Source organism: Coriobacteriia bacterium (assembly GCA_016649875.1).
Classification (GTDB): domain Bacteria; phylum Actinomycetota; class Coriobacteriia; order WRKU01; family JAENWW01; genus JAENWW01.
Map to the genome: position 1 here is coordinate 1 of JAENWW010000003.1, position 57,671 is coordinate 57,671.

A 57,671-nucleotide genomic window follows, 5' to 3' on the forward strand; every position below is an offset into this window, starting at 1 on the left:
GGACCATTTTGCCGACGTCGGCAAAATGGTCCTGGACTGGAACCCCTGTGTTTTCACAAAATATCATTGCCCTTTTGACAACATCCTCAAAGCGACTCCACTGCTATTTAATTGAACCTTAATCGCCCAAACCATCCGTAACGGATTCGAATTGCTTTTCCAAACGGGAGCCGTACCATCGCCGTGCCATAAATATCACGAATTATCCGAACTTATAGAAACAAAAAACACCGCCCCGCCTGCGAAAACAGGTAGAACGGCGCGAAGTTGCTTTGGTAGAGCTTAGCGGACTTGGACCCCTACCGATAAGGCCTTAACCTATGATTTTATATTCCAGTCGTGCCATTATAGAATCAGAAGGCATGGCTTAGTTATTGCCCCGATACTATCGCAGAGTTTGCTGAACAAATAACGTCTCAAAGGAATCGATGCCCATTGCGTCCAAGAGTTTTTGATAATCAATTATTGGCACATCTTGTTTCACTTTTGACAAAAGCCCACTAATTTGGTTTTTTAGTTGACCGACTTGTTCTTTATTTAATAATTTTGTTAAATCTTTAAGACAATGCGCAAGTGAAATGTCTTTTGCCGGAGAGACCTTGAGAAAATAGACTCGCTCATCATGCGCGCACGCATTACGCAACTCTTTAAGGTGGTCGTACATAATCCTTAAATCTTTTTCATTTATTCTCTGACTAACACACCAATTACTTTGAAACATTAGGGAAAACGCCTTGGCAATGTTACTTCTCATTGACTCTTTTTGAAGCGTATAACATTTAAATATATCCCCAAAACTCAGACAGTTTACAAAGACCCAAAATGGTACAGAGCTATGTTTTGTCAAATAGTGTTTAAGATATCCTTTGTTTTGATAACCATCTGTTTCCAGCCGTCCAAGTTTGCGCTTAAAGTCTTGAATGAGATTACAAACCAAACGATCTTTCTTAAGCTCTTGACAATATATATCCCGATTAAGATATGGCTCATCATCATCTTTATATCGTTCGGAAATCTTATATACAGTTATGGACTTTAGGAGAGATTCCGCAACAGTGAGATATTTGAGTAAAACCATTCTTAAATCTCTATCAAACTCAAACAAACTATATATTTGGTCAAATGTTGTCCCAGAAACGAACCGATCTTCTCCGGCCAATTCAGTCGCCTTGATATCGATGAACAATGGCTTATACCCATTGATTATTTGGTAGTATCCTTCGCGTTCGATTATGCCTTTTGTGTTGATCGACGTCGATATGCCACGAGCATTCATTAAACATATTAACTCGTCAATTGTCTTAAACGGCTTATCCACAACATCCTCCCGTAAACGTAAAAACCGCCTTGCGGCGGCTTTTACGGTACTGGGCGAACGTATCGTACCCAGTCCTCTTCACAACAACAATATACCAATAATATAGGCAAAAATGAAGAGCCTTTGAAATGAATATATTTTTGTAGTACAAACCCTGCCTGCGCATTTTGCATCCGCATTACATTTTTGATGAGAATACAATGAAACGCTGCCTGCTTCTCAGTCTTGGCCTCAGTATGCAAGCTCAATATTTAAGTATAATTCTCTTCAGTAAGCAGCACACAAACATTTTCTCGATTGCGCTGCTCACAGCTCCACACTTCGACCGTGGCGAACAAAAACACCGCCCCACCTGAGAAAACAGGTAGAACGGTGCGAAGTTACTTTGGTGGAGCTTAGGGGGCTCGAACCCCTGACCTCAGGCTTGCAAAGCCCGCGCTCTCCCAACTGAGCTAAAGCCCCAAAGCGAACGTTAAGTATACCGATAAGGCGTCGCGCAAGTCAAGAAAAAACTGCCTCCTCCCGGGCCGCCTCAAAAGCATTTGTTACACTTATGCTATGGACACCAACAGACCCCTGCCCTATTGGGTATCAATTCCCTGCGTCATTATTTTCTTCGCAGGGTTCAGATTAATTTTCGGTAGTGGCAACGCGGTTGTCGGCTACGTGTTTTTTTCCGCGCTGGTGCTCCTCTCGCGTACCGACCAACTCGAGATCCGGCCGCTCAAAGACGGTCTGATCATCTTCGCGGTCTCCATGGCCATCGGAACTGCGACCATCGTCTCCGGCCTCGATCCGCGCCTCGGGTTCTTCGTCAACCTCGTCTCTATCTTCTGCATCATCTATTTCTTGTTCGGCACCTTCCAGACGATTCTTTTTCTGCCGGCGACCATGGGGTATCTGTTCTTGCTCGGTGCTCCCGAGCCCTTCTCCCATGTTCGCGAGCGTATCGCCGCCCTTCTCTTGGGCACCGTGATATTGATGGTGGCGCTGTTGTCCATACAGCTTTCGGAAAAGAGCTACACCGTCAAAGCGAAACTGCAGAACCTGCTCGAGCTCATCGCCAACAAAGCCTATGAAGCGACCGGCATAACCCCGGCCGGCTACACCTACGTGAGCACGGAGGAAATCCGCAGGGCGCTCCACGAACTGTTCGGCAAACTCTACCGGATGCAGCAGAAGAACAAGCGGACGCGAGATGTCGACGAGGTGCGCATCAGTTTCGCGCTCGCGCTCGAGCGTTTCACCGATATCATCCAGAAGATCAAACACGCCGGACCCCCGAACGAAGAGGAGATCGTCGCCCTCACCGAGTTGGCCGAACTTCTGCTCGAGACCAAAACCCATGTCGGCGATTTCGAGTCGTTCGCCTTACTGACCGAAGACATCGACGCCTATGTCGCGCGCCACAAGAATGACACCGACCTTTCTCCCGAACTCTACGAGATCCTCGAGACCTGCACGCTCACGAGCCACCAGCTCAAACTGATTGCCAAAGCCGGATTGAAGACGAGGAATACCGACATAGCGGTCAAGGACGAAAGCTGGATGGGAGACATCGCGCAGACGCTCAACCCCAATCGCCTGCGCCTGAACTACGCGTTGAAGATGTCGATCACCATCAGCGTGGTGTGGCTCGTGGCCAAGGGGCTGTTGCACCCGGTGCGCGGCCAATGGGCGGCGTTCATGGTGGCGTTTCTGATGCGCCCCTATGCGGAGGATACCCACCAACGCACGATGGACCGTATCAAAGGCACCGCCCTCGCCATCGGACTGTTCCTGGCGCTGTTCGGCCTGGTGAAATCGGTCCCCCTCCAGATCGTCCTCATCATGCTCTCCAGCATCTTGTATTCGCGTCGGCCCAAAGCGGGCGTGTATCAGGTGACGTTCACCACCTTCATGGCGGTCGCCTCGATGGCACTGATCTCGGGAAAGTATTCCTCGCTCGGCATCGAACGCGTGGCCTACATGGGCGTCGGGATAATCATCGCTTTCATCGTCGGTCAAAACATCGCGCCATCCTACGTGATATCGGATACCGCCAAGCTGATCGAGAAGTACCGCAAGACCACCTACGAGCTCGTACAACTTTTCATCTACTCGCGCCTGCATGAGAAGAAACCGACCGCCCTCAAGGAGCTCTCGTTTGCGAAGACCTCGGAGCACCACACCACGTCTTCGGTGTTCCAGGGACTGATCCTGACCGCGAATCTGATCGAGCAGCAGGTGTTCTTCAACAACCGCCGCATCCAATCCGAAGATTTCAACGAATTCTTCGCCACGCAGCGGCGGCTCACAAACGATATCTTCTTCCTCTATGCCACGCTCTCGGCGATAGCCGCCCACACCGAGGGTTTCGAGCACCTGCTACGACAACTGCGCACGATAATGCACCAGTTCCAAGAAAAGCCGCTGGACGAGTTTTATCACAACGAGGGCCTGACTCAGGCGATAGAGGAGTTCACCATCGCGGTCGATGCCGGCTTCGCGTTCTGCCGAAACGAAAAGGAAAAAATGGCGTTCACCACGCTTGGAGGAGTTGCCGACGGACTGAAAAAGCAGCTCCGGTTCGATTTCTCCGAAACTGCTTTGCGTGGTTAGGTCCGCATGATTGGCGCGAAGCGTATGTGCCGATCGCCCCTTTCGCGGTCCCGCTACTTCAGGGCCGCCAGGCTTGCATCGATCGCGTCTTTACCCTCGAAACCGACCATGTGTTGTTGCAACGTGCCCGATGAATCGATGAAGTAGTACTCCGGGTAACCCGTTCCCCCGAGTTTGTCGAACAGCGCCTGTGCGGCGGCGTTCTCATCGCACTCGAAAATGCGCACCTCCACTTTGCCTTTGTACTTCTGCGTGAGCGCATCGATGTCGGGCTTTGCCGCCTTGCACACCGAACACCACGTGGCCGAGAACTCCACCATGACGGGAACGCCGTTTTTCGGCGCCATCATGGAATCGCTCAAGGCACTCGTGTCGTTAACCCGGACGGCGGCGCTGCCGGCGGTACCGTTTGTCGTCGAAGTCGCATTTTTTCCCGAGGTCATCAAAAGATATCCGACTAACCCGAGCAGAATGACGCCCAACACCCACGGCGCTATTTTTAAATATTTCATGGTTGCCTTCCCATTCATTGAAATCTATTTGAAAAATCTAAATAACATTCTATAGTAGAGTATCCCCTGAAAAAAGTATCATCTTTAAATAGACGGTCGATTGTTCTTCGCCTGCATATATTTCACACAGTCCATCTCCGATAAGAGGGTACAATCTAAGGTATGAAAGGAGCCGACAATGATTAGAGTAGACATCGCAACACTCGCGCTCGACCCGCGCACCAACCAGCCCGTCTTGCTGTTGAAGCCCGAAGACGATGAACGCATCTTGCCCATTTCTCTCGGACAGAGCGAGGCCATGGCCATTCTTGTCGCGCTTCAAGGCATCACGCTGCCCCGCCCGATGACCCATGACCTTTTCTCAAACGTCATCAAGTCTTTAGGCGCCACGCTTGCCGAAGTTCGCATCACGAACTACACGAACGGCGTGTTTTTCGCCGGATTGGTACTGCATACGAAAGGGAAAATCATCGAGCTCGACACCAGACCCAGCGACGCCATCGCTTTGGCGATTCGTCTCGGCGCGCCGATTTTCGTCTCCGATTCGGTCTTCGAAACGGTTTCAATCGCCGCTGAAACTTTGCAAATCGACGCAGACGCGGAAAACGGATCCGACAGTGCGAGCAATCCGCTTTTCCAGCAGATGGCCGATATGGCGCGCAGAGCCCAAGCATCCGGTTTGTTCGGACAGGCGCAACCGCAAAAACCTCAGGCCCCGTTCGTGAAGCCCACCGATGAGGAAGTCGCCGATTTCAAGCGCTTCATCGATTTCGCCGATCCCGAAGATTTCGGCATCTAGCGAACTCTGCAAAACCTGAACCACCGCATGGATTGTCATTCGACGGAAAACATAAAAAACGAGCTGCCGATTATGGCAGCTCGTTTCTGATTTTGTGCTGGTGGGCCCGGCTGGATTCGAACCAGCGACCTCACGGTTATCAGCCGTGCGCTCTAACCAACTGAGCTACGGGCCCACAAAGCATAGCTTGATTATTCTACTTAAAATCATACACGTATGCAAGGGCGAATCTTTCCTCGGGAGCGGCGGCCCCTCAGTCCTGCGCGTGCCTTTCCCTCTTGCGACGCCGCACTGCATCCGAAAGTAGATACTCGATTTGTCCGTTGAGCGAGCGGATGTCGTCATCGGCCCACCCGACGAGATCCTCCCAAAGAGACGACGGCAGTCGTAGAAGCACCTGCTTTTTATCTTTGTTCTCTCGACCGCTCATGTTCGCCCTCCTTTCGCTTGGTGCGCCTCTTTATCAGTAAATCGATCCGCTGTTCACGATCGGTTGTACATCGCGGTTGCCGCAAAGCACGACCAACAGATTGCTCACCATGGCGGCCTTGCGCTCCTCGTCGAGGTTGACGACCCCGCCTTCATTCAGACTCTTGAGCGCCATCTCGACCATGCCGACCGCACCTTCGACTATCATTTGGCGGGCGTCGATAATCGCCGAAGCCTGCTGGCGTTGCAACATGGCCGCCGCGATCTCGGGAGCATAGGACAGATGGGTGATTCTCGACTCGATGATTTCGAGGCCGGCGACATCGACCTTGGACTGGATTTCCTCTTTGATCTTTTGCGCGATTTCTTGGCTGCTGGCACGAAGCGTTTTCTCGTGGTCGTCGCCAGAGACATCGTAAGGGTACAGTCTGACGATGTTACGCAGTGCGGAATCGCACTGAATCGAGAGAAACTCCTCGTAGTTGTCGACATTGAATGCGGCTTTCGCGGTGTTGACGACACGCCAGATGACCACGATGCCGATCATGATCGGGTTGCCGAGCAGGTCGTTGATTTTGAGCTCCTGGTTGTTCAGGGTCATGGTCTTCAGCGAGATCTTCTTGTTGACCGCATTCACGCGACCGCCTGGAATCCCGAGCATTTTGAGACTGGCGTCCTCCGTACTCGTCGAAGGGCTCGTCTGCAATATCCCGCCGTTTGCCGGATTTATCGCCGAAGTGAACGGATTCACGAAAAAGAAGCCGTCCTCTTTGAGCGTGCCATAGTACTTTCCGAACAAGGTGAGCACCAACGCCTCGTTGGGACGCAGCACCTTCAAACCGCCATACAGCAACGGACCTATGAGGCACAGATACAGAAGCGTCACCACAATCAGCGGGAGCGCGAGGGCGGTGCCCTGCGCGGCGTCGATGAGTATAAACCCGTAGACGGCACCCACGCACGACACGATCATCAGAACGGTGTTGACGATGAGCACACCCATCCCGCTCATCGCACGCGGGATTATCTCATCGACCTGCAGCGCCTTTTGATCCAAAGAAGTAGTTCCAACCATTTCTTTCTCCTCCCGAACAATACAATGTGATATCAAAATGATATACCGATATCGTACGCCTCTACGTCCCCTCCCGCAACAATGCGAGATAGGGCTCATATGAAAATATCCTGTTACGCTGATTGCCGCCTGTTTGAAGAAGTATACCGGCCTCCTGCATTCGCATAATCGCGTTTGACACGGTCTTGAATGTTACTCCCAAATCTTCTGCGGCCCTCTTGATTTCCATAATCGGTTTTTCCTCCAGATAGGCCAAAAGACGCCGGGCCGTTTTCTCTCCCCGCCCGAAGCTTGAAACTATTTCGGAACTTTCATCATGTAACGAGCTCATCCTTTCGATGGTCTCGGTCGCATCCGCAGCCGAATCGTAAAGAGCCCGCAAAAAGAACTTCACCCATTGCTCATACGTTCCCTTTCGGCGCACATCATTCATGCGATCATAATATTCAACACGATTTTTTTTCAGATAGTACGAGATGTACAATGCCGGCGTAGTCAAAACCCCTTGTTCCATAAGAAACAGTGTGATGAGCAACCGACCGATGCGCCCATTGCCATCAAGAAAAGGGTGAATCGTTTCAAATTGATAATGAATCAGAGCCGCGCGAACGAGGACATCGAGATCGTCATCACTGTTGATGTATCTCTCGAGATCGGACATCGCCTGAGACATATCTTCGACATTCGGAGGAATATATCCGGCATTTTGTAACGTGCTACCCCGAACGCCAATCCAGTTCTGAGACCGGCGGAACGCTCCGGGATCCTTGTCTTGCCCGCGAACGCCCTTCATCAAAACGGCATGGGCCTCTTTAATCAATCTGTTGCAAAGTGGCAATCGGCCTAAGCGCGCAACGGCGAATTCCGTCGCCTTGATATAGTTGATTACATCGCCCACATCGCGGTTGGCGTTTTCTTCGACATGAGGATCGAGAACATCCTCGAGCGTCGCTTGGGTGCCTTCGATTTGCGAGGACATAAGCGCCTCTTTTCGAACATACATCGATATGAAAAGATTGATGCTCGGGATTCGGTTTGTGCTTCCCTCCAAAAGAGCTATCTGTTTGTTCGCCTTTATGAGAAGCTCAACTGTTTCGGCATCAAGATCGACCCGAGGGGCGGGCAGCAGCGGAGAGGGGACGAAAGATCGATATACCGCCTCGCCGGATAAGTTGGTTCTATATTTCCCCGATCTTCCATTCATGGAGGCTCCTCCTCGAAAGTAAAAGTACTTTCTCCATTATAGCTTTGTTATTTTACTTTTGATGACGAAAGTAAAATAAGGAGACCTATTCGAGGGTGTTATTTTACTTTCAGCCATCCGAACATCAGCCGTCGACGACCATGCGATCAAAATGCAACAAGGGTCGCCTCCGATAAGGGGAACGACCTTTGCAAATTTGACTATGGAGCGGGCGACGAGACTCGAACTCGCAACAACCAGCTTGGGAAGCTGGTGCTCTACCATTGAACTACGCCCGCAAGCAGTAACAATGGTACAACATTTCCGTATGTCTTCACCACAAAATCGTACAAGTTCCCGCACTCCTCCGCGCAAGCTCGACGTGATAAAATAGAATCACACGAATACATCGCCCAGAGAGAATAGGATGGCCGATGCAGATAGCGCAAAACATCTACAGCGTGGGCATCATCGACCGAGAGGTCGAGTTCTTTCATGCCTACCGCTCCCCCGTCGGGACCACGTACAACGCATACCTCGTCATCGACGGCGCCCACCGCATTCTCATCGATTGCGTCAAAGCCCGTTTCGCCGACCGTTTTCTCGAAAACATACGCGAGGTAATCGGCGAGGAGCCCCTCACCGATATCATCTGCAACCATGTCGAACCGGACCACTCGGGCGCTTTGCCGGCGGTTTTGTCGGCTTATCCCGAGGTAACCGTATACGGAACCGCCGCCTGCAAGCGCGAACTGGATGTCTACTACCCCGGCATGAATTATGAATTCGAGACCGTCATCGCCAATGACCAACTCGAAACCGAAACCTGCACGTTCACCTTCATTCCGATGCCGATGGTCCATTGGCCCGACAGCATGTCGACCTATCTCGCCGAACAAAAGATTCTCTTTTCCAACGATGCGTTCGGCCAGCATATCGGTACCGGTGAACTGCTCGACTCCGAACTTTCACGCGAATACTTTTTGCAGCGTGCAAGCGAGTATTACGGCACCATCGTGCTGCCGTTCGGCGGCCAAGTGACAAAGCTACTCGATGCGGCACACGAACTCGACATCGAAATCGTCTGTCCTTCGCACGGAGTGATCATTGAGACCTACCTCGACGACATAGTCGCCAAATACCGCTCATGGGCTGCAGGCGAGGTCGATGAGAAACAAGCGACTATCATTTTCGATACGATGTGGGGCACGACGGCGAAAATGGCGGAACGCATCAAAGATGAGTACGAAAGCAAAGGACTGTGCGTTCGCATGTTCAATCTCTCCGAGGAGCACTACTCCACGGCGATGGCATATATTCTCGAGTCAAAATACATCGCGGTGGGTTCGCCGACGCTCAACAACCAGATGCTACCCAATGTCGCAGCTTTTCTCGTTTACGCGAAAGGACTGAAACCGAAAAATCGCATCGGACGCGCATTCGGCTCTTACGGTTGGAGCGGCGAATCCATCAGATACATCCAAGCGGAACTCGAAAGCATGGGATTTGAAATCGAAGAAGCCTACAAGGCCCAATGGAACATCTGACACCGGGAGAAAATGTATGGCACAGTTCGAACTAACCTGTGAATCAACTGCGGACATGACTCCCGAATTTTTCGAGAAAAATAATATCCCCTATGTTTGCTTTCACTTTCTCATAAACGGCAAGGAACATCTCGATGACCTCGGCCAATCGATGCCGTTTGAAATGTTTTATGCGCGCATCGCGGCCGGCTCGCAACCGACCACATCGGCGGTGAACACCGGAGAGTTCGTCGAATTTTTCGAGTCGATTCTCAACCGAGGAAAAGACATCTTGCACCTCTCGTTTTCTTCGGGTCTGAGCAGCACGTATGACTCGGCCCTCGAAGCTCGCGAGATGATTGCGGCAAAATATCCGACGCGTAAAATTATCATCATAGACTCTCTCGCCGCCTCTTCGGGCTACGGCCTTTTGGTAACCGAAGCCTGTACTCTGCGTGACGAAAACATCTCCATCGAGGATACCGCCGCGTGGATTGAAAACAACAAATTGAATTTCCACCACTGGTTTTTTTCGACCGACCTCACCAGCTATGTTCGCGGCGGGCGTATCTCGGCGGCCTCGGGGGCCATCGGTACGGTTCTCAATATCTGTCCCCTGCTCAGCATGGATGCAAACGGGAAATTGATTCCCCGCGCAAAATGCCACGGCAAGAAGCGGGCCATCAAAGAGATCGTCGAGCGCATGAAAGCGCATGCCGAAAACGGCCTCGCCTATTCGGGGCGTTGCTACATTTCGCAATCCGCCTCGATGGAAGACGCGGCGTCGGTCGCCGAACTCGTCGAGAAGACCTTTCCTCACCTTGACGGGAAAGTTCTCATCAACTATGTCGGAACGGTTATCGGCTCGCACACGGGACCTGGGACCGTCGCTCTTTTCTTCAAAGGTGATCGGCGCATATAGCAAAGCAATAGCAAAACGTCGAGCTCTCGCTCACGCGCTTATTCGTAGCGAAGAGCCTCTATCGGATCGAGTTTCGATGCTTTGTACGCAGGATAAACGCCGAAGAACACGCCGACGCCTGCGCTGAAGAAAAATGCCACGGCAATCGACCATCCCGTGATCTTCGTCGCAAGCACGAAGTGTATCCCCCATGCCCCGAGCGCACCGATTGTTATACCGATTATGCCCCCTAACACCGAAAGCATCACGGCCTCGATGACGAACTGCGCGAGAATGTCATACGTGCGAGCGCCGACGGCTTTACGGATGCCTATTTCACGCGTACGCTCCGACACCGAGACCAGCATGATGTTCATGATCCCGATTCCTCCGACGAGCAAAGATATCGAAGCGATACCGGCGAGCATATAGGTCATGGTCGAAACGAGCAACGTGATCATGCCTAACATCTGGTCTTGCGTCATGACCGAGAATTCCGATCCGTACTTCGGGCGCATCGCCACTTTGATCTGAGTTTTCGTGAGTGCGATGTCCTCAGCCGTACGCGCGCTGACGGCAATCATGGATACGTCTCTCGAGTTCAAGAGCCTTTGAGCCGTCGTATACGGAATATCGATGGCCGAATCCTGGCTCGACGAAGCGCCTCCGCCTTGGGGCCTTTTTACTCCGATGACACGAAAATTCTGTCCGTTGATTCTCACCGACCGACTCACTTCATTGCCCGTGGGGAAAAGTTTCGCCGCAACGGCGGAACCCAGGACGACAACGCGCGTCGACCCCGTCACTTCCGCTTGATTGTACATCCTGCCGCTGGCCATATCGGCCTTCATGATACTGTTGATGTTTCCATCTGCCGCCATGAACGAAGCCGCCTGCTCGATACTCCCATTGGAAATACGAACGCCCCCTTCGACGAAGGGAATGGCGATGGCGCGGGACAACTTCGAATTGATGAGCTCCACATCAGCATCGGTAAAGGTGGTCCTTCCCACCCCGAGAGGTGAGGACGCAGCAGTCATTTGTCCACCACCGCCCGTCATCGCGCTATAATCTCCCGGAAGCACATAGATGAGATTGGAGCCGAGATCGCCGAACTGACCGAGCACACTTTCTTTGACGCCCGTTCCGATCGAGACGAGGAGGATGACGCTCGAGACACCAATGATGATGCCGAGCATCGTCAACATCGCACGGACCTTATTGGCATTAAGCGCTTTGAGGGCGATTTTAAACGATTCTTTAATGTTCATCGGAAGCTCCTTTCTCTGCTTGGAGCTTCTTAAGTTCGAGAGACGCATCGATGCGCTCATCGGGAGTATTCAAATAGTCTTGTACGATACGACCATCAGCGATTTGGACGACTCGTGTGGCATGCTTGGCGACATGGGAATCATGCGTTACGAGCACGATGGTCACCCCGCTCCGATTGAGTTCCTGCAGAAACGCCATGACCTCGACACCGGATTTCGAATCGAGATTTCCCGTCGGTTCATCGGCGAGAATAATCGAGGGCTCCGTCACCAAAGCACGGGCGATGGCGACACGTTGTTGCTGCCCGCCTGAAAGCTGGCTGGAATTATGCTGAAGGCGATCTCCGAGACCGACACGCTCCAAGGCCTCTGTGGCACGCCTTTTCCGCTCGGCCGCAGGCAATCCTGCATAAATGAGCGGTAGTTCAACATTTTCGATGGCCGAAGTTCGCGCCAGCAAGTTGAATGCCTGGAACACGAAACCGATCTCTTTGTTGCGGACGCGCGCAAGCTCGTTCTCATCCATCTCGGTGACATCGATGCCGTCGACGAGAACCTCGCCGCTGGAAGGATGGTCGAGCAAACCGATGCTGTGCATCAATGTCGACTTCCCCGAACCCGACGGGCCGATAATCGCGATGAGTTCGCCCTTGTTCACGTTCAACGAAACGCCGTCGAGCGCTTTCACGGCGATTTCATCACCGATTTTATACGTCTTCGTTACGTTCCTGACTTCGAGCACGCTCGAACCGGATTGCTCAGCTTGCAGAGATTGTCCCATTATTTGACCTTTACGGTCATCCCGTTGCTCAGCGCAGTACTTCCGGCAAGAGCCACTTTGTCGCCGACTTTCACACCGCTGAAAATTTCGACCGACGTATCGGTCGTCGTCCCCGACTTCACGTTCGTTTTGACAAGTTTGTTGTTCTTGATCACGTACACGTAATCTTGCCCGCCCTCTGAGAACAACGCTTCGATGGGCACGGTGATGGCATCGGGGACATTTTCGACCTTGATCGTCGAATCGCCTCTCATCCCCAGCTTAAGTGCGCTGTCGGTCGTATCGAAATTCATTTCGACGAGGAAAACCGTCCCACCGGTCGTCGTGGTTTTTGCAACGGTTCCAATATTTGAAATCACGCCGGTAAATGCCTTGCCGGTGAATGCGTCGAGCGTGATGTCGACCGTTTGCCCGTCTTTGACACGTTCAATGTCGGCTTCGTCGACCTCTGCAGTAAAGCTCATTTTATTACTGTCAACCACTGAGAACAGCGGTGAGCCCGGGGCCACAGCGGAGCCTTTCGCAAGTTTATCTCCCACGTTGACCGTCGCGCCCGTGGCTGCGAAGGCGGATGATACCGAAGTCGGAGCGAATATAACCGTTCCATCGGCAGGCGCCTTTATGGTCGCATCATTTAAAGCTTTCATGGCGACTGAAACGGCTTTTTCTGCCGCAGACACACCTGCCTGCGCCGCATCCTGAGCACTTCCCGTGGGATTGCCGCTCATTTGTGAAACGGTCGTCTTGGCAGTTGAAACAGCCAACTTCGCCTGCGTGACACCTTGCTTGGCCTGGGCATAGGCACTTTCCGCCGCGGCCACGGCCGCCTGCGCGGACGGGCGCCCGACCGCGCTGCTCGCCTTCAAAGTTGCTTCGGCTTTATCCAAAGCGGACTTGCTTTTTTCCCGGGAGGAAACCGCGGCGCTATACGTACTATTGGCAGAGCTCAATCCCGCCTTTGCCTGAGTGAGACCCGAACTCTTGGTGTCCGCGGCATAATTCGCCTGAGCAAGAGCGGATTCGGCCTGAGCGAGCGTCGATTTCGCACCTGCAAGTTGTGCGTCGAGCGCATCGGATTGCAGAGTCGCCAACTTATCTCCCTTGACGACTTCATCGCCTTCTTTGACGTACAATTTTTCGATGATTCCTTGCGCACCGGGATACACGTCGGCCTTCGATCCGGCAGTGACTTTTCCGGAACCCATCACGGTTACGGCAAGCGAACTCGACTTAACCGTCGACGCCTGCACCGAAGTCCCTGAATTCTTCGCCAATCCGAACGCGACGAGCGAAATGACGAGTACCGCTATGATCACACCGATGAGAATCTTTACTTTTTTAGACACGGTTCCTCCAAATTGCTTCGTTAAAGCGTTCCAAACAGACGGTCGCCGGCATCACCGAGACCCGGATTGATATATGCCTTGGGAGTGAGCTCCTCATCGAAAGCAGCCGCATATATCTCGACGTCGGGATGCTTTTCTTGCAAACGGGCAACTCCTTCGCGAGCAGCGACGATACACATGAACCTGATGTTTTTCGCACCTTTGTCTTTGATAAACTCTATGGCTGCCTCCGACGAACCGCCGGTCGCCAACATCGGGTCGAGCAAGAACGTATCGCGATCGGCGATATCGTGAGGGTAATTCGAATAATAAGGCACTGGCAGGAATGTCTCTTCGTCACGATACATCCCCAGATGGCCCACCTTGCAGTCGGGCATAAGTTCCATAAAACCTTCGACCATACCGAGACCGGCACGCAAAATCGGAATGATGACGGGAGAGGGATTCGCAAGTTCGCGACAATGCGCGATGTTTACCGGAGTTTTCACATCAATGTCACGCAAAGCAAGAGAGCGCGTTGCTTCATAACCCACCAATATCGTCAAGTCCGTGACGAGCTCACGAAACTCTTTCGTGGGGGTGTTCTCATCGCGGAGGAGCGCCATTTTGGCTTGGACCAGCGGGTGCTCCAAAACCACCAGATGCTCGAACCCGTGCGAATTATTAGTTGACATCAGCATGCCCTTCAGCCTTCCTGCCGCTCAGGATTCTTCGCCTTGTGGCAAAACCAGGTTCACGATTACTCCGAATATGACGGCGAGGAACAAGCCTGAAAGCAAGATTGAAGTTCCTCCAATGGGAACGATGATTCCTCCGACCGCGCCCACGCCAAGCCCGATTACCAAAATAATACCGGTGATAATCAAATTTCGCGAATACGTGAAATCAAGATTGGCATCGACCAAAGTACGGATACCTATAGCTGCGATCATACCGAAAAGCATAATCTCAACCCCGCCTTTGACCGGACCGGGGATTGTTTGAAGAATCGCTCCGAACTTTCCGAGAAAGCCCAGCGCAATGGCGATAACCGCGGTGACACGAAGCAAGCGAGGATTATAGTTTTTGGTGGTGGCGAGTACGCCTGTATTCTCAGAATACGTGGTGTTTGGAGGACCACCGACAAGTCCGGCGAATGCGGTAGCGAGACCGTCTCCCATCAAAGTCCTATGCAAGCCGGGCTCTTTAATGAAATCTTGACCGACTACAGCTCCGTTAGTGGTGATGTCTCCGATATGCTCCATAAAGCTGACGATAGCGATTGGGGCAATTGACAGAACCGCTCCCCAGTTCAGTTGAGGCAACGTCACAAATCCGACCTTGTTGGCATCTTGGGTCACAAACGGGATGTTTATCCATGAGGCATTTGCAATCGGGCTGAGGTCCATGTGGTAGACTCCGAGCGCCGATAAAATCAGGCACAATACATAACCTGATGCAATTCCAATGAGAATCGGAACAAGTTTAAAAAAGCCTTTTTCAAGTATCGAGCAAATGATGACGATCGCCAAAGTAAATACGGCGATACCTATATTCGCATAAGTCGCAGCGGAAAGAGGATGTGTAAAGTCAGCCCAACCGGACGCATCGTTGATGGCAGTCGAAGCAAGGCTTATTCCGATGGTAATGATAACCGGGCCGGTTACAACCGGCGGGAAGAGTTTCTTAACTCTATCGGGGCCGGCAGCAAAAACAATGAGCGCGAACAGGAGATAGACAAGACCTGCCGCCATGATTCCACCCTGTGCAATGGGAATTTGTGAAGGGACCACGTGGCCATTCTGCATGGTGATTGCCGCTATCGCCGGAATGAAGGCAAAACTCGACCCCAAAAAGACCGGTACTTTGAACTTCGTGCAGAGGTGAAATATCAACGTTCCGATACCCGCACTCACAAGCGCTGTCGATGTGTTGAGCCCCGTCAACAGCGGAACGAGTACCGTAGCTCCGAACATGGCGAATAAATGTTGAACACTCAGTAGATAATCGGTCCCCATGAGTTTTTTCTTCTTCATGCCCGGGGCATGATACTCACTGTTCATTTTTCCGTTTGCCACTGCCTCGCCCTCTCTTCCTTCCTTGTTTTTCATAACACACAGAATCAGTATACAGAAATCAGCTCGTTGAGATGAGCGAGCTCTCCCGGCGAAGATAACATTTCTTGCGGATGCTGGTCGAATAATACATCCTGCTCAAAAAGCCCATATGTCACCGCTACCGTATACATCCCCGCCGAATTACCTGCTTGCGTATCGAACGGAGAGTCGCCGATATATGCGCAATCTTTGGGAGTCAGACAGATTTCATGCTGTGCAGCCAAGAGTTCCATTCCCTTGAGAAGTGGCGCCGGCAACGGCTTATGCTCGGTGACATCGTCTGCTCCGACCAAAATCTGAAAATACTTTCCCAAATCATAATATGCGAGATCGGCTACGGCAGAACGATGTATTTTCGAGGTGACTACGCCCATTGGCACGCCACGCTTCGCAAAATTTTGCAGGACTGTTTCGATACCTTCGTAGGGCAATATATATTCATCGTGCACACGCGCGCAATATTCTCGATATACATCGCGCAACTGCGCGACAAGTTCTTCTTTCGTGTGAGCAAGCTTGCCATCAACTGGTAGTCGCTCACCGAAATAGCGCTCGACAAGCCCCTCCATTTGACTTGCCAGCGGCGTTCCCACAGCCGCAATCAACTCTCGCGGAGGAGCGTCGAGGTTGAAAACCATCTTCGCCGTATAGCGAAATGCCTCTATGATCAACGGCCCGGTATTTACGAGTGTTCCGTCTAAATCGAATAACAGTGCTTTCAGTGCCGGCATCGCTTGTCATTCCTTTCGTTAAAAACGGGCGCCCTTTCGCGCCCGTTTTTATAATTATTCTTCGTCGCCCTCATCGTCGAAATCTTCGCTGAGCAAGGCTTCTGCTTCGGATTCTTCGCCGATTTCCTCTGCGGGAATCGTCTTGGGTTCCTCATCGTCGGGTTCGAGCATTTCAAGCAGTGAACCCTGGTTGGGATCCACCGGTACTTTCGCCTTTTTCTCTTTGTGCCCGACGACCCGCGCAATTGCAGTCACTCGGTCGGTATCGGAAACATTCATGACTTTGACCCCTTGGGTCGAGCGTCCCAGTGATGAAATTTCGATGGCTTTCACCCGAATGACGACACCTTCCTCGGAAATCAACATGAGCTCATGCGACGGACCGACTATCTTCATGCCACTGATCGGGCCCTTTTTCGCCGTGACTGAAATCGTCTTGACGCCTTGACCACCGCGATGGTGCTCCGGATATTCGCTGACCGGCGTGCGCTTTCCGTAACCACGCTCGGTGACGACGAACAGGTCTCCTTCTTCGGGAACGATTTCCATTCCGAGGACACGATCGTCGCCCTTGATGGCCATGCCTTTTACGCCACGCGTGTCTCTGCCCATCGGGCGAGCTTCGGACTCATCCCACTTGATCGCCTTACCGGAAGCCGACACCAACATGACTTTTTGGTCCGGTTTCACGCGACGGACCGAGATGAGCTCATCGTCATCAGCCAAGTTGATTGCGATGATGCCATCGCGGCGCGAGCGATCGTATGCCTTGATCGCCGTCTTTTTGACCATTCCCTTCGTTGTCGCAAAGAGCAAGAACTCGTCTTCGGGGAAGGTTTTCGTGTTAATGACCGCGGCGATTTTTTCGTTTTGCTCGAACGGCAAGAGATTTACGACTGCCGCTCCGCGCGCATGGCGCGACCCCACGGGAAGCTCATGGATCTTGAGACGATAGACTTTGCCCTTCGTCGAGAAGAAGAGAACATAATCATGCGTCGAGGCGATGAACAAATGCTCGACAAAATCGTTGTCCTTCAGGTTTACTCCCGCGACCCCCTTGCCTCCGCGTTTTTGTTGGCGATACGTTGCGACCGGCAGACGCTTGACATAGCCAGCCTTGGTGATGGTCACCACCATATCTTCTTCGGCGATGAGGTCTTCGATATCGAGGTCTTTTGCCGCATCGGTGATATCGGTGCGTCGCTTATCGGCGAATTTCTCACGGATCTCCCCGAGTTCGTCTTTGATGATCTTGAGAACGAGCGAGATGTCGGCGAGTACTTTTTCATACCAATCGATCTTCTTCTGCAACTCTTCGAGCTCTTCGACGATCTTATGGCGCTCGAGACCGGTCAACCTGCGCAGGCGCATCTCAAGAATCGCATCCGTTTGGATCTCGCTGAGGCTGAAGCGTTCGATGAGTTTTGCTTTCGCCTCCACGTCAGTGTCGCTTGCGCGGATGATTCTGATGACTTCATCGATATTGTCGAGCGCGATGATGAGGCCTTCGAGAATATGCGCGCGCTCTTTGGCTTTGCGGAGTTCATATTGCGTACGCCTGGTGATGACGTCTTTTTGGTGTTCGATGTAGTAAAACAACATTTCTTTGAGCGACAATACTCGAGGCACACCGTCGACGAGTGAAAGCATGATGACGCCGAAACCTTGTTGCAACTGCGTATGTTTATAAAGTTTGTTGAGCGCAACTTGGGGAATGGCGGCTTGCTTAAGCTCGATGACGACGCGCATACCTTTACGATCCGACTCGTCACGCAGATCGCTGATTTCGGTCAATTTCTTCTCGCGAACCAAGTCTGCGATTTTTGTCACGAGGCGCGATTTGTTCACCTGATAGGGAATTTCGGTGATAATGATGCGCGTGCGTCCGGTGCTGGTATTTTCAATATGCGCCTTGCCGCGAATCATCAACGATCCGCGCCCCGTTTCATATGCCGCGCGAATTCCCTCACGTCCCATCAGCGTGCCGCCTGTCGGAAAGTCCGGCCCGGGAACGAATTTCATGAGTTCTTCGATGGTGATATCGGGGTTATCGATGAGCGCATCGGCCGCATCGATTATTTCGCCGAGGTTATGCGGAGGAATGTTGGTCGCCATACCGACCGCGATACCCGCAGATCCATTGACGAGCAAGTTCGGATAACGCGCCGGCAAAACGAGCGGCTCCCGCAGAGATTCATCGTAGTTGGGCCCGAAATCGACCGTCTCTTTGTCGAGATCGCGCAACAACTCCATCGTCACTTTTTTCAAGCGGGATTCTGTATAACGCATCGCCGCGGCGGAGTCGCCGTCGACCGAGCCGAAGTTTCCGTGACCGTCGACGAGGGGAACGCGCATGGAAAAGTCTTGCGCCATGCGAACCATGGTTTCATAGACGGCGGTATCACCGTGCGGATGGTATTTACCGATGACTTCGCCGACCGTCCATGCGGATTTTTTGAAAGGTCGCGTGGGCGTGAGACCCGACTCGTTCATTGCATAGAGGATACGGCGATGTACCGGCTTGAGCCCGTCACGCACGTCGGGCAGTGCACGTGCAACGATGACCGACATCGAGTATTCAAGGAACGAATTGCGCATTTCCTTGTACAGTTCAATCGGTAGCGTTTTAGTGCCGCTGGTATCGATGGAAAGTTTTTCGTCTGACACTGCTAACACTCCTTACTTAAATGTCGAGGAAACGGACGTCTTTGGCATACTTTTGTATGAACTCTTTACGCGGCTCCACTTGGTCGCCCATAAGATCGGACACGACTTGCTCGGCGAGGGTCGCTTCTTCGATGGTGACTTGAAGAAGAGTACGAGATGCCGGATCCATCGTTGTTTCCCACAGTTGCTCCGGGTTCATTTCGCCCAAACCTTTATACCGCTGCACGCCTATCTTTTGTCCTTCGGGCAGTTTTTCAATTTCATCTTGAAGCTCTTCATCCGAATATGCATAAACATGCTTCCTGCCCCAAGCAAGTTTATAAAGCGGTGGCTGCGCGATATAAATGTAACCCGCCTCGAGCGCCGGCCTCATAAATCGATAGAAGAAAGTAAGGAGGAGACAGCGGATGTGTGAACCGTCTACATCGGCATCTGTCATGATGATGGCTTTGTGATAGCGCGCGCCCGCCAAATTGAAATCTTCGCCGATGCTGGTTCCCATGGCGGTGATCATCGCTTGAATTTCTTCATTCGAAAGAGCCCGGTGCAAACCGGCTCGTTCGATGTTGAGAATTTTACCGCGAAGCGGCAAAATTGCTTGGAATGAACGATCGCGCGCCTGCTTTGCCGAACCCCCTGCCGAATCACCTTCGACAAGATAGATTTCGCACAGCGATGCATCTTTGATCGAGCAGTCCGATAGCTTACCCGGAAGTGTCGAGTTCTCGAGGATTCCCTTACGCCGCGTCAACTCACGCGCTTTTCTGGCAGCCGCTCGAGCTTTCGCCGCGTTCGATGCTTTACTTACGATGAGGCGGGCTTGACGGGGGTTTTCCTCTAAAAATTCCGCAAGTCCTTGCGTGACGATTTGCTGGACGAACCCGCGCATCTCCATGTTTCCGAGTTTGGTTTTCGTCTGACCCTCGAACTGAGGATCATGAAGCTTGACCGAAAGAACCGCGGTGAGACCCTCGCGAATATCGTCACCGGTGAGATTCACCTCTTTTTCTTTGATGAGGTTTTGGGTCCGAGCGTAATCGTTGATGGTACGAGTGAGTGCATTTTTAAATCCGTCGAGGTGAGTCCCACCCTCGTGCGTGTGGATGTTGTTGGCAAAAGCAAGGGTATTTTCCGAATAGCTGGTAGTCCACTGCAACGCGACTTCCACGCTCCCCTCTTTTCCCTCTTGCTCGAAACAGATAGGCTTCGCGTGGATGACCTCCTTGCCGCGTGTAAGATATTTTACAAAATCGACGATACCGCCGGAATAGCGGAACTCGTCTTTGCGCGGTTCGAGCTCGCGCTCGTCGGTCAGAGTTATCTTGAGATTTTTATTGAGGAATGCGGTTTCGCGTATGCGGGTTTGAAGTGTTTCGTAATCATAGACGATTGTTTCGAAAATATCGGCATCTGCCCAAAACGTCACCTTCGTGCCGGTTGTTTTACTGGTGGTGCTTTTTTCCTCAAGCTTTGTGACGGGCTTGCCGAACTCATATGACTGACTGTAAATCTTGCTGTTTAGTTTTACCTCGACATCGACGCGCGATGAAAGCGCGTTGACGACCGATACGCCGACTCCGTGAAGACCGCCGGAAACTTTATAGCCGTTTCCTCCGAATTTACCACCGGCATGGAGAACGGTCATGACCACTTGAAGTGCCGATACTTTCATCTTCGGGTGCTTATCGACAGGAATTCCACGCCCGTTGTCAGTAACCGAAATTGAATTATCCGCATGGACCACGACATCGATTGCCGTGCAATAGCCGGCCAACGCTTCATCGACCGAGTTGTCGACTACCTCATAGACGAGGTGATGAAGACCTTTGGGGCCGGTGGAACCGATATACATTCCCGGACGTTTACGAACAGCTTCGAGGCCTTCGAGAACTTGAATGTCCTGCCCTGTATAAGACGGATTATTTTTTGCCACGAATACTCCTTTGAGATTTATACCGCTATGTTTTATAACTGAAACTTTGAGATTTATACCGCTATGTTCCATAACTGAAATTATCAAATGATGTCATTTTGCGAATTATCTCTTTTTACAAACCCACAAAACAATAAAACACGGCTAAAATGCCGTATTTCATTCTACCATATTCTTGTTATTTTTTTAGTGTTAAGAGACTCCCTAACCGCTTCTGAGACACTTTTTCAGTTGCCGGTGATTCATTTGATACTACGGAGGCTTTTATGGTCTTAATTGCGCTTTAAGCACCACTTATGATTTTTTTGTTTCTCCCTTATGAATGGCGTCTTCTCACTTCGAACCTGATGGTTTTTATCATCTCTCGTCCCACCAGCTTGTTCACTTCTTTGATGTATGAATCGCTCATAAGCGACATCTCTTGTGCCCATATGGGCGAATCCAACCACACGATAAGCTGAGAGCCCCTCACGAAGACTGCTTCCGTGTGCCCTTTCGACGAGGCCCCGGCAGCCGTGGACCAGGCACCCATGATCTCCGTTTGATGACTTGTTTTCATTCCTGTGGGATCGAGTTTACCGATAACGGAGTCAAGACCTTCCTTAAGGGGGGTGAGCCGTGTTCTGAGATCATAGTTGTAATCATCGGTATCGATGTTGTCGTCATACTTATCCACGATGCTCCCCTTCCAACTCGGCGACGTTGATTATTCGAGCTTTATCTAAAAGTGATTTTTTAAAATAATCGATATTTGCCGTAGTAATCACCGTTTGGGCAACCTCGCCGACAAAACCGGTAAGCGCATCTCTTCTGTCCTCATCGAGTTCACTCATAACATCATCGAGCAAAAGAATGGGCTTTTGTTGTGTGATATCTTCGATGATTTTTGCTTCAGCAATTTTCCAGGCAAGCGTAATCGAACGTTGTTGTCCCTGAGAACCGAATGTCCGCGCGTCTCTCCCGTTGATAAAGAACACGATATCATCACGATGAGGTCCGACCGTCGTCGTCTTTCGTGCTCTTTCATTTCCGCTTTCATTCTTTAAACTATTTTTTAAAACTTTCGCGAGGTCTTTTCGTGGCGTATCCAAAAAAATTGAGACTTCCTCCGACATCATGTTTTCATGACTTTGGAAATTTATTCTATACCCTATGGTCAACTCACTTGTAGGGTCGATATTTTTGTAGATATCGATTATATGCGGAGTAATTCTTTGGACCAGTTTAAGCCTTTGTATCGACAACGACACTCCGTAGTCAACCAATTGATCGGATATCACATCAAAAACTTCACCGATAGAAACATCCTCTTTGAGCAACTTATTGCGTTGCTGTAAAACTTTTTTATATCCATTTTTCAGCTGATTATATTTTTTTGAGAGTTGTGATCCCAAGTCGTCGACTTCGGCACGTCTTCTTTCCGAAGAACTCTTAACAAGCGTTAAATCATTGGGAGTAAAAACTACACATGGCAGCACTCCTGCAATATCACGAAAGCTACGAACTTTTTTCCCATTCACAAAGAAGCTGCGCCGATTGTTCGAGATAATCATTTCGACTTCTCTTTTTCGGTCGTCCCCTTCAGCAAAAAGTTTTACCGATGTTAAAAATTCGCAATCGGGTCCTGAGGCGATTTTACTTACGCCGATTTTCTGAGCTCTGTCCCAATTAACTACATCCTCCCAATTGGGATTTCTAAAAGATATGCCCTCCGTCGTCAATTGAAGTGCCTCTATCAGATTGGTCTTTCCCACTGCATTCGGCCCATAAAAAATTGTGAGAAAAGGGTCGAGATCAACAGAAACGTTTCTGTAAGATCTAAACCCTTTCAGTTGTATTTTTTTTGCTAAAAAAGACACAATCGCTATTTACGAAGTTGCACGGACAGGCATCATGAGATAAGTGAAGCCCTCTTCCGGTGACCGCAATAATCCCGGCTTCATGGCATCTTGAATTTCAAGCGTGACGAATTCATTGTCAATAACAGACAGTCCATCTTGAATAAAACTGTGGTTGAAAGAAATTTCTTGTGACTCACCCTCGACTTTTACGCTCAAAGTCTCTTCAGCATTTCCGACATCTTGAGCTTTTGCAGAGAGGTTGATCTGTTGCTCATCCAAATTACAGACGATCTTTATTGCCGCGTTATTCAACGCAAGTAAAGAAACCCTCTTTACGGAATCCGAAAATTCCTGATGCGCAGTGGTTATTTTTGCTTTCCATTCCTTAGGAATGAGTTGCCTGTAGTTTGGAAAATTGCCTTCGAGACGGCGAGTCACGTAAGCCGTGGTCCCGAAACTGAACATTATTTGATTCGATGTTATGGTCATATCGATAGTTTCAACCGAACCAACCATTTTTACAACTTCTTCGAAAGCTTTTCCGGGAACAAGTACTTCGAACGCTTCAGCTGCCGGCTGCTCGAGATATTTTTCGACTAATGCGAGACGATAACTATCGGTCGCAACCATTTTCACTATCTCGCCATCTATGGTGAGTAATATTCCCGTCAATATTGCTCGGGTATCGTCTCGACTTACCGCTTTTGCAACTTTTCTAACCATTGAACCTAAAACTTCGGAGGGAAGCGAAATTTTTTCAATTCCTGAAATATCGGGAAAACGAGTGAAGTCCGAAGCGTTAAGAGAATTGATGGTGAAGTGTGCTTGATTACATGAAATGTTCACTAATTCATTTTGCGTTTCGATAATCACCGACGACTCAGGAAGACTTCTTATGATACTCGAGAAAATTTTACCCGGAACGGCAACTGCTCCCGTCTCTTCGATAATGCCGGGAACGGTTGTTTTAATCGAAGTTTCAAGATCGGTGGCAAAGAAGGAAATATTTTCTCCTTCTATAGATATCAGGACACCGGCCAATGCGGGGACAGAGGTCCTTGAAGCCGTTGCTTTCAATACGGTTTCAAATCCGGTTACCAATTCATTTTTTGAGATGATGATCTTCATGGTTATTCCTTCTTTTATATATACAACCTAATAACAATAATAATAAGGGGTGTGGATAAGTGGATATTTCATCTTTTTAGAGGTGAGGGTTGGTGTGTCTATCGGTTGTAACCTGTTCAAAAGACCTCTCTCTTTTCCACCTTTTACCTGATTACTCTTTTTTGTTCTTTTCTTTGTGAAGTTATCGACAATCTGTCCACAAGAAAAGCAATGTTTTACCTGAGTTATTAGTACTATATCCTTAAATGAATCAATAAGCACCAACGTGTACACCATTTGTAATAACTTTACCAGGGAATAAGGGGAACAATGTAAATGTATTCGGTTGGCAATCGCAGTATTTACTTAAAAACAACCCTCAAGTTCAGTGATTGAAGGTTGTTTTTTGTCATTAGTGTTTGAGCTGATTTGTTAAATGCTCAACCTGTGTATAAACTCCCGGATCCGAGCTCATCAGTTTCTTGATTTTGCTTGTGGCATGCATTACTGTGGTGTGATCTTTTCCTCCGAACTCTTTTCCTATTCGGGGAAGTGAGTTGTCGGTTAGTTCTTGAGCCAGATACATGGCTACGTGACGAGGGAATACGATTGTCTGAGTTCTCTTATTTCCGATTAATTCATTATGGTTGATTCCGTAAAACTTACATACTTCGGATTGAATGGTGGCAATCTTGATTATCTTATTGGCCGGAGCTTTGAAATATCCATCGGTGACCTTTTTTACCAATTCAAGATCGACATACTCATTTCGCGTTAGTTCCGCAAAAGCGATAACACGTGTGATGGCCCCTTCCATTTCGCGGATGTTGCCGGAGGTTTTTTCTGCGATATACGTGATGGCTTCTTTATCAACCGGGATACGCTGATTTTCAATGAATTGCTGAAGAATTGCATAGCGGACCTCAAAAGTGGGGGGTTGAATATCCGCCTGGAGGCCTTGCGCGAATCGACTTACCATCCGCTCATCCATATTTATTTCTCCGGCAGCACGATCGGAAGCGATGACGATTTGCTTCCCGTTGTCTTTCAACTGATTGAAGGTATGGAAAAACTGTTCGATGCACCCTTCTTTTCCGACCATGAATTGAATATCGTCGATAAGAAGAACGTCGACATGTCGATATACATTGTGAAATGAGTTTACGTTCTTTTCACGGATAGCTCGGGTGAAGTCGTTGAAGAATTCTTCAGAAGTTGCATAGATGACTTTCTTCTTGGGAAAAACCTCATTGACATAATTTCCTATTGCATGGAGGAGGTGTGTTTTGCCTAGTCCTGCGCCTCCCCAAATAAACAACGGGTTGTATTTTAGCCCAGGCTGTTCGGCGACCACGAGAGATGCGTCGCGAGCAAATGAGTTCGTGCTACCGGCGATGAACGAATCAAAAGTGTATTTTGTATCGAATGTTCCCTTTTCGAGTTTCTTTTCTTTAGGAATTTCAGCGGAGATAATTTTATTAACTTCGGGAGCATGACTTATGAGTTGTTCCTCGACGAGATGTTCGTCGACGACAACCTCCACAGAGAGATCTCTATTTGAGATTTGGGTTACGACTTCAGTGAGGAGGTCGATGTAATTTCTCTCGAGCCAATGTTTGTTGAATTTATTGGGAGCGGCGATGGTGAAAATGTCGTTGCTTAGTTTTTGCGGCATGAGTCTGCTGAAGGAATTATAAAACTTCGTCGTTCCGATTTCTTGTTTGATGATTTCAATCGCAGATGCCCAGAGCTCGTCTTTGTCTGCTATCACTTGATCTTCCATTGGTTCCCCCCTTTTCAAATTTTCAGTTTCAAATAGTTATAACCATCTTGGGCTATAGCCCGTTTCCCCTTTTGGCGGGGTTCAATCAGACCGCACTTTTCTAAGAAAATGAGGTCGCGGTAGGCAGTGGAAAGTGCGATACCGAGAAGTTCTGAAATCGTGCTCGGTCCGACCTCTTCAAGATCTGCCGTAACCACGAGAACTTCGCGTTGGCGTTCTGTGAGATAGGGCGCGGAATCAAATTTTTCGAAAGCGGCGTTTTGCAAATTTGATTCGCTTGATGATTGGCACTCTCTCTTATCGACAGCCTTTACGGGTAATTTTATTGTGAGCACCGTTCCCCCACCGATATTATCTTCAAGGGCGAGGGTCCCGTTATTTTCACCCAGATAGGTTCGCAGGATGCTGAACCCTGAACCGACCCCTCTGATATATTTTTTATGATATTGGGTGGCGCTGCTGAAACCCGGGCGTTTTGCGACATTTTTGTCATCTATGCCCGGTCCGTGATCCGATAAAATGACAGTCCTTCCCTCATCACAAATAGTAATGGTTACATCTTTAAAGGCGGCGTGTATCAAATTGCCGGTTGCCTCGACGATGATCTCCGCGGGCACATCGGTGTCAAACGACAGGAGCTGATCATGGATTGCGGAGGTAATCGAATCAATGAACGAGGTGACGTCTCCGGTATAAGAGATGACGATACTTTCCAGGTGATATTCGTGCGCATGGTAAATTACGATTGTGGCGTTCGTATCACCGTTTATATTGGTACGTGCGCGAAGAGAAAAATCGGTTTCATGGTTTTCGTAGAGGCTCAACGGAACAGAATACCCGGAGGGAGCGACCTCTGAATTATTCGGTTGTTGGGCGATAGATTCCATATCAAGCTTTCCACAACAGGAGTAGTAATTAACTTTATCAACAGGGCTGTACCTGTATTTTTAACGGTGTAGCAATGGCATATTCATACGTCTGACCTGCGGTTTTCCTGAAACGAACCGATGTTCGCCGCTGACCACCTGTGTGTTTCTTAGTTTTCCACAAGGAGTGGAAAACTGTGGGTAACTTCAGAACGAAATATCTTTTTCAACCTTCAAGTTCGCAGGTAAAAGTTGGTGTATCCAATTCGCAGGTTTTTTTACCGTGAAAACCTTCGTCCTCCGTCCCTGTCATTTGCACTGGGAGAACGCATCGATCAAAAAGATTTTCCGCAGGGCATGCGAAGAAATAACGCTATTTCCAATTGTCAAGCAGAGTATAACGATGCATTGTGTTGTAGGTAGGTTTCGGCTAAGTAGCAAATGCGCCTACAGCGTTGTGAGCCCCTATATTAGCAGTATTGAAAGGAGGTATTTTTTTGCGGAAAAGTTATCCACAGCTTTGTTGTGCTTGCCACAAGGTCTTTCCACAGTTTCCACAGATTTTCAGTGAATATTTTAAAAGATATAACAATACCGCCGACCTGCGAAAACAATGTTTTTATTGAATTCTTTCCAAAGAATATCGGGATTATTTTTCTCATTTGATATCTGCGAAAATAATTGACTTATCCCCTGCCCTCGTCTATACTTTTCTCCTTGCGTCTGTTATTGCAGACACATCGATAAGGAGGAACCGTGAAGAGAACTTACCAGCCTAACAACAGGCACCGCGCTAAAACACATGGCTTTCGTGCACGTATGTCCACTCCCGGTGGGCGTGCCGTTCTAGCTGCTCGTCGTCGTAAGGGCCGTCACAGCCTTTGTGTGTAATGTGACAGTTTGGGCGCTTTATCATGAGTGCTAAACATATAATAAAGTCTTCTGAAGAAATCAGTCGTGTCCTTAAAGAGGGAAAGCGTTACAACCACTTTTTGTGCACCATTTATATACTGAAGACACCTGAGTATCGCGACCCTAGTGGCCGCGTTGCTTATATTGCAGGTAAAAAGCTCGGAAATGCCGTATGGAGAAACCGTTCGAAGAGAGTAATGCGTGCCGCCGTACGGGTTGCCGAGGCGGTTATTCCCGGGTATGACATACTGGTAGTTGCAAAAAAGGCAACGGAAAGGGCTGGATCGGCAGTAGTCGCACAGGCTATTGCCTCAATAGTCGCCAGCAAACTGATAAAATGAATAAAGAAAGAGTTTCAACGTTTATAGCCTCCCTACCGCGCCGCTTGCTCGTCTTATTGATACGGGGATATCAGCAGGTTATCTCTCCCCTCTCCCCTCCTTCCTGCAGATTCGCACCCAGCTGTTCCGCATATGCGGTTACGGCTTTACAGCGTTACGGAGTCATGAAAGGCGGGTGGCTCGCATTCAAGCGAATCTTGCGCTGTAATCCGTGGAATCCCGGTGGGTATGATCCAGTACCTTAACCTCAATTAAAAGGAGAATATCGTGTGGAATGCCTTTAAGGAAATATTGCTTCAGGTCCTGGTATGGATAAATACATTTGCCGGTGACTGGGGACTAACGATAATTATTTTCACTGTTCTAATTAGATTGCTCTTGTGGCCGCTAACGGCGAAGCAAGTAAAATCAACTTATGAAATGCAGAAGGTAGCCCCGGAGATAAAGCGCATCCAAGAGAAGTATAAGGATGACAAAGAAAAGCAGCAAGAAGAACTCAAGAAGTTCTACTCGGAAAATAAGGTGAACCCGTTTGCTTCTTGCCTGCCCATGATTTTGCAGATGCCTTTCTTCTGGGCATTGTACCAAGTGCTCGGGCCTGTTTCCAAGAAGGCCCTTACAAGCACAGGCTCCGCCGTATTGGCAAAGATCAATCTTTCAGCCTACCTCACACAGGAACATCAGGTCGGGCATTTTTTCGGAATCATTTACAATATAGCGTTGACACCTGCGGGAATATTTAAGAGCGGGCATTTTGTGACCCTCATCCCCTATGTTCTTCTCGTAGTACTTTTCGGTTTGAGCATCTGGCTGCCGCAGGCGCTCATGCCCGGAGAAAAATCGCAAAAAATGATCGGTCTCTACATGGCCGTGTTCATGTTATTCATTGGTTGGAGTTCACCTGCCGGTGTGCTTCTCTACTGGGACGTTTCATCAATTCTCGGTATAGCCCAACAGCAACTCACTCAGAACGCCGTCAAGAAAGCGCTCGGTGATGAAGAGGGGCTTGTCGAAGAAGCGATGGAGCTTGCCGACGGAGAAGTTCCCAAAAAGAAAAAGGCGCCCAAAGGAAATAAGAAGAACAAATAGTCCATTATTTGTAGCGATTGAGGAGAAAGACAAATGGCAGCAGAGTATACAGCGGAAGCAGCAACTGTTGAAGAAGCTCTTGACTTCGCTCTTGAGCAACTCGGTGTCCAACAAGATGCAGTCGATTACGAGATAATCGAAGAGGCATCAAAGAAGCATTTCGGTTTCGGAGCGGATAGACTGGCGAAAGTTCGCGTCGTGGTGAAAGAGAGCTTTTCCGTTTCCGGGGATGCCGGCGAGACTTCCGAAGCGGTACATTCATCTCAAATTGACAACAAGATAGATAGTGAAGATCTCTCCGATGAGCAAATTGATGAAATTGCAGATTCTGCTATCGCAGTCGTTCGCAAGATTGCCGCTTACTGTGGGGCGGAAGGATTTGAGATCAACGAATACGAAGGTGAAGACGGTGAGATTGTTCTCGACCTCGTCGGCGAAAATCTCGCATTCCTCATCGGTCGCCATGGTCGAACTGTTGATGCCTTGCAAACTGCTACCTCTGCTATTGTGACGAAAGAAATCGGGATTCGCTACCCCATCACTGTAGATGTCGAAGGTTACAAACATCGTAGAAAACAGAAGGTAATTGAAATTGCGCAGCATGCTGCGGAGCGCGCCAAGCGCACGGGGTATCCGGTGGACCTCCGTCCGATGAGTCCGCAAGAGCGCCGCATAGTACACATCGCTATTCGGGAGCTTGTTGGAGTCGAGAGTTCCAGTAGTGGAATCGGTGACGAGCGCCATGTCGTGGTTAAGACCATCAGCTAAGTCGTTTCAATCTACACTCTTTAGGAAAGCTCCCTCACAGGAGCTTTCTTTATGCCAAAAATCGGTGAATCAACAAGAATTGGCAAAAGTCCTTCAGGCACGAATAAAGGATTGACTTTCATTATGTATGTTAAGTACTATTTACTTCGGTGTAAATCTGAGAATATGTTTCACGTGAAACATATTCTCGAAATCAAAATATGTTTCACGTGAAACATCGGAGCATAATGAGCTTTACTCAGTACCTACCCAAAGACTTTCCCATAACCGAGGATCAGATTGCTCTTCTCGATCGACATCTCGCGTATGTGCTACAAGCAAATGAAAAGGTTCGACTGACGGCTATAAAGTCACAGGAGGATGGAGAACGCTTGCATGTCGCCGATTCGCTTTATGGGCTTCCCGAGGTGCTAGATGCACCTCCCGGCATGTTACTTGACATGGGAACCGGTGGTGGATATCCGGGGATTCCCCTCGGACTCCTTTCAGGAAGAAAGACTGTATTATTAGATGCGGTCAGCAAGAAGTGCAGGATGCTTGATCTATATTTAGAAAGCGAGCCGGCGCTTCATGGCCATTCAACTTCAGACCTGAGGGCTGAAGAACTGGCCATGTGTGAGGGTAAACGATATTCAGCAGTGACTGCAAGAGCCCTTTCTGCACTCCCCTCTCTCGTCGAACTGGCAAGCCCGCTGTTGAGTCGTGGCGGGCGATTTGTCGCCTATAAAGGTGCGCTGTGTGAAGAAGAGCTCGTTTCCGGCGACTCGGTTGCGGCGTACACGGGTATGAGACGGATATCGGTAAGGCGGTATGTCCTTCCCGACGGGAATGAACGGCGTGCTATTGTAGTCTATGAGAAGTTCGCCGATTCAAAGACAAAACTTCCTCGACGTCCCGGTATGGCGCAAAGGAGACCTTTTGCTTAATAGATTTCGATATATGCATAATGGAGCAGGTATGAAGGGAGAATTCGTTGGATGAAGAAGGCAATAACTCAAAGCGGCATGTTTTTGCCGTTGTCAACCAAAAAGGTGGAGTCGGTAAGAGCACAACGGCAGTCAATTTAGCTGCTGCGCTTGGTGAACTCGGTCAAAAGGTGCTTCTCATCGATCTCGATCCGCAAGGGAATGCTACTTCGGGATTCGGTCTTTCTAAGAATCGTAGAGGAAAATGCGTTTATAATGCGCTTCTCGAAGAAACAACACTCGAAGAGATTGCAGAGATAACCGACAGCCCGGGAGTCACCGTCGTGCCGTCAACCATTCAACTAGCGGGGGCAGAAGTCGAATTGGTAAACGCAATGAGTCGTGAAATGAGACTGCGGCGCCTCATAGAGCCTATACGCGACCAATATGATTATGTGCTCATCGACTGTGCCCCATCTCTGGGCTTGCTCACAATCAACGCTTTGACCGCTGCTGATGGATTGATAATTCCTATCCAGTGCGAGTTTTATGCGCTAGAAGGTCTGTCAAAACTTTTGGATAGTGTCAGGCTCGTCAATACGCATCTCAACGCCGAGCTCCGCGTGTTCGGGGTAGTTATGACGATGTATTCTTCGCGCATGAGACTTGCGAATCAAGTCGTTGCAGAAGTGCGGGCGTATTTTGACGATGAAGTGTTTAAGACATTAATTCCTCGCACAGTTCGGCTTTCCGAAGCACCTGGCTTCGGGTTGCCGATAACAGAATATGATACAACCGGTAAAGGTGCTCTTGCCTATCGCAACCTAGCAAAGGAAGTGGTTTCTCGTGGCTAATAAAGGTGGGCTCGGAAAAGGGCTCGGTGCAATTTTCACCGCAACATCTCAAGAATCATCGCTTGGAGCGCAAGACATCAATGAGTTGCCGATAAATAAAATCGAACCCAATCCGGACCAACCGAGAACCGATATCGATGAAGAGGCGATTGCGGAGTTGAGCGCCTCCGTTGCGCAGCATGGGGTTTTGATGCCTATTATGGTACGACCTATCGGGGACAAGTACCAAATTATCGCCGGTGAGCGTCGCTGGAGAGCGGCACGGCTCGCAGGTCTTGAAAAGGTTCCTGTTGTAATCCGTAATTCGGGGGACGCGGAGACACTTGAAATAGCTTTGATTGAAAATCTCCAGCGAGAAGATCTCAATGCCATTGAAGCTGCTTATGGGTATAAGCGCCTCATTGAGAAGCATAGCCTTACGCAAAGCGAGTTGGCAGAGAGAGTGTCAAAGTCACGATCGGCGGTTACAAATACCTTAAGGCTTATCGATTTGCCTGAAGAAGTGCAGGCGTTGCTTTATGAAGGTAAACTAACTGCCGGACATGCTCGGGCGGTACTTTCGCTTCCCGGGGATGATGCGCGTGTCAAACTGGCCAATAAAATCGTAGAGAATAACCTTTCGGTCCGCGATGCCGAGAATATGGCTCGCCTTTATGAGGGAGGAGCCCTGCCCAAATCCGCTCGACTCGTTGCTCCTAAGTCATATAAGACTGTTGCGCGTAAGCTTCGCCGTCTATTGGATGCGAAAGTGCGTGTGAAGCAGACGAAAGATAAGAACAAAATTGAGATTGAGTTCGAAGATGAGGCCGACCTCATGAGAATCTTCGATACGCTCAGCGGAATAAATTCTACTTATTCGGAAGAATAGTTTAGAAGCGACGATGCGCGACTTGACGGGCCGTCCATCTATGGTGGTCCGTCTTTGTGTCCGACTGTCAAGGTATGATACCGACTGTCACAAATAAGGAGCTGACATGAGTTTACATATCATTACAGGCGCAGACGGAACAGGCAAGTTGGACATGCTGCTGAATATGTTGTCTCACCTCAAAGAGCAGAAATTTCAGGAGACGAACATTTTATGCCCGCAAATAGCCGCCGCCGATGTGCTTGGTCGGAAACTATCCCGTGTCGGAATTGCCGACATCGGTGTAATCGATATCAATCGTTGGATTACCAAGCTATGGGAACAAAAGGGTGGCAATCGGGCGCTGATCGAACCTGAGCAGCGAAACGATATCCTTTTTCAAGCGGCGAGTTCTTTCGTCGATGAAAAAGGAGATGCGGAGCGCCATTCCTATCTGCTTTCCCGAGGAGTTCACGATATTCTCAACGATATCGTCGTGCATATAGGCGCTGCATCGAACATATCCGAGACATCTTTGCTCGTCCGCGAAAATGCAGGAGAGGATATTTTCTCCGTATGGAAGCGTTATGCAAAAGATTTGGATGTGATGAATCTTGTAGAAAGAGTAGACGCACTCGCGGAAATGGTCGTCCTTGGGAAGTCCGACGCTATCGATACGATTATAGGTGTCTACGGTTTTACCGGTTTTGATCCGGCACAGCTATCGTTCCTTTCAGCCCTTGCAAGAAATAACGAGGTGGTGGTTTCACTTCTGTACGACGAAGAAGTCTCCGGGACAGAGCAAATTTTCGGTCTGTACCGATATTTCAAAGGGATACTGCAAGAAACCGGCGGTACGGAAATTTACCTGCCCCTGCCGGACGGCTCGGTCCGCACGCCGGCTTCGTTCGCGGATAGAATGTTTGGGAATTCTGCGACACGGGAAACGAGAGGTTACGTTGAAAGTGGGGCGCTGTCGTTTGGTTTCGCGCAGGGAAAAGCTGCCGAAATCTCCTTGATCGTCAAAACCTGCAAAGAGGCACTTGAGTCGTATGAACCGAATGAAATAGCTATTATATTTAGAGGATTCAAAAGAAATAGCTATAAAATAATAGAGGAACTCGAACGATACGGAATCGCCTATAGCGTGGATATAACCATTCCTTTAAGAGCGACTCCTTTGGGTGCGGCCTTTTTCTCACTGGTACAGATGGCTCCGGAGCTTGCAACTTATACCGAGAAGAAACGCGTTTCCATTATTGAGTCCAAGCAAAAATATGGCGAATTTCTCAGGAGCTCATTTTCGGGTTGGAATGATGAGATTTATTTTGCCGCAGATGAGAACTTCAGGTCGCAGGAAAAATATATTTCCTCTTATGAGACGGTTTATGAGGCACTTTCCTCCTCAACGGGACGGTATTCGAATAAAGTGGTGTCGAGTTTGAAAATTGCGGTTCGAACGATGCGTCTCGATGACTGGAAGACCGTACTCGATGCGATGTTGTCCAGCTCGTTGGAGGAAGAGCGACTTTCGAAGTTTTGGCATATGCAAAATACGGCGGCACACCACAACATGATAGAAGCATTGTCACAAGCCGTTCAAAGGGTGGCCTCCGCTGAAAATATAATAGATTTCGCTGCGTTTTTTGAACTTATATATCGTGGAACCGTCAATTTGACGGAGCAAAAGAGTGCTACGGGGGGAGTTCTCGTTTCGGATTCTTCGCGAGTTCGGGGGAGAGAACCGAAAGTCGTCATTATCGGAGGTCTTTCCCGAGAAGAATATCGGAACGCCCATTGCGAAACGCCCTCCGAAAGGATCGTGAATGCACAAATCGACGGCCTGACGGGGGAGAGACCTGATAGCGCGCGCCGCGCACGCTTGCAAGAAGAACTCTTCGCTTATGAGGTGTTGGCGAGTGCTCAGGAAGCTGTGTATCTGTGCATTCAGCCCGAAGATGAGCATGGAGAGGCGGTCGCGACCTCCTTGCTCGTCGATGATGTTTTCAGTGACCAAGAATGTTTCAATTCGAATCAGTTGTTCACCGAAGAGTTTTATCGAGCGGACATCTTCCAAAAACAACGCTTCTCTGCGTATTTAAAAAATGCAGGTGATCCGGACTCGATAGATGTCGGCTTCGGGTTCGGACAGCGAAAGCGGCCCGATGAGCGGCTTACGCTTGCTCCTCCCTTTATTCCCGACAGGGGAGTCAGCGTGCTCGATCTCTACGGGGACGAGGAAAGGCTCGGCGGTGCAAGCGAGCGGGAATTCAGTCCGAGCGGGATCGAACTATTCGCCAAGTGTCCGTATGGATGGTTCGTGGATAGATATTGTCCGAGCGGTTCTTTAGACGAGGGCATGGACGCAAAAGCTGCCGGTATCGCCATTCATGCGATTCTGGAAGATTTTTATACAACATGGACTGCGCCGAAGAGCGCGGGGGGCAAAGGACAACGGCGGGTTGTTCGAGAAAATCTTGATGGTGCACTGGCGCATCTCCACGAAAGGTTCAAGATTCATCCGCCGAGAATCGCCAGGCTTGATATTTTGAAATGTGCGAACTGGACGGTCGAACAGGTGCGTTGGTATTGGGGATTGCTCAAAAAAGCAGAACATCGAATCAGAAAAGATGCCGATTTGTTGTGCGGAGCAGCGGATGAGACTTTTTATCCGTACCGGTTCGAATATAAATTCGGCTCTTTGTCGCATGGAGATGATTCCGACGTGTCGCCGATATGCAAGGCGCATGTCGGTATCGTTCCCATACACGGCCTTGTCGATAGGATAGATATCGATGCCGAAGGGCGACGCTATGTCGTCCTGGATTATAAAGGCGGCATCTCGACAAAAGAGGGGCTTGAGATTTTAAAGAGTGTAAAAATTCAAATACTGCTTTATCTGATTGCCGCACAGGATGTGTTGCAAGGTGAGGAAGACATGACAAACGATGTCAACCCGGCGGGAGCCGCCTATATTTCATACTCCAAGAGTGTCGGCGACAGGGGAATCTTCAAAAATGTGTCCGCGGACACCGTCGGCCTCAAAGAAACGAATATTGTTTCCGCGGAGGAATTCGACAGAGTGCTGTTCGATGCGACCGCTCTTGCAGAGTTGGCGGCTCGAAATATCTCTGAGGGGCGGGTGCCGATCGTTCGTGGCTCCTCGCTTAATGCAGTGGAACTGGCCGCGGCGGAGATGCCTTGTGAATATTGCGGATATGTCGGTTGTCCGGCAAAAAGAAATTAGGGTGGAGCAGAAATGGCACAGGCTATTCGAAAAGAAGCAGGCGGAATCGAACCGGGAGAACTGAACGCCGGGCAACGTGAGGTGTTTGAAGGCATAGGCTGCTCTCTTGTGGTGAATGCGGGCGCCGGAACTGGAAAAACTAAGACCTTGACCTCGGCGTATGTCGGGGCCCTGTTGTCGATGGAGCTCGATGGCAACCCGCTGAGCTCGGAAAACATTGTCGCCATCACGTACACGAAGGCTGCCGCTGAGGAGCTACGCACCCGGACCGTTCGCATGCTACAGGCAAAGGAGCGGCAGGATCTGGTGGCTCAGATGGATGATGCGTGGGTGTCGACGATCCATGCGTTCTGCACGCGTATTTTGCGCGAGGAAAATATCGCCGTGGCGAAAATGTTCGGTATCGATCCGAGTTTTTCGGTGCTCGAACCTGAAGACTCGTCTGAAATGCTATCGGAAGCCATACGAGAAACGCTTGAAAAGGACAAAGCTTCGCAGGGGCTGTATTCCGCCCTGACCGAGAGGCAGGCCCCCGATACGGTTTTTAGTAATATTCGGTCCCTCTTATACGATGCGAAAATGTATGGGATCGAACTTTCCGACGATGTGCGCGAGCGACCGGAAATTTTGTCGCAGATGCCGTTCGGAGCGGCGATAGACGAGTATTTCGGACAGTTCTTGAGTCTCGCCGAGTGTGCGGATGAGCTCTACACGATGAATAAAAGAGCTTTGTCGAGTCTCGATTTCAATGATTTGATCTATTATGTCGAACGGCTTTTTAAAGATGACGCCGCAATTCGGGAAAAGTACAAAAAACAGTTCGCCATCCTTCTCATCGACGAGTTCCAGGATACGAATTTTTTGCAGTATAAGATCTTCAAACACATAAGCGAGGAAAATCTCACGCGGGTCGGTGACAAAAACCAGAGCATCTACGGCTTCCAGGGAGCGGAAGTGAGAGTTTTCGAGAGCGCCCTTCGAGAGGACGGTGTGACCGAAGTACGTTTGGGCGATAATTATCGTTCGCACGGGGATATTTTGCAGATGATCAATGCAATGTTTTCCGCCGACTACTTGTTCGGAAATGATTTCGTCAGGCTTTCCGCGGGAAAAAGCGAACCTTTCGAAAGGCATGAGCCCTCTTCGGAGCACAAACGGCTCAAAGTGCATGGGTTTGCCGGTAGCAAACCACCGCAGATAATCGAACAGCAGGCGCAATGGATTGCAAAGGAGTTCGAGCGTCTGAACAAAGAGGGCTATTCCTACGGAGAAATGGTGGTTTTACTTCCGACGCGAAATAAAGGAAAAACCTTTCAGCATGCGTTCGAGGCACACGGGATAGATGCCGTCGTGGTCGGCGGCGACGACCTCTTCACCGAGACGTATATGCAAGAGTTGATTCTGACGCTGGCTTTTCTCGATAACCCCCTCGATGACGCGCTGTTCACGAAGGTGGCCCTTTCGATTTTCGGGCGCATTCCCGATGAAGAGCTCGTTGCAATCACGCGTCAAGCCAAAGCCGCAGAGCCTCGAGGGAGAGCGTGGGAATCCGCAGTTCGGTTCGTCGGAGATGCGCCCGAATCGCAAACGGCCTTTTTCGTGTGCGCCATGCAGGATGCATTGGCGGCGATTCGCACCCAAAGTCCGGCTAATGTTGCTCGATTTCTCATAACTGCGACCGGTGTGGATACCTTGCTCCTCAACGGGGAGGAGCTCGAAGGTCGTGAAGAGTCTTTCCGCCAAGTGTATGCGAACTACGGGCAGGTCATCGCCCATATGGAGCGCCTGAACGAGGAGGGGAAAGGCTACCGACGCATAGTGGGGGATCTCATGCGCGGGTTGCAAGCGGGAAGTGGTTATAAAGCGAAAGTGGGGCAGGTGTCGACCAAGGCGAAGCTCGGACAAGGACGATCCGGAGATGATGTCGTCCAAATCATGACCATCCATGGTGCGAAAGGCCTTCAGTACCCCGTGGTCGCAGTGCCCCTCTTCGCGAACGGCTCCAGAGGGGAAGACGGTATCATTCACGCCGTCGACGTCGAGACCGAGCCTTTCACCATGAAGCTTGCATTCAACTATCCGCTGAACGAGGCCGAAAATGAACAGTTCAATATGTTTTACGAGCTTGCAAAGACAGTGCGAAAGGCCGAGATAGAGAAAGTCAAAGCAGATAATAAAGCCTCGAGGGGCTCGGGCGGTGCACAAGAGGTGCCGAAAAGTCTTGCAATGAATCAGTTCGGGTACGTATCAAAGAAGATTCAGATCGGGAACGACGTGCGTGCGCATAAGAAAGCACGCGATGAAGCCGAGCGGCTTCGCTTGCTCTACGTGGCGCTTACGCGTGCCGAAGACAGACTGCTGGTGAGCTATTCGTGCCCGAAGAAAGAAACCAGCAACGAGGAGCTCAGTCAAAAAGGTGACGTGAATTCGAAAGCAACGGCACGCCTGCGAGAACTTCTCGAAGAAGAGAGTCTGTGCGATATAGTGTCTTTTTTCGATGCTCAACAAGCAGATGCGCAGGTCGATTACAAAGATGCCGATCGAGAAGATGTGTGCGCAGGGGAAGATGAGGCGCAGGAGGTGCCGAAGGATTTTCCGCTCGGGACCGACTACGCGAAGAATTTCGAGCGGCAGTATACCTTTTCCGAAACCGGCACTCCCAAGACCCTCACTCCCGAGACGGGCGGAGAGCCCGGCGTTCGTGCGCGCTATGCACCGAACCCGAGTCAGCCACAGCGTTCCATACTCCAATTCAGTGCCTCGAATATCGATAAGTTCATGAAGTGCCCTCGGCAATATTGGCTGGGGGATGTATTACGGGTCGGATTGCCGGCCGTGGCGCAAGAATCGATGCCTGCGACCAGGGCGACTAAGGGGACGGCCATGCACGCCGTACTCGAACTGGCGGCGCGCGACTTAACCATCCGAAAGGGAAAAGAAACGAACGGGCCGTTCCCGGTCTCCGAGTTGCTCGGTGAAAAGATCAAAAGTATATATCGATTGGACGATGAAACAGTTCACGAAGTTTTACAGGCGGCCGAGAAGGTATTGGCTTCCAGCTGGTGGAAGATGCTCGGCGATGCGCAGGAAGTGCAGCCTGAATCGCAGTTTTACACACAGCTTGAAGATGCGCAGCGTAACGAGTTCTTTCTTCAAGGGTTCATGGATGTGTACGCGGTTCTCAAAGATGGAACCGCGCTGGTGATCGACTATAAATCGGGGGTTTCTAAAGGTAGTCCGGAAAAGTACAAAATCCAAATGGAGTGCTACGCATGCGCGGCGCTGAGCAGAAAAGATATCGACACCGTCGAGGTCGCTTTCCTCAAACCCGAGATGTCGGACCCCGAGGATCAAGAGAAATTCATCGCCATCACGCAGACATACACCCACAGAAATATGAGCGCCCTGGAATCGAGTCTCGTTCAGGCGAAACGCGGCATGGAGTCCGTCGAAGAAAACATCGAAGAAGGGTATCTGAAAAAGCATGTATCGAGCAGCGTATGCAGCGTATGCTCGTATGCCGGTCCCCTTTGCCCCTACGGATTGAAGTTTAAGAGGAGAGGCTAGGCTTTGCGGTAAGTGTTGGCGAGCTGTCCGCACGCCGCCGCGATGTCGCCACCGCGCTCCATGCGAACCGTCGCCGTGACGTGGGCCTCCTCGAAAGCGCGTGCGATTCCTGTAATACGTGTACGCGAGGGCGGTTTGGCCTCTCCGTTTGTTATGGGATTTATCGGAATCAAGTTTACGTGGGCTCCGATCCGCTTTGCAAATCGAATTATTTCGGAGACTTCTTTATCCTCGGTCTGCGGGCCGTCGATGAGAGCATATTCGAGACTCGGGCGTCGGCCACTTTCCAGGTAGTAGTTTTCCAGAGCCAGAAAAAGTTTGTCGAGCGTTTGCGTGGCGAGACCGGGCATAAGCAAATCACGTGTGCCTTGAATCGCCGAATGCAGTGAAACGGCGAGCGTGAATTGTTCCGGTTCCTGTGCAAAACGGTCGATACCTTCCACGAGGCCGCTTGTCGACACGGTGATATGTCGAGCGCCTATATTCATCCCCTGCTCGCTGTTGAGTATGCGCAAACCGCTTAATACCGCATCGTAGTTTGCGAAAGGCTCCCCTTGTCCCATGACGACGACGTTGCTTACACGACGATTGAAATCTTGTTCCACGAGACGAACTTGCTCGGCTATTTCGCCCGGGAGGAGATTGCGGCGAAAGCCCGCCTGTCCGGTTGCGCAAAAAGTACAGCCGAAAGTACACCCGGCCTGCGAAGAGAGGCAGACGGTGAGGCGGTCTTTCGTCGGTAGACCGACAGCTTCGACGATTTCACCGTCATCGAATTCGATGAGATATTTTCTCGTTCCATCGGTGGAAGTTTGGCACTCGATGATGTTCGCCCGTTGCAAGGGGGCGACGAGTGCGAGTTTCGTTCTCAAATCTTCGCTGAAGTTCGTCATTTCTTCGTACGAGTCTACAGGGTTGGCGTAAAGCCATTCCGTAAGTTGTTTCGCCCGGAACTTCGGCTGACCGAGCGCTTTGAAAAGCGCGGGATATTCATCGAGGCTGTAAGCGAAAATTCGGCGCACGGCAAAATCGGAGGGTATGCTTATCGGGGGAACGTAACGAGTCACGTGAAAGTCCTTTTCTCAGTGGCATAAACAGTTTGCGGATAGTATCATTTAGAGATTGGAACCCGTCGAAAAGTATCGGCATGAAGACAGATGTGTTCGCGAGCTACTCCATTATAGGTTATGGATATGACGAGCGTGTGGAGGGGATTGGAGTAGCCGATGCAAGAGATGCGAAGTTTGAAAGTGGCCGTACTCAAAGGTGGCGTTTCCGCCGAGCGTGAGGTCTCGTTGCGCTCGGGGGAAAAGATAGCCGCATCTCTCCGCTCGGCAGGATGCATTGTCGTCGAATACGACACGAAAGAGCTTTCATTCATTGAGAAACTTCTGAACGACCGACCCGATGTCATCTATATTGCTTTGCACGGTCGGCATGGTGAAGACGGCACGATGCAAGGATTATGCGAGCTTCTGCACATACCCTATGTCGGCAGCGGTGTTTTAGCGAGCTCCTTGGCAATCGACAAGGTGATGAGCAAGCGCTTTTACGTACAGGCGGGGATCCCGACCCCCCGATATTTGGTTGCGGAGAATACGAAACAGTTCGATATCGCTGCGTTTGTCGCTCGGGTGGCCGCCGAGCTCGGAGGAAAAACGGTCGTGAAACCGACCAACGAGGGCTCATCGATCGGGATGAGCATCGTACATGCGCTCGACGAGTTACCGCACGCGCTTGAATATGCGTTCGAGTACGACTCGACGGTGTTGGTCGAGCAGTTCATCGAAGGTACCGAGGTGACGGTCGGCGTCTTAGGCAATGAGTGCCCTCGCGCGCTTCCCACCATCGAAGTGGTCGCAAAAAATGAATTCTATGATTACGCGGCAAAATATGAAGCGGGAATGTCACAACATATAATACCGGCTCGTGTGGGTGCCGAGGCGAACAAGCTTTGCTCCGATTTGGCCGAACAGACCCATTCGGTGCTTGGTTGTCGAAGCATTTCTCGCAGCGACTTCATCGTCGATGCCGACGGGGGAGTGTGGCTCCTGGAGACGAATACACTTCCGGGGATGACCGATGCTTCATTGGTTCCCGATGCGGCCAAGCGCGCGGGCATTGATTTTTCCGAACTGTGCGTGATGCTCGTTTCGTTGGCGCTTGAAAAATAATTGCTGTCGCTGGTGTGTGTGCCTCGGCGAACTGCCGACCACGGTGTCCTATGTTGGCGGTATTATTGCTATAGTAAGCGTGCGCGCGCGGTGCCGCGTGACTGGCCGGAACCGGCGATGCGCATATTTTGAACGATTTATTTCTACGACAGGAACACTACATGAACAGCGTGAAAGAAATCATTTTCGTCGTTGTGCTGATTTTGGTCAACGGATACTTCGCCGCAGCTGAAATCGCGCTCATCAGCGCAAAAAAGTCAGCGTTATTGCGAAGCGCCGACGAGGGGTCGAAGGGTGCAAAGACCGCCCTGAAGCTCAGCGAAGACCAAACGCGCATGCTTTCGACGGTACAGGTTGCCATCACGTTGGTGGGCATGCTGGCCTCGGCTACCGCTGCCGTGACGTTGGCCGCCCCGCTCCAGCGATGGCTTGAAAAAGTGGGTATCGGAGCGCTTTCAACGGTCGCTTCGGGGCTGTCGGTATTCATCGTCACCCTTATCATAAGCTACTTCACGCTGGTCATCGGAGAGCTGGTACCTAAGCGCATCGGTATCAGAAAAGCCGATTCGGTAGCCATAGCCGTTGCGGGCCCGGTGGCATTTCTCGCAGTCGTCGCCGCTCCGGTCGTGTGGCTCCTCACAAAATCGACGAACCTCCTTTCAAATTTCATCGGTTTACACGAGGACGAAAACGACGAAGCCAACGAAGAGGAAATAAAACTTCTCATCAATCAGCAAAGTTCGTTGCTCGATGAAGAGAAGCAGATGATAAATGAGATTTTTGAACTCGGGGATACGGTTGTTCGCGAAATCATGGTTCCTCGCGTCGATATGACTTTCATCGAGGATACGAGCTCGGTAATCGAGAGCCTTCGGGCCCTGCAATCGAAGGGCTATTCCCGTGTTCCGGTATTTCACGAGGGCCACGATAAAATCATCGGCATCGCCATGTTGAAAGATATCGTCATTCCCGTCAGTGAAGGCAAGGGGGATGCTCCGGTCACCGACTATATGCGCGTGCCGTCATTCGTACCCGAAACAAAAGGAATCCTGCCGTTGTTGACCGATATGCAGACGACGAGAAATCAAATGGCGGTTGTCGTCGATGAGTACGGGGGTACTGCCGGAATCGTGACGATTGAGGATATCGTCGAGGAAGTCGTCGGTGAAATTTCCGATGAGTTCGATCGCGATAAGGCGGACGTGAGCGAATTGCGCACTGACGAGTGGGTCGTCAACGGGACGCTTCCCGTAGAAGATGCGGAGGGGCTCGGATTTCCTGTTCAGGAGTCGGACGAGTATGATACTATCGCAGGCTGGATGTTAGAAAAGTTCGGCCACATTCCACATGTGGGAGAAGAAATCGAGCAAGACGACTTTACCTTTACCGTGCACAGTATGCGTAAGCGGCGCATCGCCCGCATCAGAATAAACGGTCTGGCGCATAAGGATTATCGGCTAGGAGACGAACTTGACGAAGGAAAAGAATAAGAAGCGGCTCGAGCAACTTGCCAAGATAGTCGTGGCTCTCATTATCATTGTTGCACTGGTCGTGGGCGCTGCGAGAATATGGACCGATTATCTTTGGTATGAAAGCGTGGGCCAAATCGCAATTTATTGGACACGCCTTTGGTCGCAAGGCACGATTTTCACCGTGACGTTCGTTCTCACATTCGGTCTTTTGGTCACCACGATGTTCTCCGCTTTAAAGCGTTCGCTCGGGTGGCATAGGCAAATGTCCGAAGTTTCGAGTATTCCCGCAGACAAGACGTTTCAAGGTGCGCGCAATGTCCGCAAAGATTTTCGGGTATCGGTAGATGAACTCAGCGATAAGATAAAGCCCTATTTCAAAATAATCATTTATATAATCGCTCTGGCTTTCGCCGTAAGCATCGCCGCCAAGATAAGCGCAAGCTGGGAGACTTTCCACCTGGCTTTGACCAAAATGAGTTTCGGCATCAAAGACCCGCAGTTCGGTATAGATGTCGGTTTCTATGTGTTCAAGTTACCGGCTATCAGTTTGCTTCTCGGGTGGGCGAGAGGCGCTCTCATCCTCATGTTCGTTTTGACAGGCTTCGTTTATGTTTTGACCGGAGCCGTCCGTCCCTGGGAGGAACATCAAAAAATAGCCCCGAATGCCAAAGAACACCTGTCGGTGCTGCTTGCACTGTTCATGGTTTTCGAGGCGTTTCGCAACATCCAAAAGATTTTGAAGTTGAATCTGTCCTCGCGCGGACAAGTGGTCGGTCTTTCCTACACCGATGTCCATGCGCAATTTCCCGCGCTCATCGTCATGGTCGGGGTGTGCCTCATCCTTGTAGTATTTTTCTTACTGAACATCAAGAGGCGCGACTGGAAGTTGCCGGTGCTCAGTGTCATGATTTGGGTTACCGCCACGATTGTGCTCACGGTGGTTTTCCCCTTCGCCGTGCAAAAACTCATCGTGTCCCCGAATGAGGAGGCACTTGAGGCTCCCTATATCCAACGCAACATCACCATGACGCGTAAGGCATATGCGCTGACCGATATATCTTCGAAGACCTATGCCGCCACCGATACGCTGACGCAGGCGGCGGTGGATGCGGATGCCGACACCGTCGACAACATCAAGCTGTGGACATCAACGCTTGCCGCCATGAGCTACGAGCAATTGCAGGCGATACGACCTTATTACAGTTTGAACGATGTCGACACTGACCGCTATGTGATAAACGGGCGCTTACGACAGGTGCTCATATCGCCTCGTGAAATGGATGTGACCAAGCTCGCCTCCACCGCGAAGACGTGGGTGAACCAGCATCTCGTCTATACGCACGGATATGGCAGCGTCATGAATATCGGGAGCGAGTCCGATTCGCGCGGCATGCCGAAGTTCATCTTGGGGGACATTCCTCCCACGGCAAGTGTGGAGGCGACGAATTCGCCCGCGCTCACGGTTTCACAACCGAGCATCTATTATGGCGAGGTCGACAGTAACTATGTCGTCGTAAATACCGGTATCAAGGAGTTCGACTACCCGCAAGGCGAAGAAAATGCCACCACTCTGTATTCTGCGAATACCGGTGCCGAGGTCGGCAACATCTTCAGTCGCACCGCATGGGCGATCCGTCTCGGTTCCGCGCAGATGCTCTTTTCAAATTATGTCAAATCTGACAGCAAGGTGCTCATTCACCGGAATGTGGTGGATCGCATCAACGCCCTCGCTCCGTGGCTCCAACTGGACAGTGATGTCTATTCGACGATAGTGAACGGGCGCATCGTCTGGGTCGCAGACGGCTATACGACGTCGAATATGTATCCCTATTCGCAATCGTTGCCGAAGAGCAAAACCAACTACATGCGCGATGCAGTTAAAATAACGGTCGATGCTTATACGGGAGAGACGAAGTTCTACATTTTCGACAAAACCGATCCCATCATCAAGGCGTGGAGCGAAATCTATCCGAGCCTCTTCAAGAGTGCAGACGAAATGCCTTCCGCACTCAAAGCCCATTTGCGTTATCCCGCCGATTTGTTCACGGCTCAGGCTCAGATATATATGACATATCACATGACCGATGTAAACGTGTTCTATAACAAAGAAGACCAATGGCAGATTCCGAGTGCGGCAAATGGGAAAACGCTCGCTCCCACCTACGTTCTCATCAAATTGCCCGGCTCGAGCAAAGCCCAGTTCTCTATGATCCAGCCGTATACGCCACGTAGCAGAGAGAACATGATCGGTTGGATGGCGGTTTCGTGCGAGCCGGAATCGTACGGAAAAAGGACCGTGTTCCTCTTTCCGAAAGAGAGAGTCATTCTCGGTCCGACCCAGATAACGGCTCGCATCAATCAAGATCCGGTCATTTCACCGCAGTTCTCTTTGTGGAATCAAGCCGGGAGTCAAGTAATTCTCGGTGATATGGCGATCGTCCCGATGCAAGATTCTATCGTCTACGTCGTGCCGGTTTTCTTGCAGGCGGCCAAGACGGCGATTCCCGAATTGGCTTCCGTCGTCGTGGTCTATGATGACAGCGTCGCCATGGGCAAGGACTTTAAGACTGCGCTTGCGGCAACCATGAAGGCCGACTCCTCGTCTGGCGGGGCCTCGACGTCTGCGACGCCCGGTAGTCTCTCGAAAGATACGGAAAACCAATTGGCTGCCCAAGCTGCGAAACTTTACGAGGAGGCCGCTGCCGCCCAAAAAGCCGGTGAATGGTCGCTTTACGGTGTGAAGACCGAGGCATTGGGCAAAGTTATCGCGCAGATGACGAAAAGCGCGAAATAGAAATGCCCGGCGAATATTCGCGTAAAGGCGCAGCCGCTCTTTTTGTCGTCGCTTCGACGGTTTTGCTGCTGATCGGGCTTGCAAGTCCGATTCTCTGCCACGCGGGTACGGTTTCTGTTTCTCGGACGGAAGAGGTGCCTTTGTCTCTCGGGCTTTCCGACGATTCCGTCGTAAACCTTCACCGGGCGGTACCTTCGGAGGACCGGTTCAATCTCGATTCCGTCGCCACCATAGCGTCTAAGCAAAGCGATGTTGCCGTAATCGAAGAACTCACGGTGCTGACGAGCGAAAAAGAATTCACTGTCGGAAAACAGGAGGCGGAACGAATTTCTTTCGGTGTCTCATCGGGGAAAACGGACAACTCCTCGGAACGAAAAGCTGCGACGAGCGATTCGACGGTCGGTTGGATTTATTCGGAAGTGTCGTGGTACGGACCGCGTTTTTATGGGAACAGAACCGCTGATGGAACGATTCTTACGAGAAGCAGCGTTCTCGTCGCGAGCCGCACTTTACCTTTCGGCACCAAGGTGGAAATCGTGTATAACGGTAAGTCGGTCATCGCCGAGGTCCATGATCGAGGTCCTTATGTCGTGGGGAGAGATTTAGACATCGGGCCGGGTGCCGCCAAGATTCTCGGTTTCAGCGGTGTGCATGTCGTCAAATACCGGCTCGTTCCGTAAAATGAGTAATTTATTCGACATAGATCTCGTCGAGTGGAGGCAGCTTTCGGACGGTCGCCGAGTGGCTCTTTTGAAACTGTCCTTTGCCCCAGATGCCCTGCAGCGCACAGACACATTACCCGGTTTTTCAAAGCGTCTGCTGTCGTTTCTACCGCAGTTGCGCATTCATGCGTGCCATAACGACGCGCACAAATCTTTTTCCATGGAGCTCGAAAACACCGAGGTGGCACACGTTTTCGAACATGTGGTCGTCGAACTGGTAGCGCAACTCGGGAGGCACCCGCGTTCGGAAATAAGAGGGAAAACGGCGTGGAATTTCGCCGTTGACGGGCAAGGCGTTTATCGCGTGAGAATTCGAGGATTCGACTCGCGTGGAGAGGCTCGGGAGATAGCTTGTCGCGCTCGTGGACTTTTGCAAGAAGTCATGTGTTGATTCGCACTTTGGGTATACTATAGGTGTACATCAGAAGCTAGTTTAATTGTTTCGATTTCGGAGGTGTTTGCTATGGGGAAGAGCAACGGTATTGGCGCGTTCATACTGGGCGGAGTCATCGGCGCAGGGTTTGGTTTGCTTTTTGCTCCACGTTCAGGCCACGAAACGCGTGAATGTCTTACCGACAAGGCGTTGGAGTTTTGGGATCAAGCCGATGAGGTTTACGAGACCGGGCGCGAGCGTGCGACGGATGCTTATTATGCCGGTCGGGATATGACTACCGAAGCCTATAACACTGGTCGCGAGCGTGCGACCGAGACAGCCGAGCAGGTTCGTGAAAAAATTGACGAGGCGCGTGAGCGTTTGTTCGATTTGGTCGGCACAAAGGATGAAGTTGCCGGGGATTTGACCGGTGCAAAGGATGAAGTTGCCAAGGATTTGACCGGTGCAAAGGATAAAGTTGCCAAGGATTTGACCGGTGCAAAGGATAAAGTCGCGGGGGATTTAGCCGATGCAAAGGATAAAGTCGCCGGGGATTTAGCCGATGCAAAGGATAAATTGACGTCGAGCACTTCGGCCAATCCGACAGCATGAACAACTGAATCGACATGTATTTAATAGGGCACTTCAAGGTGATGCCCGTTAAGTGACAAAATGGAATCGGCCTCGCATTAAACGGGGTCGATTTTGTACTAGGAGAATAGACACTCATCATGCGGCGTTCGTGCGCTCGGCACGTAAAAAGGAGAAACTACGATGGCCACCGTATCGTTGCGGCAGATATACCGCTGTCAAGTCGTCGATCAGAATCGCGAGGTCATCGGCACTGTAGATGATGTGCTGTTCCATCCGCGAGATCCTCTTGCCGTCGGGTTTTCGGTAAAACCCTTCCGAGTAGGCGGAGTCGTGCCTCTCCCGAAGAGATATCTTTCATTTCATCGCTCTGCGTTTGATTCCGACGGCCGGCTCGAAGTCGTTCTCGACGAAGATATCACCGATGAGAAGAAAGCGACGAAAGAGGCAAACGCCGCATGGGGGACGAAAGCGGAGCGGGAACTCGGTTTTTTGTGGGACGATACGATTATTTATTACGGGCAAGCGGTGTTCATCGAGTCGGGAGCACATCTCGGCAAGGTGAGTGATGCTCGTTTCGATATCGAGTCGGGTACGATTAACGGAATTCAGGTGACTGCGGGCACTGCTGCCGACGCCGCCTTGGGCAAACGGACGATTCCGGGCAAAAGCGTTCTCGGATTTAGCCTCGAACATTACGGCATACTCGTTGATGACTCGGCGGCAGAGATCCCCTTCGAGGGAGGAGTTGCCGAATCTGCGGGGAAAGCTACGGCAGTTGCGACCGATGCGGCTCAAAAAGTCACTGAAACCGCCGTCAAGGGGATTGCGAAGGCGACGGTGTACACCGAGCGCGCCGTTCAACAAGCAGCAAATTCGCCTGCCGGGAAAAAGGCACGAGGGTGGTTGAGCAGTTTTGCTGAAAATGTCAAAGAGGCGATGAAAGATGAGGAGAATGGGTAAGACGTATTACTGGGTGTTCGTCGCTTTGGCAGTGATGGCCATTGCGGCAGCAATCTATTTCAGCGGTGCCGAAAAGACGGTGCTTTCGTCGAGTTGCATCGTGACCTATCAAGGAACGAAGCAAAAAGCAACCACACGAACCACCGTCGACGAATTTGTAAAGAAAGTCGGCAACCCGACGGCGCTGCCGGGTAACCTTCTCGGTCTCGACGAATCGGTTATCGAGACCGGTACGGGAGACCCCCTTTTGTATGCGATCGATGATGCAATCGTTCCGGGATCGACTTACTTGAGGAACGGCGATGTCGTCTCGACCGTGAATGGAGCGAGTCGCAAAGAACACACCGTCAAAATCATCAAAGAGGGTCGCGTGGGATTCACCCGTATCGGGAACGGACCTGTCGTTTCGGTGGCGTCAGCCGGAAGGGATCCGATCGTGACGACCGTTAAGGGTGAGAAGAGCGGTATCGTCGTGTCGAAGAAAGAAACGCTGATCGGCATTAAGCCGGAGGTTTTATACCGAGAATATCGAAACGACAAAAATAAGGTCGTCGCATTGACCTTCGACGATGGTCCGAACCCGGGTGAGACAGGGAAAATCTTGGCTATTCTGAAGAAAGAGAATGCGAAAGCGACCTTTTTCATGATCGGAACGAATGTCGAGAAATATCCTGTGCTTGCAAAAAAAGTGAGTGACTCGGGAAACCAGGTGGCGCTTCACTCATACCACCACGTTTCACTGACCACAAAATCCTTTGCAACCATCAAAAATGAAATTTTGAAAGGGAAAGCCGTCATCCTCAAAGCAACAGGAAAAGTCCCGACTTGGATGCGACCGCCCTATGGGGCTGTGGACGGGACGGTCTATGATGCAATTAAAAATGCGAATTTGGGTGTCGCATTTTGGAACGTCGACACCATCGACTGGCGGAGGCCGGGCAAGCAAAGAATCATCAATCGGGCCGTGTTCGGCATGAGCCCGGGTGTGGTTATTTTGATGCATGACGGCGCTGGGAACAGGTCGCAAACGGTCAAAGCTCTTCCGGGCATCATCGGTGAGTATCGGGATGCCGGCTATCGATTCGTTACCATCGAAGAATACTTTGAACTATTAAGTAATAAGTAAAAAGGGTATACTTGGACTTCCATCGGAAAAAACCGGTCTGGAGGACCTTCATGAAAACACGTGTGACAGAACTGTTGAGAATAGATACTCCCATTATCCAAGGAGCCATGGCGTGGGTTGCCAATGCAAGTCTGGCCGGCGCGGTAAGCGCAGCAGGCGGTCTCGGTATCATCGCCGCCGGTGCTGCCCCTTTGGATTGGATCGAGGAGCAAGTCAAGATCGCGCGCACGATGACGACTAATCCCATCGGTGTCAACGTCATGCTGATGAATCCGCAATCCCCCGAAATAGCCCTTTTGCTGGCCGAGCTCAGAGTCGATGTGATCACCACCGGAGCCGGCAATCCCTCGCCCTATATCGACGCGTGGAAAGAGGCCGGCTGCAGAGTCGTCCCCGTCGTTCCGTCGAGTGCTCTCGCCGCCCGGATGGAGCGATCCGGAGCCGATGCCGTCATCGCCGAAGGTTCGGAGGCCGGCGGGCACATCGGTGAGCTCACCACCATGGCGCTCATCCCCCAAGTATGCGACACCGTTTCAATTCCCGTCATCGCTGCCGGCGGCATTGCGGACGGACGTGGTATGGTCGCGGCATTTGCTCTCGGCGCCGAAGCTGTGCAAATAGGCACGCGCTTCCTCACGATCGATGAATGCACAATCGCCGATGCCTATAAACAGAAAGTCATTTCCGCAAAAGACTCGGATACGATAGTAACTGGTCGTGCGAGTGGTCATCCGGTTCGCGGATTGAAGAATGCCTTCTCACGTAACGTCCGTCGTATGGAGGCGGACCCATCGGTCGGTGCCGATGAGCTCGAAGAGTATTTTGCCGGCTCGCTGCGTCGGGCCGTTCAAGGCGATGCCGACAACGGCTCTTTGATGGCCGGGCAAGTGGCCTGCCTCGTTCATGAGCGCAAGACGGCACGCGAGGTTATCGTCGACTTGATGGTCGAGGCCGAAGCGCTCGGTGCGCGAGACCTTTTGCAGATGGCGTCGTGTAATGCGACCCGCATTCGAGCCGGCGTGGGCGAAGAGTAGGCGGCATGATGAGTGATGCGAACAGAGGCGCGGCATTGCGTATCGCTCCCGATCGACCGGTATATCTCTTTTCCGGTCAAGGGGCGCAGCGGCCCGGCATGGGTGCCGACTTAGGGGATATTCCCGAAATCGCCGAGGCCTTTTCGTGCGCCTCGGATGTTTTCGGAATGGATCTCAAAAAACTCATAGAAGAAGGCTCGCAAGAAGAGCTCGACAAAACCCGAAACGTGCAAGCGGTTCTCGTCGCACTTTCCTTAGGGATTGCTCGTGGGCTGAGTGCGCGGGGAGTTAAACCTTCTGCCGTCTTGGGATTTTCTCTGGGGCAGATAAGTGCTCTGGCGATTACCGAGATGCTCGGTGTCGAAGAAACCTTCGAACTCGCCGAGACTCGTGCGGCACTGATGGAGCAAGCTGCTGAAAATCACCCGGGCGCCATGTGCGCTCTGCTCGGTGCCGATGAAGTATCGGTGAGCAATCTCTGTGAGAGTTGCGCGCAGGGCGAGGTTCTCGTGGCGGCGAATTTCAACTGTCCGGGGCAAATCGTGATCTCCGGTTCGAAACCGGCGATTGCCCGTGCACAGGAGGAATGGACCGCCCAAAAGAAGCGTTCCTCTCTGTTGGCCACGAGCGGCGCTTTCCACAGTCCGCTCATGCAAGAGGCTGCAGACGATTTCGCGCGCTATCTCAGCACGGTGGAATTTTCTCAGCCCGTCGTTCCGCTCATTTGCAATGTCGATGCACAGCCTTTGCGCGCGGAGTTTGCGGCACAACATTTGGCGCAGCACCTGATACGGCCCGTTTTGTTCGAGCAAAGCGTGTCTTCGTTGCGAGAGGCGGGAGCGGAAACATTCGCCGAAATCGGTTTCGGCGGAGTTCTGACCGGACTGGTGAAGAGAATCGATAGAAGTACCGTTCGCACAACGATTGAAAATAGGACGAGCTTCGACTCGTTTCTCGCGGGACAGGGAGATGCATGATGGATCAAACGATACAGGGAGATAGCCAGGGAGATAGCGACATCCGAGGCAGCCGCGATTTCGACGGGCGTAGCGCGGTGGTGACAGGATCGAGTCGCGGAATCGGGCGCGCCGTTGCCGTTGCTCTCGCACGACGGGGATGCAATGTATGTGTGAACTTTGCCTCCTCTTCCAGCGAGAAGGCGGCGCATGAAACGGCGGACTACCTTGCAGAGACCTTTGGGGTGGATACGATTGTGGTACGTGCCGATGTTGCCGACTCCGTTGAGGTAAGGGACATGATCGAGGCGGCCCGTGAGGCATTCGGCAGTGTCGACATTTTAGTGAACAATGCCGGAATCACACGTGACGGATTGCTCGTCCGAATGAAAGAGGAAGATTTCGACACGGTTATCGATGTGAATCTCAAAGGTACGTTCAACTGCTGCAAAGCGGCGGCGTCGGTGATGATGAAACAGCGTTACGGTCGCATCGTCAACATGGGCAGCATCGTCGGCGTCGCGGGCAATGCGGGGCAGGCGAACTATGCCGCATCGAAAGCGGGCATCATCGGGTTTTCAAAATCACTGGCGCGCGAACTGGCTGCGCGAAACATCACCGTGAACGTCGTCGCGCCCGGTTTCATCGAGACGGATATGACCGGTGCCCTCAGTGAAACGCAACAGGCGTCGATCAGCGAACGCATCGCCGCAAAACGCTTCGGAAAGCCGGAGGAGGTCGCCGAACTCGTATGTTTTTTGGCGGGGGAGAATGCCGGTTATATCACCGGCCAAGTCGTCGGTATAGATGGAGGAATGAACTAATGAATACGAATCGAGAAAACAACATGATTGACGAAAACAACTCGAGCGTGCAAAACGATATGTGCAATTCCGACGGGACCCATCGTGTGGTCATCACCGGTATGGGTGCGATTTCTTCCGCCGGCGCCGGCGTCGATGTCATGTGGGAAAAAGTCATGGCTAAGGAGTGCTGCATCGGTGAACTGACGCGGTTCGATGCGAGTGAGTTCAGTGTGAAAGTCGCCGCGCAGATTCCCGCGTATGATCCCGTCGAGCTCGGACTTTCGAAGAAGGAAGCCCGTCGTTTCGCTCGGTTCGTCCAATACGCCATAATCGCCTCCGATGAAGCGGTGGCGCAATCGGGACTCGATTTCGAGGAGGAAGACACCGCACGTATCGGATGCATTTTCGGCTCCGGCATCGGAGGCCTGGAAGATTTCGAGGATGGTTGTCGAACTTTGCATGATAAAGGTCCGAGGCGCGTCAGCCCGTTGTTGATTCCCACGATGCTTTCGGACATGGCGGCGGGAAACCTTTCGATTCGTTACGGCTTGCGGGGCGAGTGTCTCAATGTGGTGACCGCCTGCGCGACGGGCACACACAATATCGGACAGGCCTATCGAAGCATTCGCCATGGATATCTCGATGCCGCACTTGTCGGGGGGACCGAAGAGGCAATCAGCCCGGTGGCAATCGCCGGATTCGCAAATCTCGGGGCTCTGACCAAGAGCACCGATCCGCTGCAGGCTTCGATGCCCTTCGACGTGCGGCGCAGCGGATTCGTCGCCGGAGAAGGCGCCGGTGCCTTGATCATCGAATCGCTCGAACATGCACTTTCACGTGGCGCGGACATCATCGCCGAAATCGCCGGCTTCGGCTCGACGGGTGACGCGTATCATATGACGTCGCCGGAGCCTACCGGAGAAGGCGTGATTCGTGCGATGCGCCAAGCGCTCGACGAGGCGGGTCTGACGCCTGATGATATCGGTCACTTGAATGCACACGGGACTTCGACCTCGGCGAATGATAAAGCAGAATCGGCGGCGCTCATCGGTCTTTGCGGTGAGAAAGGGCATGACATTCCGGTCGTTTCCATCAAAGGCAGCACCGGTCATATGCTCGGCGCCGCCGGAGCGGTAGAAGCGATCGTCACCGCGCTTTCCGTTGTCAACGATTGTGTTCCTGCCACAACCGGGTTTTCTCAAGCAGATCCCGAATGTCCTGTGCGTGTATTGACCGAGCCGCTCAAGAACTATCCGCAAAAAGTCGCATTGAGCAACTCATTGGGATTCGGCGGCCATAACGCATCGCTTGCCATCAAGGCATACGAAGGGTAGGGGATTTTTATGAGAAGCATCGAGTATCCATGCGGGAAAGAAACGATTGAGGCGGTGTTGCCCCATCGCGATCCCTTCCTGTGGATGAGCCGTGTCAAAGAGTGCGTGCCGGGTGAATCGATCGTGGCCGAACTCGACATAGATGCGGATTTGCCGCTCTTTGTCGGGCACTTTCCAACCCATCCGGTGTTTCCCGGCGTGTTGCTCATGGAGGCTTTGGCTCAATCGGCTTCGTTTTGTATTTTGGTCGAACGGGATAAAGCGGGTAGTATCGGATTCTTTACGGGCATCGATAAGGCGAAGTTTCGTCGCCAGGTGTTGCCGGGAGATACCGTGCGCCTCGAGGCGCACATCGTGAAGTCGTCGTCTCGGATGTGCGTCGCCGAGGTCGAGGCGAGCGTCAACGGAGAGCGCTGCGCCGCGGCAGTGCAAAAATATGTACTCGATAGCTCGCAGTCGTAAGGTTCATTGAGATGAGCGATTCCAAGATTTTAAACTCGGTCGAGATATCGCATAACCTCGCCGCACTCGCCCTCTATCTGCAACGCGCGGGCGCTCCTCGTGTTCTACTGGTTGCGCGCGGGGAGGAAGCCGAGCGTGGCATTCTCGCGTGCAAGAGTGTCGGTCTCGATGTCGGGGTGGTGTTCACCCGGGACATGGCAGACGAGGCATATCTGGGCTATGCCGATCATGCGATATGTATCGGTGAGGTGTTTTCCGAAAATCTCTTCAATAACAGCTATGCCGTGCTTCAGGCTGCCGAAGAATGCGATGCGCTCGCGATTCTCTTGGTTGAGTCGACGCTTTCGCATGTCGACAGCTTCTTCGGCATCGCCGCCGCAAAAGGAATGAAGGTATACAGAGCATTCTCCTCCGCTGTTCTCGATAGCGGGTGGATAGAATGTTCGGCCAGACGGGTCGCGTCGGAGGCTTTTTGGAAAAAATGCCCTCATTGCAATCTGTCTTTCAGCACGGTGAGCCTTGCGGCCAATCATTTCGTCTGTCCGGCATGCGGCGGCTATTATCGTATGTCATCCGTGGAGCGAGTCAGGGATTTGTTCGATGCCGACAGTGCCGTCGAATGGTTTCGCCATCTCCCTCAACTCGATCCGCTTAAGTTTCCGCACTATCCGGAGAAACTCGCAACTGCTCAAGAGAAGACGGGCCTCGATGAGGGAGTCAGATGCGGGGCAATCAGTATCGCCGGCATACGCTGTGCCGGCTGTGTCATGGATTCTCAGTTCTTCTTAGGTTCGATGGGCGCCGTGGTGGGAGAAAAGATCACCCGGACCATCGAGAGGGCGACCGATGAAGGTCTGCCCCTTGTCATATTCACCGCTTCCGGCGGCGCACGAATGCAAGAAGGCCTCATTTCCCTCATGCAAATGGCTAAGATCTCCGCGGCGCTGTCGCGTCACAGCGCTTTCGGTCTGCCCTATATTTCGGTGTTGACCGATCCGACGACCGGAGGAGTCACCGCATCTTTCGCGATGCAGGGAGACATCGTTCTCGCAGAGCCGCATGCGCTCATCGGGTTTGCCGGGAGGCGCGTGATCCAAGGGACCATCAAGCAAAGTCTGCCGGAAGGATTTCAGACCGCGGAGTTCGCCCTCGAACACGGGCTCATCGACGTAATCGTACCGCGGAAGAACATGTGTGAAACACTTGCCTATATTCTCGCAATCCATGAAGCGAGCTCCTCGCGATGCACGATGGAAAACGGGGAGGCTATAAGTTATGCGGCCATATCCGAGAATTTAGCGAGTGATTCGGAGACATATAACGCTTTGCAGTACGGCATAATGCCACAACTTAAAAGGGCCTTGACGACGGTATCGAATCGCTTGAAACAGGTGATGCCCAAGCCGACGGTCGCATCGGGACATACGTTGTCCCACCAAGTGCGCAAACAGTTGGCTTCGGAGAGACGATTGGAGAAACTTTTGTACGGTCGTCTCGATGCCGAAGAAGGGGTTTCGTTTGAAAAGGCCATGGAAGCCGCTTCGTTCGAAAAGGCGGCTGATGCCGCGTTCGAACGTTCGACGAGCAGGGGCGCATTGAAAAAAGAAGGGGTTACCGCCGCGCGCATCGATGCGGCGGTGGCCGTCGAGTCTGCGCCGAACCCCGCATGGGAGAGCGTACAACTTGCACGCAATACTCATCGCCCGACGGCACGTTATTACATCGATGAGATCGTCGACGGGTTCATCGAACTGCACGGAGATCGCGCATTCGGAGACGACGGCGCTCTCGTGTGCGGTTTGGGATGGATCGGGGATCAACCGGTGACGATAATCGCACAAGAAAAAGGTGCGAATCTCAACGAAAGATTGGCGCGTAATTTCGGTTCGGCAATGCCCGAAGGATACCGGAAAAGCCTCCGCCTGATGAAGCAAGCTGAAAAGTTCGAGCGTCCCGTGATATGTTTCGTCGATACTCAGGGCGCATTTTGCGGAGTGGAAGCCGAAGAACGCGGACAAGGCAACGCCATCGCGGATAATCTCATTGCTCTGTCCGGATTGCGAGTACCGGTGATAAGCGTACTCATCGGCGAAGGAGGTAGCGGAGGTGCGCTCGCCTTGGCCGTGTCCGACCGCGTCGCCATGCAGAAAAACGCGGTGTATTCGATTCTCTCGCCGGAAGGTTTCGCCTCCATTTTATGGAAAGATCGTGCGCGTGCGCCCGAGGCGGCTGCCGTTATGAAGATGCGTGCCGATGACGCCTATGAGATGGGAATTGTGGATACGGTAATCTCGGAAGGGGAGAAACCGGCGCATGAGAATCCCAAAGCCGCCGCGGCATTCCTGCACAGTTATCTCACGCGCACTCTCGAGGAACTTACCGTTCTCAGCACGGCTCAATTGCTCGAAGAGAGATACGAGCGATTCAGAAAGTTTTAGACTATCTCACTGGGCGAGACCACGATGTCCATTGCGACGTCATGGTCTTCGCAGGGAAGCTCATCATAAAGCAAATCGTCGAAAATAACGCCGATAGCCGTGGCGGTGCCCCCCTTGGCGGGCAGCATACGATCGAAAAAACCTCTTCCGTAGCCTATGCGTTTGCGCCGACGATCGAACGCGACGCCGGGAATGATGACCACGTCCGCTTCGCTGAAGGCGACGATGGGCCATTCTTCCTCCGGTTCGAGAATTCCGCCGTAGCCTTCGATGAAACTCTTGCCGGCATGATTCCCGCAAAAGAGCGAAGGGTCGCATAGGTGCATGGTAAGAGTGTCGGTCCCCGATACCCGCGGCATTAAAATGCGCTCGAGCGAAGTGTCGGGCGCAGTAAGCAAATCGCATAATGTCGGCAAGATATTGATTTCACCGCCGAAAGGAACATAAGCCGAAATGGTACGGGCGGAGCGCAGGACGGGGAGCGAGAGGAGTTGCAAAGAAAGTTGCTTTGCGGCTCGAGTTCTGGCATCGCCGTCGTAAGAACGCCGACGGGCAAGTGCATCTTTACGTAGCTCAGACTTTGTTAGCATTGTTTTCACCTTATCGGTCCCGGCTGTTATTGTCTCAGCACGATAACTTTTCAGATTCCGAGCGCTTCCGAATTCATCCCCTGATGACTCCCAATTTTTGGAGGAGTGTTCCCACGAGTAATACCGCAGCAAGTCCGATGATTATGACGGTTGTCGCCCACGCGAGCGCGTTGGTCGTTTTGCCATTCGTGTACTTCCCCATAATACGCTTATCGTTGACGATTTTGATTTGAAAAATCATCAGAATCGGCAACAAAATGCCGTTGACTGCTTGCGACATCACCATGATGGTAATCAGGGGAGCGTTCGGAATCAGTATGATGACCGCGCCGACGGCGAGTTCGGATGTGAATATTAAATTGAATGCCGGTGCTTCGGAAAAGGAACGGTCGATTCCGCGCTCCCATCCGAATGCTTCGGTCACCGCGTATGCCGCCGTCAAAGGCAAAATACATGCCGCGAGAAGTGAAGCCCCGGCCAATCCGACCGCGAACAGGATGGTTGCGTATTTGCCGGCCACCGGCGCGAGTGCGAGCGCGG

49 protein-coding genes and 3 tRNA genes (1 of these 52 running past the window's edge) are annotated in these 57,671 nt (G+C 51.4%); 28 read left to right on the top strand and 24 right to left on the bottom strand.

Going from position 1 to position 57,671, the window contains the following annotated elements; all coding sequences use genetic code 11:
- Window positions 1–385: 385 nt before the first annotated feature.
- Together JJE36_01875 and JJE36_01880 are read right to left on the bottom strand one after the other, a co-directional pair.
- Window positions 386–1,318: an Abi family protein gene (locus tag JJE36_01875; GenBank protein ID MBK5211059.1), complete on the bottom strand. Its 933-nt coding sequence runs from the start codon at window positions 1,316–1,318 to the stop codon at window positions 386–388.
- Window positions 1,319–1,704: 386 nt separating this feature from the next.
- A tRNA-Ala gene (locus JJE36_01880) sits at window positions 1,705–1,780 on the bottom strand.
- Between the two features lie 96 nt (window positions 1,781–1,876).
- Here JJE36_01880 and JJE36_01885 point away from each other — a divergent pair.
- On the top strand, window positions 1,877–3,919 hold the full coding sequence (locus JJE36_01885) for an FUSC family protein (protein ID MBK5211060.1): 2,043 nt from the start codon (window positions 1,877–1,879) through the stop codon (window positions 3,917–3,919).
- Window positions 3,920–3,972: 53 nt separating this feature from the next.
- On the opposite strand, the gene JJE36_01890 is transcribed toward JJE36_01885, so the two are convergent.
- On the bottom strand, window positions 3,973–4,431 hold the full coding sequence (locus tag JJE36_01890) for a thioredoxin family protein (protein MBK5211061.1): 459 nt from the start codon (window positions 4,429–4,431) through the stop codon (window positions 3,973–3,975).
- A gap of 178 nt (window positions 4,432–4,609) precedes the next feature.
- Here JJE36_01890 and JJE36_01895 point away from each other — a divergent pair, with 178 nt between their 5' ends.
- Window positions 4,610–5,230: a bifunctional nuclease family protein gene (locus JJE36_01895; GenBank protein ID MBK5211062.1), complete on the top strand. Its 621-nt coding sequence runs from the start codon at window positions 4,610–4,612 to the stop codon at window positions 5,228–5,230.
- Window positions 5,231–5,328: 98 nt separating this feature from the next.
- Here JJE36_01895 and JJE36_01900 read toward each other — a convergent pair.
- From JJE36_01900 to JJE36_01920, 5 genes are all read right to left on the bottom strand, one after another.
- A tRNA-Ile gene (locus JJE36_01900) sits at window positions 5,329–5,405 on the bottom strand.
- Between the two features lie 78 nt (window positions 5,406–5,483).
- Complete coding sequence (locus JJE36_01905) at window positions 5,484–5,660, bottom strand: Arc family DNA-binding protein (protein MBK5211063.1); 177 nt, start codon at window positions 5,658–5,660, stop codon at window positions 5,484–5,486.
- A gap of 33 nt (window positions 5,661–5,693) precedes the next feature.
- The gene (locus JJE36_01910) at window positions 5,694–6,734 is read right to left on the bottom strand and encodes an SPFH domain-containing protein (GenBank protein ID MBK5211064.1); all 1,041 of its coding nucleotides are present in this window, start codon (window positions 6,732–6,734) and stop codon (window positions 5,694–5,696) included.
- 61 nt (window positions 6,735–6,795) lie between these two features.
- Entirely contained in the window at window positions 6,796–7,938 is a 1,143-nt protein-coding gene (locus JJE36_01915; GenBank protein ID MBK5211065.1) for a Fic family protein, read from the bottom strand.
- Between the two features lie 203 nt (window positions 7,939–8,141).
- A tRNA-Gly gene (locus JJE36_01920) sits at window positions 8,142–8,216 on the bottom strand.
- A 135-nt stretch (window positions 8,217–8,351) separates the two neighbouring features.
- Between JJE36_01920 and JJE36_01925 the strand changes: the two genes are divergently transcribed.
- Window positions 8,352–9,464: an FprA family A-type flavoprotein gene (locus JJE36_01925; protein MBK5211066.1), complete on the top strand. Its 1,113-nt coding sequence runs from the start codon at window positions 8,352–8,354 to the stop codon at window positions 9,462–9,464.
- Window positions 9,465–9,480: 16 nt separating this feature from the next.
- A complete protein-coding gene (locus JJE36_01930) occupies window positions 9,481–10,365 on the top strand; it encodes a DegV family protein (GenBank protein MBK5211067.1) in 885 nt (294 codons plus the stop codon).
- 38 nt (window positions 10,366–10,403) lie between these two features.
- Here JJE36_01930 and JJE36_01935 read toward each other — a convergent pair whose 3' ends face one another.
- The 13 genes from JJE36_01935 to JJE36_01995 form a co-directional block, all read right to left on the bottom strand.
- Complete coding sequence (locus JJE36_01935) at window positions 10,404–11,615, bottom strand: ABC transporter permease (GenBank protein ID MBK5211068.1); 1,212 nt, start codon at window positions 11,613–11,615, stop codon at window positions 10,404–10,406.
- On the bottom strand, window positions 11,605–12,357 hold the full coding sequence (locus tag JJE36_01940) for an ABC transporter ATP-binding protein (GenBank protein MBK5211069.1): 753 nt from the start codon (window positions 12,355–12,357) through the stop codon (window positions 11,605–11,607). Before JJE36_01940 ends, JJE36_01935 begins: the two co-directional genes overlap by 11 nt.
- Before the next feature lie 38 nt (window positions 12,358–12,395).
- Window positions 12,396–13,742 carry an efflux RND transporter periplasmic adaptor subunit gene (locus tag JJE36_01945; protein MBK5211070.1) on the bottom strand — a complete coding sequence of 449 codons (1,347 nt, stop codon included), beginning with the start codon at window positions 13,740–13,742 and terminating at the stop codon, window positions 12,396–12,398.
- A gap of 20 nt (window positions 13,743–13,762) precedes the next feature.
- Window positions 13,763–14,416: a uracil phosphoribosyltransferase gene (gene upp, locus JJE36_01950; protein ID MBK5211071.1), complete on the bottom strand. Its 654-nt coding sequence runs from the start codon at window positions 14,414–14,416 to the stop codon at window positions 13,763–13,765.
- 27 nt (window positions 14,417–14,443) lie between these two features.
- Window positions 14,444–15,757: a uracil-xanthine permease gene (locus JJE36_01955; protein MBK5211072.1), complete on the bottom strand. Its 1,314-nt coding sequence runs from the start codon at window positions 15,755–15,757 to the stop codon at window positions 14,444–14,446.
- 86 nt (window positions 15,758–15,843) lie between these two features.
- Window positions 15,844–16,569 (bottom strand): HAD hydrolase-like protein, encoded by a 726-nt coding sequence (locus JJE36_01960; GenBank protein MBK5211073.1) that lies wholly within the window; start codon window positions 16,567–16,569, stop codon window positions 15,844–15,846.
- 54 nt (window positions 16,570–16,623) lie between these two features.
- Complete coding sequence (gyrA, locus tag JJE36_01965; GenBank protein MBK5211074.1) at window positions 16,624–19,167, bottom strand: DNA gyrase subunit A; 2,544 nt, start codon at window positions 19,165–19,167, stop codon at window positions 16,624–16,626.
- An 85-nt stretch (window positions 19,168–19,252) separates the two neighbouring features.
- Window positions 19,253–21,241: a DNA topoisomerase (ATP-hydrolyzing) subunit B gene (gene gyrB, locus JJE36_01970; protein MBK5211075.1), complete on the bottom strand. Its 1,989-nt coding sequence runs from the start codon at window positions 21,239–21,241 to the stop codon at window positions 19,253–19,255.
- A 244-nt stretch (window positions 21,242–21,485) separates the two neighbouring features.
- On the bottom strand, window positions 21,486–21,845 hold the full coding sequence (locus JJE36_01975; protein ID MBK5211076.1) for a DUF721 domain-containing protein: 360 nt from the start codon (window positions 21,843–21,845) through the stop codon (window positions 21,486–21,488).
- A complete protein-coding gene (locus JJE36_01980) occupies window positions 21,838–23,028 on the bottom strand; it encodes a DNA replication/repair protein RecF (protein MBK5211077.1) in 1,191 nt (396 codons plus the stop codon). The genes JJE36_01975 and JJE36_01980 overlap by 8 nt, the downstream gene beginning before the upstream one ends.
- 9 nt (window positions 23,029–23,037) lie before the next feature.
- Window positions 23,038–24,138, bottom strand: coding sequence for a DNA polymerase III subunit beta (gene dnaN, locus JJE36_01985; GenBank protein MBK5211078.1), 1,101 nt, complete (start codon window positions 24,136–24,138; stop codon window positions 23,038–23,040).
- A 391-nt stretch (window positions 24,139–24,529) separates the two neighbouring features.
- Entirely contained in the window at window positions 24,530–25,900 is a 1,371-nt protein-coding gene (gene dnaA, locus JJE36_01990) for a chromosomal replication initiator protein DnaA (GenBank protein ID MBK5211079.1), read from the bottom strand.
- Window positions 25,901–25,914: 14 nt separating this feature from the next.
- Window positions 25,915–26,787: a hypothetical protein gene (locus JJE36_01995; GenBank protein MBK5211080.1), complete on the bottom strand. Its 873-nt coding sequence runs from the start codon at window positions 26,785–26,787 to the stop codon at window positions 25,915–25,917.
- Between the two features lie 735 nt (window positions 26,788–27,522).
- Between JJE36_01995 and rpmH the strand changes: the two genes are divergently transcribed.
- The 10 genes from rpmH (at window position 27,523) to JJE36_02045 (ending at window position 39,296) form a co-directional block, all read left to right on the top strand.
- Window positions 27,523–27,657, top strand: coding sequence for a 50S ribosomal protein L34 (rpmH, locus tag JJE36_02000; GenBank protein ID MBK5211081.1), 135 nt, complete (start codon window positions 27,523–27,525; stop codon window positions 27,655–27,657).
- Between the two features lie 23 nt (window positions 27,658–27,680).
- Window positions 27,681–28,019: a ribonuclease P protein component gene (gene rnpA / locus JJE36_02005; protein ID MBK5211082.1), complete on the top strand. Its 339-nt coding sequence runs from the start codon at window positions 27,681–27,683 to the stop codon at window positions 28,017–28,019.
- Window positions 28,016–28,264, top strand: coding sequence for a membrane protein insertion efficiency factor YidD (gene yidD, locus JJE36_02010; GenBank protein ID MBK5211083.1), 249 nt, complete (start codon window positions 28,016–28,018; stop codon window positions 28,262–28,264). Before rnpA ends, yidD begins: the two co-directional genes overlap by 4 nt.
- A 22-nt stretch (window positions 28,265–28,286) precedes the next feature.
- Complete coding sequence (locus tag JJE36_02015; protein ID MBK5211084.1) at window positions 28,287–29,108, top strand: YidC/Oxa1 family membrane protein insertase; 822 nt, start codon at window positions 28,287–28,289, stop codon at window positions 29,106–29,108.
- A gap of 33 nt (window positions 29,109–29,141) precedes the next feature.
- On the top strand, window positions 29,142–29,876 hold the full coding sequence (locus tag JJE36_02020; protein ID MBK5211085.1) for a Jag N-terminal domain-containing protein: 735 nt from the start codon (window positions 29,142–29,144) through the stop codon (window positions 29,874–29,876).
- Window positions 29,877–30,103: 227 nt separating this feature from the next.
- Window positions 30,104–30,802: a 16S rRNA (guanine(527)-N(7))-methyltransferase RsmG gene (locus JJE36_02025; protein MBK5211086.1), complete on the top strand. Its 699-nt coding sequence runs from the start codon at window positions 30,104–30,106 to the stop codon at window positions 30,800–30,802.
- A 47-nt stretch (window positions 30,803–30,849) separates the two neighbouring features.
- Window positions 30,850–31,635 (top strand): ParA family protein, encoded by a 786-nt coding sequence (locus tag JJE36_02030; protein ID MBK5211087.1) that lies wholly within the window; start codon window positions 30,850–30,852, stop codon window positions 31,633–31,635.
- Complete coding sequence (locus tag JJE36_02035; GenBank protein ID MBK5211088.1) at window positions 31,628–32,503, top strand: ParB/RepB/Spo0J family partition protein; 876 nt, start codon at window positions 31,628–31,630, stop codon at window positions 32,501–32,503. Before JJE36_02030 ends, JJE36_02035 begins: the two co-directional genes overlap by 8 nt.
- A gap of 106 nt (window positions 32,504–32,609) precedes the next feature.
- Window positions 32,610–35,729, top strand: coding sequence for a PD-(D/E)XK nuclease family protein (locus tag JJE36_02040; GenBank protein ID MBK5211089.1), 3,120 nt, complete (start codon window positions 32,610–32,612; stop codon window positions 35,727–35,729).
- Window positions 35,730–35,741: 12 nt separating this feature from the next.
- The gene (locus JJE36_02045) at window positions 35,742–39,296 is read left to right on the top strand and encodes a UvrD-helicase domain-containing protein (GenBank protein MBK5211090.1); all 3,555 of its coding nucleotides are present in this window, start codon (window positions 35,742–35,744) and stop codon (window positions 39,294–39,296) included.
- On the opposite strand, the gene rlmN is transcribed toward JJE36_02045, so the two are convergent.
- The gene (rlmN, locus tag JJE36_02050; GenBank protein ID MBK5211091.1) at window positions 39,293–40,318 is read right to left on the bottom strand and encodes a 23S rRNA (adenine(2503)-C(2))-methyltransferase RlmN; all 1,026 of its coding nucleotides are present in this window, start codon (window positions 40,316–40,318) and stop codon (window positions 39,293–39,295) included. The genes JJE36_02045 and rlmN overlap by 4 nt on opposite strands.
- 213 nt (window positions 40,319–40,531) lie before the next feature.
- Here rlmN and JJE36_02055 point away from each other — a divergent pair, with 213 nt between their 5' ends.
- The 14 genes from JJE36_02055 (at window position 40,532) to JJE36_02120 (ending at window position 56,541) form a co-directional block, all read left to right on the top strand.
- Window positions 40,532–41,470 carry a D-alanine--D-alanine ligase gene (locus JJE36_02055; protein ID MBK5211092.1) on the top strand — a complete coding sequence of 313 codons (939 nt, stop codon included), beginning with the start codon at window positions 40,532–40,534 and terminating at the stop codon, window positions 41,468–41,470.
- Between the two features lie 161 nt (window positions 41,471–41,631).
- Window positions 41,632–42,960, top strand: coding sequence for an HlyC/CorC family transporter (locus JJE36_02060; protein ID MBK5211093.1), 1,329 nt, complete (start codon window positions 41,632–41,634; stop codon window positions 42,958–42,960).
- Complete coding sequence (locus JJE36_02065; protein ID MBK5211094.1) at window positions 42,941–45,736, top strand: UPF0182 family protein; 2,796 nt, start codon at window positions 42,941–42,943, stop codon at window positions 45,734–45,736. Before JJE36_02060 ends, JJE36_02065 begins: the two co-directional genes overlap by 20 nt.
- Before the next feature lie 2 nt (window positions 45,737–45,738).
- Window positions 45,739–46,416 (top strand): hypothetical protein, encoded by a 678-nt coding sequence (locus JJE36_02070; protein MBK5211095.1) that lies wholly within the window; start codon window positions 45,739–45,741, stop codon window positions 46,414–46,416.
- A 1-nt stretch (window position 46,417) separates the two neighbouring features.
- Entirely contained in the window at window positions 46,418–46,849 is a 432-nt protein-coding gene (locus JJE36_02075; protein ID MBK5211096.1) for a hypothetical protein, read from the top strand.
- A gap of 72 nt (window positions 46,850–46,921) precedes the next feature.
- Window positions 46,922–47,443 (top strand): YtxH domain-containing protein, encoded by a 522-nt coding sequence (locus JJE36_02080; protein ID MBK5211097.1) that lies wholly within the window; start codon window positions 46,922–46,924, stop codon window positions 47,441–47,443.
- Window positions 47,444–47,605: 162 nt separating this feature from the next.
- Window positions 47,606–48,385 carry a PRC-barrel domain-containing protein gene (locus JJE36_02085; GenBank protein ID MBK5211098.1) on the top strand — a complete coding sequence of 260 codons (780 nt, stop codon included), beginning with the start codon at window positions 47,606–47,608 and terminating at the stop codon, window positions 48,383–48,385.
- On the top strand, window positions 48,378–49,511 hold the full coding sequence (locus JJE36_02090) for a polysaccharide deacetylase family protein (GenBank protein ID MBK5211099.1): 1,134 nt from the start codon (window positions 48,378–48,380) through the stop codon (window positions 49,509–49,511). The genes JJE36_02085 and JJE36_02090 overlap by 8 nt, the downstream gene beginning before the upstream one ends.
- Before the next feature lie 50 nt (window positions 49,512–49,561).
- Window positions 49,562–50,545: a nitronate monooxygenase gene (locus JJE36_02095; protein ID MBK5211100.1), complete on the top strand. Its 984-nt coding sequence runs from the start codon at window positions 49,562–49,564 to the stop codon at window positions 50,543–50,545.
- Between the two features lie 8 nt (window positions 50,546–50,553).
- Window positions 50,554–51,522 carry an ACP S-malonyltransferase gene (locus JJE36_02100; protein ID MBK5211101.1) on the top strand — a complete coding sequence of 323 codons (969 nt, stop codon included), beginning with the start codon at window positions 50,554–50,556 and terminating at the stop codon, window positions 51,520–51,522.
- Window positions 51,522–52,325: a 3-oxoacyl-[acyl-carrier-protein] reductase gene (gene fabG / locus JJE36_02105; protein ID MBK5211102.1), complete on the top strand. Its 804-nt coding sequence runs from the start codon at window positions 51,522–51,524 to the stop codon at window positions 52,323–52,325. The genes JJE36_02100 and fabG overlap by 1 nt, the downstream gene beginning before the upstream one ends.
- Before the next feature lie 59 nt (window positions 52,326–52,384).
- Entirely contained in the window at window positions 52,385–53,641 is a 1,257-nt protein-coding gene (fabF, locus tag JJE36_02110; protein MBK5211103.1) for a beta-ketoacyl-ACP synthase II, read from the top strand.
- A 9-nt stretch (window positions 53,642–53,650) separates the two neighbouring features.
- Window positions 53,651–54,103: a 3-hydroxyacyl-ACP dehydratase FabZ gene (gene fabZ, locus JJE36_02115; protein ID MBK5211104.1), complete on the top strand. Its 453-nt coding sequence runs from the start codon at window positions 53,651–53,653 to the stop codon at window positions 54,101–54,103.
- Window positions 54,104–54,114: 11 nt separating this feature from the next.
- On the top strand, window positions 54,115–56,541 hold the full coding sequence (locus JJE36_02120) for an acetyl-CoA carboxylase carboxyltransferase subunit alpha (GenBank protein MBK5211105.1): 2,427 nt from the start codon (window positions 54,115–54,117) through the stop codon (window positions 56,539–56,541).
- Here JJE36_02120 and JJE36_02125 read toward each other — a convergent pair.
- Window positions 56,538–57,131 (bottom strand): 5-formyltetrahydrofolate cyclo-ligase, encoded by a 594-nt coding sequence (locus tag JJE36_02125; protein ID MBK5211106.1) that lies wholly within the window; start codon window positions 57,129–57,131, stop codon window positions 56,538–56,540. The genes JJE36_02120 and JJE36_02125 overlap by 4 nt on opposite strands.
- A gap of 73 nt (window positions 57,132–57,204) precedes the next feature.
- Window positions 57,205–57,671: the end of an Nramp family divalent metal transporter gene (locus tag JJE36_02130; GenBank protein MBK5211107.1), read on the bottom strand. The gene runs 895 nt beyond the window's last position; 467 of the gene's 1,362 nt are visible here — the last part of the coding sequence; its start codon lies beyond the right edge, outside the window; its stop codon occupies window positions 57,205–57,207.

What these genes read in the sequence shown, in the direction of transcription:
- JJE36_01895 (MBK5211062.1), top strand. Translation starts at nt 4,610, where the DNA reads ATGATTAGAGTAGACATCGCAACACTCGCGCTCGACCCGCGCACCAAC.
- gyrB (MBK5211075.1), bottom strand. Translation starts at nt 21,241, where the DNA reads ATGGAACATAGCGGTATAAATCTCAAAGTTTCAGTTATAAAACATAGC.
- JJE36_02070 (MBK5211095.1), top strand. Translation starts at nt 45,739, where the DNA reads ATGCCCGGCGAATATTCGCGTAAAGGCGCAGCCGCTCTTTTTGTCGTC.
- JJE36_02120 (MBK5211105.1), top strand. Translation starts at nt 54,115, where the DNA reads ATGAGCGATTCCAAGATTTTAAACTCGGTCGAGATATCGCATAACCTC.
- dnaN (MBK5211078.1), bottom strand. Translation starts at nt 24,138, where the DNA reads ATGAAGATCATCATCTCAAAAAATGAATTGGTAACCGGATTTGAAACC.
- JJE36_01930 (MBK5211067.1), top strand. Translation starts at nt 9,481, where the DNA reads ATGGCACAGTTCGAACTAACCTGTGAATCAACTGCGGACATGACTCCC.
- JJE36_01925 (MBK5211066.1), top strand. Translation starts at nt 8,352, where the DNA reads ATGCAGATAGCGCAAAACATCTACAGCGTGGGCATCATCGACCGAGAG.
- JJE36_01915 (MBK5211065.1), bottom strand. Translation starts at nt 7,938, where the DNA reads ATGAATGGAAGATCGGGGAAATATAGAACCAACTTATCCGGCGAGGCG.
- gyrA (MBK5211074.1), bottom strand. Translation starts at nt 19,167, where the DNA reads ATGCGCAATTCGTTCCTTGAATACTCGATGTCGGTCATCGTTGCACGT.
- JJE36_02080 (MBK5211097.1), top strand. Translation starts at nt 46,922, where the DNA reads ATGGGGAAGAGCAACGGTATTGGCGCGTTCATACTGGGCGGAGTCATC.
- JJE36_01955 (MBK5211072.1), bottom strand. Translation starts at nt 15,757, where the DNA reads ATGAAGAAGAAAAAACTCATGGGGACCGATTATCTACTGAGTGTTCAA.
- fabF (MBK5211103.1), top strand. Translation starts at nt 52,385, where the DNA reads ATGTGCAATTCCGACGGGACCCATCGTGTGGTCATCACCGGTATGGGT.
- JJE36_01885 (MBK5211060.1), top strand. Translation starts at nt 1,877, where the DNA reads ATGGACACCAACAGACCCCTGCCCTATTGGGTATCAATTCCCTGCGTC.
- JJE36_02090 (MBK5211099.1), top strand. Translation starts at nt 48,378, where the DNA reads ATGGGTAAGACGTATTACTGGGTGTTCGTCGCTTTGGCAGTGATGGCC.
- JJE36_02025 (MBK5211086.1), top strand. Translation starts at nt 30,104, where the DNA reads ATGAGCTTTACTCAGTACCTACCCAAAGACTTTCCCATAACCGAGGAT.
- JJE36_02020 (MBK5211085.1), top strand. Translation starts at nt 29,142, where the DNA reads ATGGCAGCAGAGTATACAGCGGAAGCAGCAACTGTTGAAGAAGCTCTT.
- dnaA (MBK5211079.1), bottom strand. Translation starts at nt 25,900, where the DNA reads ATGGAAGATCAAGTGATAGCAGACAAAGACGAGCTCTGGGCATCTGCG.
- JJE36_01890 (MBK5211061.1), bottom strand. Translation starts at nt 4,431, where the DNA reads ATGAAATATTTAAAAATAGCGCCGTGGGTGTTGGGCGTCATTCTGCTC.
- JJE36_02075 (MBK5211096.1), top strand. Translation starts at nt 46,418, where the DNA reads ATGAGTAATTTATTCGACATAGATCTCGTCGAGTGGAGGCAGCTTTCG.
- JJE36_02095 (MBK5211100.1), top strand. Translation starts at nt 49,562, where the DNA reads ATGAAAACACGTGTGACAGAACTGTTGAGAATAGATACTCCCATTATC.
- JJE36_01905 (MBK5211063.1), bottom strand. Translation starts at nt 5,660, where the DNA reads ATGAGCGGTCGAGAGAACAAAGATAAAAAGCAGGTGCTTCTACGACTG.
- JJE36_02060 (MBK5211093.1), top strand. Translation starts at nt 41,632, where the DNA reads ATGAACAGCGTGAAAGAAATCATTTTCGTCGTTGTGCTGATTTTGGTC.
- JJE36_02055 (MBK5211092.1), top strand. Translation starts at nt 40,532, where the DNA reads ATGCGAAGTTTGAAAGTGGCCGTACTCAAAGGTGGCGTTTCCGCCGAG.
- JJE36_02045 (MBK5211090.1), top strand. Translation starts at nt 35,742, where the DNA reads ATGGCACAGGCTATTCGAAAAGAAGCAGGCGGAATCGAACCGGGAGAA.
- fabZ (MBK5211104.1), top strand. Translation starts at nt 53,651, where the DNA reads ATGAGAAGCATCGAGTATCCATGCGGGAAAGAAACGATTGAGGCGGTG.
- JJE36_02125 (MBK5211106.1), bottom strand. Translation starts at nt 57,131, where the DNA reads ATGCTAACAAAGTCTGAGCTACGTAAAGATGCACTTGCCCGTCGGCGT.
- JJE36_02040 (MBK5211089.1), top strand. Translation starts at nt 32,610, where the DNA reads ATGAGTTTACATATCATTACAGGCGCAGACGGAACAGGCAAGTTGGAC.
- JJE36_01910 (MBK5211064.1), bottom strand. Translation starts at nt 6,734, where the DNA reads ATGGTTGGAACTACTTCTTTGGATCAAAAGGCGCTGCAGGTCGATGAG.
- upp (MBK5211071.1), bottom strand. Translation starts at nt 14,416, where the DNA reads ATGTCAACTAATAATTCGCACGGGTTCGAGCATCTGGTGGTTTTGGAG.
- JJE36_01995 (MBK5211080.1), bottom strand. Translation starts at nt 26,787, where the DNA reads ATGGAATCTATCGCCCAACAACCGAATAATTCAGAGGTCGCTCCCTCC.
- yidD (MBK5211083.1), top strand. Translation starts at nt 28,016, where the DNA reads ATGAATAAAGAAAGAGTTTCAACGTTTATAGCCTCCCTACCGCGCCGC.
- JJE36_01960 (MBK5211073.1), bottom strand. Translation starts at nt 16,569, where the DNA reads ATGCCGGCACTGAAAGCACTGTTATTCGATTTAGACGGAACACTCGTA.
- JJE36_02085 (MBK5211098.1), top strand. Translation starts at nt 47,606, where the DNA reads ATGGCCACCGTATCGTTGCGGCAGATATACCGCTGTCAAGTCGTCGAT.
- rnpA (MBK5211082.1), top strand. Translation starts at nt 27,681, where the DNA reads ATGAGTGCTAAACATATAATAAAGTCTTCTGAAGAAATCAGTCGTGTC.
- JJE36_02100 (MBK5211101.1), top strand. Translation starts at nt 50,554, where the DNA reads ATGAGTGATGCGAACAGAGGCGCGGCATTGCGTATCGCTCCCGATCGA.
- fabG (MBK5211102.1), top strand. Translation starts at nt 51,522, where the DNA reads ATGGATCAAACGATACAGGGAGATAGCCAGGGAGATAGCGACATCCGA.
- JJE36_01935 (MBK5211068.1), bottom strand. Translation starts at nt 11,615, where the DNA reads ATGAACATTAAAGAATCGTTTAAAATCGCCCTCAAAGCGCTTAATGCC.